Below are 56,582 nucleotides of genomic sequence, written 5' to 3' on the forward strand. Positions count from 1 at the left end.
TGGGGCTTTTTTATTTGTGGTTTCACCTCTGAGGGAGGCGCCACTTCTCCGGCATCTATCGTTGCCTCACCAGGCCAACCCCGCAAATCCCGCCACTACGCCAACACCCGCCTGACCACCGCAGCAATGCCGTCCTCCAGCCAGTAATGCCCGTCAATCCGTGTCTCGTCGCCGGGGCGATATTTGCCGGTTTTCACCAGGGCGCCCTGCAAGCCGGCGTTCAGAGCGCCCTGGACGTCACTGGCGGCGTCGTCGCCCACCATCAGCACTTCGCCGGCGTCACACTCAAGGCTGGTGATGACTTGCTGGAAAAAGGTGGCGGAGGGCTTGCCGGTGATGATGGCCTGGCAGTCGGCGGCATATTCCAGTGCGCGAACAAAAGGGCCGGCATCCAGGTGCAGGCCGTCGTCCAGCTGGTAATAGCGGTTGTCGCCCATGGCGACCAATGGCGCGCCGTCATGCAGCAGTCGGAAGGCCTGATCCAGGTGAGCATAGGTAAACCCCTTGCCGGCGTCGCCCATCAATACGGCATTCGGTGCTTGCTGGGGCAGGCCGCTGAATTCCTTTTTCAGGTTGGGGTGAATCAGGCACAGCGGTCGATAACCATGCTGCTTGAGCCACTGATGGGCGGCCTGCGGGGCTGTGAACAGTTCCTCTGGCTCCACGGCCAGCCCGAGGGTTTCCAGATCGACCAGGATCTGATGGCGGCTGCGTTGGGAGGTGTTGGTGACAAAGCGCAGGGGCAGGCCGGCGCGGCGCAACTGCGCAATGCTTTCACGGGCATCAGGCAACAGGCGGGGGCCCTGGTAAAGCACGCCGGACAGATCCAGGCACACTGCCTTGAGGTGCATGGCCATTCTCCCTGGCAGCCAGACTGGCTTTCAGCATAGGGGCTTGGTGCCGGGCTGGCTACAGGGTGTGAATGGTCAGTATGTGGGCGATGCGTTCACCGTCCCAGACGTACTCGTAATGACGGGTGGGTAGCACCTGTTCGATCAGGTGCGGGGAGAGCAGGGCATAGCAATGGCCGCTGGGGGCCCGCACCGATTCGTAATGAACGCCGTGTTCGTCATTCTTGAGTAGCTGTTCCCCCAGGGCCCTGGGGGCACTGTAGTCGCTGGTATGGTGCAGGTCCGGAAAGGCGCTGGCCGGGTAGAGGTCACGCAAGGTGGCGCTGAAGCGGGTTTTCAGCCCGCGCATGACGATACGGTCGTATTTCAGGCCTTTTACCTGCTGAAAATAACGTTGCTGGTGATAACGGGTCTCGGCGATGGCGGTGTTCATGCTGTCGGCGCAGTAATAGACACCAAACTGGCCGTCAGAAAAACGCGAACCGGCGGGATTAACGTGCACAAAGGGCCCCAGTGCATAGTTGCAGCCGGCAATACCCCAGGGGCGGCGCGCCTCCGGGACCCGGTTGAGATCCCCCACCAGGGTCTGCAGGCGGGGGTTGGTCAGCGCCTGAACGGCGTAGAGCGCCTCGAAATCGGCCTGGTCGGCCACATCATCGAAAATGTGGATGGGCGGATATTTGCCGTTGACCAGCCGATAGGCCGGTTGTCGATGGCAGTGGCGAGTGGGCAGGGCGGCCGGCGTCAGCCCCATTGTCCGCCTCGCAGACTGTCCAGTTGGCGGTGGACCTCGTAGAGACTGGCCACCCGGCCGTTGCTCATGATGTCCATGGGGCTGGCCCCGTTGAAGAACGGGTTGTGATTGGCCATGCGCACAAAGCCGTAGACGTTGTCCGGGTTGCCGAACAGGGTCCGCAAGGCCTGGTGGATATTGAGCAGGTAGCTCAGACGCTCCAGCAGATCATTACCCACCCGGGCGCTGTCCGGCTGACCCTGGTACTTGTGCAGGGTGGAACGGCTGACACCCAGTAGCGCCATTTTTTCCTTTTCGTTGCACTGCCAGTGCTCCAGCAGACGCAGCACCGCCGTCAGGGCCGCATGGCGGGCGCTGTCGTCCAGGGGGGCGGTTTGTGGAGCGGTTGCCGGTTGCATGTGTGATCCTCCTTTTTGTCCATAATAGGGCATTAATATTGAAAATGTCCATTTGTGGATAAAATTTGTAAGAGATTCCGTTTGCAATGAACCGCTGATGCGCTCACCTGTCAGCCACTATGGCCACTTCCGGCCGGCAGTGACAGGACGCCGCAATGCGATGGTTGGCAATGACGTTGATGATAGTGAGCAGTACCGTCTGGGCCAGGCAGTACATCTGGACCGATGCCCACCTGCATTACGTGGATTTCATGCAGCAAAGCGAGGGTCCGAAAGCGTTGATGCGAGCCCTGGACCGGGCGGATGTGCAGCAGGCCTGGCTGTTCGGACTGCCGGTCATCAAGAAATGGCAGTCCGATGCGCCACGCCGGCCACGCTACTATCTGGGCGATGAGGCACCGCTGTATTACTACAGTGCCACTGATGATGTGGTGGCGCAGGCGGTGCTGAGCCTGCCGGAGAAGCAGCAACAGCGGCTGATCCCCTTCATCAGCGGCATCAACCCGACGGACATGCATGCCGCCGACCAGGTGGAGCGCCTGATTGCCCGGTATCCGGGATTTTGGCGGGGGATTGGTGAGATTCTCACCCGCCATGACCAGCTCACCGGGCTGACCCGCGGGGAAACGCCGCGGGCCAACCACCCGGCCCTGATGAAAGTGTATCGGCTGGCGGCCCGTTACCATCTGCCGGTACTGCTGCACAGCAATCTCACTTCGCTGCGCGAGGAAACTCCGATCTACCTGCCGGAACTGGAAGAGGCGCTGAGTGAAAATCCGGATACCCGCTTTGTGCTGGCCCATGCCGGCACCAGTGGCGGTGTGGAGGACCAGCAACCACCCCTGCCGACGCTGGCACCGATCATTCGGGCGCTGCTGAGCCAGCATGACAACCTGTCCGTGGATCTGTCCTGGAGTGTGCGGGAGCACTATCTACTGGATGACGGCGAACCGGATGCCGAGTGGCTGGCGTTGATAAAGGATTTTCCCGACCGTTTTACCCTGGGCACGGACCTGGTCGGGCACTTCGACCATGAGGGCCGGGTGCTATCGGCCTATGAGCCGCTGCTCGATGCTCTGCCCCAAAAGGTGGCAATCAAGCTGGCCCGGGACAATGCCCGGGCGCTGGTGCCCGAAAAGGGGGCAAGGCCGGACGCTACTTGAGCAGCCGTCGTAACAGGCTGGAGGTATCCCAGCGCCCGCCGCCCATGGCCTGGATTTCGCGGTAGAAGTCGTTCACCTGGCGGGTCACCGGCAGGGGAGTGCCGTTACGCACGGCTTCCGCCAGACAGATATCCAGGTCCTTGCGCATCCAGTCCACCGCGAAACCGTGGTCATAATGATCATCCAGCATGCTCTGGTGGCGGTTGACCATCTGCCAGGAGCCGGCGGCTCCCTGGCTGATAACGGCAAACACTTTCTGCGCATCCAGGCCGGCGTTTTCGGCAAAGGCCACCCCTTCAGCCAGCGCTTCCACCAGCCCGGCCACGCAGATCTGATTGACCATCTTGGCGAGCTGCCCGCTGCCGGCTGGTCCCATCAGGCTGATGGCCTTGCCGTAGTGGGCAAGCACCGGGTTGATGCGCTCGAATACCGCCTCTTCACCGCCACACATGATCGATAGCTGGCCGTTCTCCGCGCCTTGCTGACCGCCGGAAACCGGAGCATCGATGAAGTGACTGCCGCGGTCTTTGCATGCCTGGGCCAGCTCCCGGGCCATGGCGGCACTGGCGGTGGTGTGGTCAACCAGCACGGCGCCGGGTTTCAGGCTTTGCAGGGCGCCGCGATCGCCGAGGGTAACCTGGCGAAGGTCGTCATCGTTGCCCACACACAGGCACACCAGATCCGCGTCGTGTGCGGCCTCTTGCGGGGTGGCGGCCTGCTGGCCCGGGAAGTCCGCCAGCCACTGCTGCGCCCGGTTTGTGGTGCGGTTGTAGACGGTGACGGTCAGGCCAGCGCGGGCCAGGTGCCCGGCCATGGGGTAGCCCATAGTGCCTAGTCCGATAAAGGCCACCCGGGTACTCATGGTGTGCTCTCTGTCAGTGGGTAGGCGGCCAGCCGGTCTTCGGTGAGGCTGCCCAGGTAGAGAATGCCGTCTTTCTGCTCGGCGCTGGTGATCGGCGAGAAGGCGCCCTTGCTGTCATCCTGCAGGTTGGCGATGACCTGGCCTTGCTCGTCCAGGCCAAGCACGAAACCGTGGTGCACGGGCTGGGGCTGCAGGAATTCCGGCAGGCGATAGGCCACCTTGCGCAACAGGGGTTTGTCGGCCATGGCATCCAGGGCGGCATTGCGCGGGCTGAACAGGGCCAGCCAGAAGGTGCCCTGACCATTGGCGGAGACGCCGTCGGGAATGCCGGGCAGATTGTCGATGAAGATATCGTGGCTGCCGGCCTTGTCGCCCTTGAGCCAGTAGCGGCTGATACGGTAGCTGCCGGTTTCGTTGACCAGCACAAAATCCTCGTTCTCTGACAGGGCAATACCGTTGGCAAACTGCAGGCCATCGAGCAGGACCTCGGTGGTGCCGGTGGCCGGATCGAAGCGCAGCAGGCGGCCGTGGCCGGCATGCTCGATGATGTCATCGCGGCCTTTCATGGCCGGGCCGAACTTGCTGGAGGCATCGGAGAAATAGATGCGCCCGTCACTGGCCACATCCACATCATCGGTGAAACCGAAGGGGGTGTTGTCGGCGCTGTTGGTGAGCACTTGGCTGGCGCCGGACTGCACATTGACGCGCAGCAGCCCCTTGTAGCCATCGGCCACCACCAGGGTGCCATCGGGCGCAAAGTCCAGCCCCAGCGGGCGCCCGTGGGTATTGGTGATCAGGTCCGGATGGGTGCCGTCGGCATCCAGGCGCACCAGGCGACCATCCTCATAGCCCACATAGAGATTGCCGTTGTCATCGATGGCCACATCTTCCGGCCCGGTGCCGGAGCCCTGGGCGAGAATGCGGGCCTTGGCCAGCTTCTGGTTGACGGCGTAGTCGCCTTCCAGTGCCGGCGCCTTGGGGGCCTGCCAGGCTACCGGCTCAATGGGGACCGGCCAGAACAGCAGATAGGCCACAAGGGCGACGAGAATCGATAGCGCGATGATTTTTTTCATTGTGCGTGTCGGTGTCGGCTAATGGAGTGCTGATGCTTGCATGGCCAATGCGTGTTGCGCAAATGCAGCGGGCCGATAGAGCATCATGCACGGTATTTGGGGGTCCGGGGCATAAAAAAAGCCGCCCGGAGGCGGCTTTTCTTTCGACGCAACGGGCGCTTATTTGCGCTCGTTGACCGGCACGAATTCGCGCTCGGCTTCGCCGGTGTACAGCTGGCGCGGACGACCAATCTTGTACGGGTTGGAGATCATCTCGTTCCAGTGCGCGATCCAGCCCACGGTACGGGACAGGGCAAAGATCACGGTAAACATGGAGGTCGGGATACCGATCGCCTTGAGGATGATGCCGGAGTAGAAGTCCACGTTCGGGAACAGCTTCTTGTCCTTGAAGTAGGGGTCGTTCAGGGCGATTTCTTCCAGTTTCATGGCCAGTTCCAGCTTGGGGTCGTTGACGCCCAGCTCGGCCAGTACTTCGTGGCAGGATTCGCGCATCACGGTGGCACGCGGGTCGTAGTTCTTGTAGACGCGGTGACCGAAGCCCATCAGCTTGAACGGATCGTTCTTGTCCTTGGCCTTGGCAATGTAGGTGTCGATGTTATCGATGGAACCGATTTCATCGAGCATGTTCAGCACGGCCTCGTTGGCACCGCCATGGGCCGGGCCCCACAGGGCGGAGATGCCGGCGGCGATACAGGCGAACGGGTTGGCACCGGAGGAGCCGGCCAGACGCACGGTGGAAGTGGACGCATTCTGCTCGTGGTCGGCGTGCAGGATGAAGATGCGGTCCATGGCCTTGGCCAGGGTCGGGCTGATGTTGGACTCTTCACAGGGGTTGCCGAACATCATGTGCAGGAAGTTTTCTGCATAGCCCAGGTCGTTACGCGGGTACATGAAGGGCTGGCCCAGCGCGTACTTGTAGCACATGGCCGCGATGGTGGGCATCTTGGCGATCAGGCGATACGCGGTGATTTCCCGGTGCTGCGGGTTATTGATGTCCAGGGAGTCGTGGTAGAAGGCGGACAGGGCGCCAACCACGCCACACATGATGGCCATGGGGTGGGCATCACGGCGGAAACCGTTGAAGAAGTTGCGGATCTGCTCGTGCACCATGGTGTGGTTCTTGATGGTGCTGACGAACTGTTCCTTCTGTTCGCTGGTGGGCAGCTCACCGTAGAGCAGGGTGTAGCACACTTCCAGGTAGTCGGACTTGGCGGCCAGCTCCTCGATGGAGTAGCCACGGTGCAGCAGCTTGCCTACTTCGCCGTCGATAAAGGTGATCTTGGATTCACAGGAGGCGGTGGAGGTGAAGCCCGGGTCAAAAGTGAAGACACCGTTTGCTACCAGTTTGGACACGTCGATAACGTCGCGGCCCAGGGTCGGGGTGTAGATCGGCAGATCAAGTTCCTTGCCATCTACCTTGAGAGTGGCTTTCTTCTCGGTCATGGGAGTTTCTCCATTGGCGGACGAGGGAACGTTCCTCAAGGTAAGGAAGGTCCTCCAAAGCGCGGGGGACGTTAAAGTTTTGACACACCTTTGTCAACGCGCAAGGCTGATATGACTGATCATACTTTTGTAGGGTAAACAGCCTGTTACAGTCCGGTTAGGCTTTTGCCTCACTGTGGTGCAGGACATTTTCACAGCGTTCACATTGAGTGCGTCATTGTAAATCAACGCGTTAGACCCGGGATGCACAACAATTGTCACCCGGAGCGTTTGTTTTGAATAAGTCGCGGCGATATACTGCCGCCCGGTAAATGGGCCCACCCCGGCCCAGGCTGACCGATGAGTCCCGAGCTGCCTGACGGTTGTATGGCAGTTGGAACCCGCCGGCCCGGCCAAGTTCCCGACAACCGCCCTGATACCTGGGGCCCGGCAATAAGTAGGCTACCGTGAACGATAAGCGACCCGTTAACCTCGATCTGTCAACGATCAAGTTCCCGGTCACTGCCATTGCGTCCATTACCCACCGTGTAACCGGTGTGGCCATTTTTCTGGCCCTGCCGATTCTGCTGTGGATGCTGGATCGCTCCCTGGCGTCTCCCGAGAGCTTTGCGGACCTGAAAGACCTGATGACCTCCCCGCTGGCGAAACTGGTGGTATGGGCCATTTTGGCCGTTCTGCTTTACCACCTGGTGGCGGGCATCCGTCACCTGATCATGGATACCGGCACCGGTGAAACCCTGGAAGGCGGCCGTCGCGGCGCCAAGCTGGTCTTCATTATCTCTGCTGTACTGATTCTGCTGGTAGGAGGCTGGATATGGTAACCAGTGTAACGAGCCTGGGCCGTAACGGCCTGTATGACTGGCTCATTCAACGTGTGTCTGCCGTCATTATCGGTGTTTACCTGATTGGTATGCTCGGCTACCTGATCACCGCCGGTGATCTGGATTACGGCACCTGGAAAGCCCTGATGAGCTGTGTGGCCATGCAGATTGCCAACACCCTGCTGGTGTTGTCGGTTGCGGCTCACACCTGGATTGGCCTGTGGGGCGTGACCACCGACTACCTGACCGGCCTGACATTCGGCAAGGCCGCCACCGGCGTGCGCCTGGTGGCACAGATGGTAATTGCCCTGCTGCTGGTGATTTATGTGCTGTGGGGTCTGGTAATGATCTGGGGAGGGGCGTAATCCATGTCCATTCGTACTATTACTTTTGATGCCATCGTTGTTGGTGGCGGCGGCGCGGGTATGCGCGCCTCCCTGCAGATGGCCCAGTCCGGTTTCAAGACCGCGCTGATTTCCAAGGTATTCCCGACCCGCTCGCACACGGTATCCGCCCAGGGCGGTATCACCTGTGCGATCGCCTCCGCCGATCCCAATGATGACTGGCGCTGGCACATGTACGACACCGTCAAGGGGTCCGATTACATTGGTGACCAGGACGCCATCGAATACATGTGTAATGTGGGTCCGGAAGCGGTGTTCGAGCTGGACCACATGGGGCTGCCGTTTTCCCGTACCGAGGAAGGCCGCATCTACCAGCGTCCGTTCGGTGGTCAGTCCAAGAACTTCGGTGAAGGTGGCCAGGCGGCCCGTACCTGTGCGGCCGCTGACCGTACCGGCCATGCCCTGCTGCACACTCTTTACCAGCAGAACCTGAAAAACGGCACCCAGTTCTACAACGAATGGTATGCCGCGGATCTGGTGAAAGACGACGACGGCAATGTCTGTGGTGTGATCGCCATCGACATCGAGTCCGGTGAAACCGTGTTCTTCAAGGCCAAGGCAACCGTATTTGCCACCGGTGGTTCTGGCCGTATCTACGCCTCCACCACCAATGCCCTGATCAACACCGGTGACGGCGTGGGCATGGCCCTGCGTGCCGGCCTGCCGGTGCAGGACATCGAGATGTGGCAGTTCCACCCCACCGGCATCGCCGGCGCCGGTGTACTGGTAACCGAAGGGTGCCGGGGTGAGGGTGGCTACCTGATCAACAAGGACGGCGAGCGCTTCATGGAGCGTTACGCGCCGAACGCCAAAGATCTGGCCTCCCGTGACGTTGTTGCCCGTTCCATGATGATGGAAATCCTGGACGGCCGTGGTGCCGGCCCGGATGGCGACCACGTATTCCTGAAACTGGACCACCTGGGTGAAGAAGTACTGCACAGCCGCCTGCCGGGCATCTGTGAACTGGCGATTACCTTCGCGCAGACCGATCCGGTGAAAGAGCCGATCCCGGTTGTACCCACCTGTCACTACATGATGGGCGGTATTCCCACCAACGTTCACGGCCAGGCCATCAAGCTGTCCGGCGGCCATGAAGGCGAAGACCAGTTCGTTAACGGCCTCTTCGCGGTGGGTGAAGTAGCCTGTGTATCCGTACACGGTGCCAACCGTCTGGGTGGTAACTCGCTGCTGGATCTGGTGGTATTCGGTCGTGCCGCGGGTCTGTTCATTGAAGACCAGCTGCGCCAGGGTATGACTCAGTACGAGCCCACCGATGCCAACATCGACCAGGCTCTGGCCCGCGTACGTCGCTGGGATGAGTCCACCGGTGGTGAGTCCGTTCCTGCGCTTCGCAAGGAGCTGCAGAGCGTGATGCAGAACCACTTTGGCGTATTCCGCAAGGGCGACCTGATGGCGGAAGGTGTGGCCAAGCTGGCTGATCTGCGTGAGCGTATCGCCAAGGCCCACCTGGAAGACAAGAGCAAGCCGTTCAACACCGCGCGCATCGAGGCGCTGGAGCTGGACAACCTGCTGGAAGTGGCGGAAGCGACTGCCATTGCTGCCGAAGGTCGTACCGAGAGCCGTGGCGCCCACTCCCGTTACGACTACCCGGATCGTGACGATGAGAACTGGCTGTGCCACTCCATCTTCGACCCGAAAGCCAAGAAGCTGGGCAAGCGTGACGTGAACTTCAAGCCGAAGACTGTCGACACCTTCCAGCCCAAGGCTCGGACCTACTAACGGAGAGTAATACGATGAAAGTTAGTATCTATCGCTACAATCCGGAAACGGACCGCGAGCCGAGCATGAAGGAGTATGAGGTCGATACCCAGGGTAAAGACCTCATGGTTCTGGACATCCTGGCTCTGGTAAAAGAGCAGGATCAGTCCCTGGCCTACCGTCGCTCCTGCCGTGAGGGTGTGTGTGGCTCTGATGGCATGAACATGAACGGTAAGAATGGTCTGGCCTGTATCACTCCGCTGTCCCAGGTGGCACCGGGTGTGCTGGAAGGCAAGAAGCCGCTGATCCTGCGCCCGCTGCCGGGCCTGCCGGTGATTCGCGACCTGGTGGTGGACATGGGCATGTTCTACAACCAGTACGAGAAAGTGCAGCCGTACCTGCAGAACAACACGCCGGCGCCGGCCATCGAGCGTCTGCAGACGCCGGAAGATCGTGCCAAGCTGGACGGTCTGTACGAATGCATTCTGTGTGCCTGCTGCTCCACCAGCTGCCCGAGCTTCTGGTGGAACCCGGACAAGTTCCTGGGTCCGGCGGCGCTGTTGCAGAGCTACCGCTTCCTGGCGGACAGCCGTGACGAGGCCACCGAAGAGCGTCTGTCCCGTCTGGATGACCCCTTCAGTCTGTTCCGCTGCCACGGCATCATGAACTGTGTCAGCGTGTGTCCGAAAGGGCTCAACCCAACCCGGGCCATTGGCCATATCCGTTCCATGTTGCTGGAACGGGGCATCTGACCCGAATGAAAAAGGCGGCCGTATGGCCGCCTTTTTTGTTTCTGGATGCAACGGAATGTCGTTTTTTACTGTCCATACGACGTTTTGCCAATTGCCGGGTAATTAGTAAGTTAGTTTATGATTGTTGCGTCTAACAAATGTCGGATAAAAGGACTACACTAGACGCGAGCAGCGGGGTAATCCCCCACTGCCAAGCAGGGTGGAGTCACGCTTAAAAGGCGTGGCTTCGGAAAATTCGAGCGTACGGGAACAGAGTCATCCTTGTGGTTGGCTGATGGCCACAAGCATGCGGATTTCCCCGTCCAAGGAACGAGCGAAATGCAAGACAGTTCCATGCAGCGCCAATGGCAGTCCTCCCACATAGGGGGTGCCAACGCCGCCTATGTCGATGAACTGTATGAATCCTACCTGACCGATCCCAATTCCGTGCCGGAAGACTGGCGCGCCTATTTTGAAAAGCTTCCCAGCGTTGACAGCGCCGTCGAATCCGATGTGCCCCATGCGGCCGTGCGCGAGTATTTTCTGCTGCAGGCCAAGAACCGCTCCCGGGTGCAGAAGTTCGGCGCCGGTGCCGTCAGCACCGAACACGAACGCCGCCAGGTCCGTGTTCTGCACCTGATTGCCGCCTACCGTAACCGGGGCCACCAGGTGGCCCGGCTGGACCCCCTGGGGTTGATGGAGCGTGAGGATGTGCCGGATCTGGAGCTGGCGCACCATGGCCTCAGCCCGGCGGATCTGGATACCGTATTCCAGACCGGCAACCTCTTTATCGGCAAGCCGGAAACCACGCTGCGCGATATCGTTGACTGTCTGCAGGCGACCTATTGTTCCAGTGTCGGCGCCGAGTACATGCACATCGTCAACACCGCCGAAAAGCGCTGGCTGCAACAACGCATGGAAAGTGTGCGTTGCCACCCCCAGTACGGCAACGATATCAAGAAGCATATTCACGAACGGTTGTCCGCCGCCGAGGGCCTGGAAAAGTACCTGGGCAGCAAGTATCCCGGCACCAAACGTTTCGGCCTGGAAGGGGGCGAATCGCTGATCCCCCTGATGGACGAAATGATCCAGCGGGTGGGCAGCTACGGCAGCAAGGAGCTGGTGATCGGCATGGCCCACCGTGGCCGACTGAATGTGCTGGTCAATACCCTGGGCAAGAGCCCACGGGACCTGTTCGAGGAATTCGACGGCAAGAGTTTCAACGAGAGCGGCTCCGGGGATGTGAAGTATCACCAGGGCTTCTCGTCCAACGTGCAGACCTCCGGCGGTGAAGTGCACCTGGCCATGGCCTTCAACCCGTCGCACCTGGAGATTGTCTCGCCAGTGGTGGAAGGCTCCGTACGGGCCCGGCAGGATCGCCGTGATGATTTTGGCGGTGACCAGGTGGTGCCGATCCTGATCCACGGTGATGCCGCCTTTGCTGGCCAGGGCGTGGTCATGGAAACCTTCCAGATGTCGCAGACCCGCGGTTTCAAGACCGGCGGTACCCTGCACATCATCATCAACAACCAGGTGGGTTTCACCACCAGTCGCCGTGATGATGCGCGTTCCACGGAATACTGCACCGACGTGGCCAAGATGGTACAGGCGCCGATTTTCCACGTTAACGCGGACGATCCGGAAGCGGTCTACTTCGTCACCCAGCTGGCGGTGGATTACCGCATGCAGTTCAAGAAGGACGTGGTCATCGACCTGATCTGCTACCGGCGCCTGGGTCATAACGAGGCGGATGAACCGTCTTCCACCCAGCCGTTGATGTACAAGAAGATCAAGAGCCACCCCACCACTCGCACCATCTATGCCGAGCGGTTGATTAACGAGGGGGTGTTGAGCGAGCAGGAAGCCCAGAAAACGGTGGATAGTTACCGTGACATGCTGGACGCCGGCAACCATGTGGTGAAATCCCTGGTGCGCGAGCCCAACAAGGCCCTGTTCGTGGACTGGTCACCCTACATCGGTCACCAGGTGGAGGATGATTGGGATACCGGCTACCCGCTGAAGAAACTGCAGGACCTGGCCACCCGTCTGGAGACACCGCCTGAAGGAGTGGTGTTGCAGCGGCAGGTGAAAAAGATCGTCGAGGACCGCCGCAAGATGACCGCCGGTGCGCTGCCGATTAACTGGGGCTATGGCGAAACCATGGCCTATGCCAGCCTGATTGATCAGGGTTTCCCGGTGCGCCTGACCGGCCAGGATTGTGGCCGAGGCACCTTCTCCCACCGTCATGCGGTGCTGCACAATCAGAAGGATGGCAGCCAGTATGTGCCGTTGCAGCATCTCTATGAGGAGCAGCCGCGTTTCGATATTTACGACTCGCTGCTCTCCGAGGAAGCGGTGGTCGGTTTCGAATACGGCTACGCCACCACCTCGCCGAAAACCCTGATCATCTGGGAAGCCCAGTTCGGCGATTTTGCCAATGGCGCCCAGGTGGTGATCGACCAGTTCATTTCCTCCGGGGAAGCCAAGTGGGGGCGCCTGTGCGGGCTCACCATGTTGTTGCCCCACGGCTATGAAGGGCAGGGGCCGGAACACTCCTCCGCACGGCTGGAGCGCTTCCTGCAATTGTGCGCCGAGCACAACATGCAGGTGTGCGTGCCCAGCACCCCGGCACAGATTTTTCACCTGCTGCGCCGTCAGGCGGTGCGCCCGCTGCGCAAGCCGCTGGTGGTAATGAGTCCCAAGAGTCTGCTGCGTCACAAGAAGGCGGTATCGTCGCTGGAAGATCTGGCCCATGGCCGCTTCCACACGGTGCTCGACGATCTGGCAGATCTGGACAAGGACAAGGTCAACCGGGTGGTGATGTGTTCCGGCAAGGTCTACTACGACCTGCTGGAGAAGCGCGACAACGATGGCCTGGACAACACCGCCCTGGTCCGTGTGGAGCAGCTTTATCCATTCCCGGAAAACAAGCTGGAAGAGGTCCTCTCCACCTATCCGAACCTGAAGCATCTGGTGTGGTGTCAGGAAGAGCCCATGAACCAGGGGGCCTGGTACTGCTCACTGCACCACATGTACCGCGTGGCCTACAAGGTGGGGGTCGCCCAGGTGCACTACGCCGGGCGGGATATGGCAGCGGCGCCGGCCGCCGGCTCCATGTCCCTGCATGTGGAACAGCAGCAGCGTCTGGTACAGGACGCCTTCGAGATCAAGTAATTAAGGATAAGGCATGGCGACTGATATTAAAGCACCGCAGTTTCCCGAATCCGTAGCTGATGGCACCGTGGCCACCTGGCACAAACAGGAAGGCGAAGCGGTTAAACGTGATGAACTGCTGGTAGACATCGAAACCGACAAGGTGGTGCTGGAAGTGGTAGCTCCCGCCGATGGCGTGGTGAGCAAGATCATTGCCGCTGAAGGTGACACCGTGGAAAGCCAGCAGGTGCTGGGCCAGTTCGAGGAGGGCGCCTCCGGTTCGGCGCCGTCGTCTTCCGGCAAAGAGGACGCGGACAACGAAGAAAAGCCGGCGGCGGACAGTCACAAGAGCGACGCGTCGGCCGAGACCGAGCAAGGCAGTGACCAGAGCGCCGGTGACCAGGCCGGCCCTGCCGCGCGCAAGTTGATGAGCGAGCATGGCATTGCCGCCGACCAGGTCACCGGTACCGGCAAGGGCGGACGCATCACCAAAGGGGATGTGGAGAAGACCATCGGTGACAAGGCCGAGCAGCGCGCCAGCCAGCCGGCCCCCCAGCAGCCGGCTACTGCTGCTGTTCCGGCGGCCCCGGGCGAGCGTGAAGAGCGCCGTGTGCCGATGACCCGCCTGCGCAAGCGCATTGCCGAGCGGTTGGTTTCTGCCCAGCAGAACGCGGCCATGTTGACCACCTTCAACGAGGTCAACATGAAACCGATCATGGATATGCGCAAGAACTACAAGGATGCTTTCGAGAAAGCCCATGGCGTGCGTCTGGGCTTCATGGGCTTCTTTACCCGCGCCTGCGTGGAAGCACTCAAGCGTCACCCGGAAGTCAATGCTTCCATCGATGGTGACGACGTGGTTTACCACGGTTATTACGACATCGGCGTGGCCGTTTCCACTGACCGCGGTCTGGTGGTGCCGGTGATCCGTGATTCCGACCAGAAAGGTCTGGCGGAAGTGGAATCGCAGATCATCGAGTACGGCCAGAAGGCCCAGAAGGGCAAGCTGTCCATCGAGGAAATGACCGGTGGCACCTTCACCATTTCCAATGGCGGGGTATTCGGTTCCCTGATGTCGATGCCGATCCTCAACCCGCCACAGACGGCTATCCTGGGCATGCACAAGATTCAGGAGCGGCCCATGGCAGTGGATGGCAAGGTGGAAATCCTGCCCATGATGTATCTGGCACTGTCCTACGACCACCGCCTGATTGATGGCAAACAGGCGGTGCAGTTCCTGGTGACAGTGAAGAACTTTATCGAAGATCCGGCGCGACTGCTGCTGGATATCTGAATGAACGCCTGCACGCGACACGCTCGCACGCACCACGCCCAAGCGCGTGCCCGCGTGTTGCGTGCAGCGTGCCAGCCGACTTAAGGAACAGATCATGGCTGACAACTACGACGTGATTGTCATTGGCGGTGGCCCCGGCGGTTATGTGGCGGCCATCCGTTGCGCCCAGCTGGGGCTCAACACTGCCTGTATCGAAAAACGTATCAACAAGCAGGACCAGCCGGCTCTGGGCGGTACCTGTCTGAATGTGGGTTGCATCCCGTCCAAGGCGCTGCTGGATTCCTCCTGGAAATACCATGAGACACAGGGCGCGCTGGCGGAGCATGGCGTCAAGGTCGGCGATGTCAGCCTGGACCTGGACACCATGCACAAGCGCAAGGACACCATCGTCAAGAATCTCACCGGCGGCATTGCCCAGCTGTTCAAGGCCAACAAGGTCACCTGGCTGCAGGGTACTGGCCAACTGAAGGCCAACAAGCAGGTGGAATTCACACCGCTGGACGGAGACGCCCAGGTGCTGCAGGCCGAGCATGTGATCCTGGCCGCCGGCTCCGTGCCGGTGGATATTCCGGTGGCGCCGGTGGACCAGAAAGTGATTGTCGATTCCACCGGTGCGCTGGATCTGCCCAAGGTGCCCAAGCGTCTGGGTGTGATTGGTGCCGGCGTCATCGGTCTGGAACTGGGCAGCGTCTGGGCCCGTCTCGGTAGTGAAGTGGTGGTGCTGGAAGCGGTGGATACCTTCCTGCCGGCGGTGGACCAGCAGATCGCCAAGGACACCCAGAAGCAGCTGACCAAACAGGGTCTGGATATCCGGCTCGGTGCCCGGGTGACCGGCTCCGAGGTGAAGAAGGACAAGGTGGAGGTGAGCTACGCCGATGGCGACGGCGACCACCAGGAAACCTTTGACCGCCTGATCGTGGCGGTGGGGCGCCGTCCCTACACCGAGGGCCTGCTCAGCCAGGACGCCGGTGTGACCCTGGACGAGCGCCACTATATCTATGTGGACAGTCAGTGCCGTACCGACGTGCCCGGTGTTTACGCCATCGGCGATCTGGTACGTGGCCCGGCGCTGGCTCACAAGGCCATCGAGGAAGGGGTCATGGTTGCGGAAGTGATCATGGGTGAAAGCACCCAGGTGAACTACGACACCGTGCCCAGCGTGATCTACACGCACCCCGAGGTGGCCTGGGTAGGCAAGACCGAGGAAGAGGCAAAAGCCTCCGGTGAAGCCTACAAGACCGGCGTGGTGCCGTTTGCCGCCAATGGCCGTGCAATGGCAGCCGGGGAAACCGGCGGCATGGTGAAATTTGTCGCCGACGAGAAGACCGACCGGGTGCTGGGTATGCACGTGGTAGGTCCGCAGGCGTCCGAGCTGATTCAGCAGGGCGTGGTGGCAATGGAATTCGGCGCCACCATCGAAGATTTGCAGCTGATGGTGTTTGGTCACCCGAGCCTGTCAGAAACCGTCCATGAAGCTGCCCTGGCAGCGGATTTCAAGGCCATTCACGTGGCCCAACGGCGGCGCAAGAAGTAACGGAGCGACCTCGGGTGGCCGGTCCGGCCACCCGGCCGGCCGCACACTCTATTCATTGAAGACGGAAGTGTTGGCATGAATCTCCACGAGTATCAGTCAAAACAGCTTTTTGCTGATTATGGCCTGCCAGTCTCCCAAGGGTTTGCCTGTGACACCCCGGAAGAGGTGGCAGCCAAAGCCAAGGAGATTGGCGGTGACAAATGGGTGGTCAAGGCCCAGGTTCACGCTGGTGGCCGCGGCAAGGCCGGCGGTGTGAAGCTGGTGGATAGCCCGGAACAGGCTGCAGAATTTGCCAAGCAGTGGCTCGGCAAGCGCCTGGTGACCTTTCAGACCGACGAACATGGTCAGCCGGTATCCAAGATTCTGGTGGAAACCTGTACCGATATCGCCCAGGAGCTGTACCTGAGCGCGGTGCTGGATCGCACCACCCGGCGTGTGGTTTTCATGGCGTCCACCGAGGGCGGTGTGGAAATCGAGAAAGTGGCCGAGGAAACGCCGGAAAAAATCCTCAAGGCTCTGGTTGATCCGCTGGTCGGCGCACAACCCTATCAGGCCCGTGAAATTGCCTTCCAGCTGGGTCTGGAAGGCAAGCAGGTCAACCAGTTCGCCAAGATCTTCGTGGGGCTGGCGAAACTGTTCGAGGACAAGGACCTGTCCCTGATCGAGGTGAACCCGCTGGTGATCACCGAACAGGGCGATCTGCATTGTCTGGATGCCAAGATCAATGTGGACGGTTCCGCCCTGTACCGCCATGCGGATATCAAGGCGCTGGAAGATCCTTCCCAGGAAGACGAGCGTGAGCGTCGCGCGGCGGAGTGGGATCTGAACTATGTGGCGCTGGACGGCAACATCGGTTGCATGGTCAACGGTGCCGGCCTGGCCATGGGTACCATGGATCTGGTGAAGCTGAAGGGCGGGGCACCGGCCAACTTCCTGGATGTGGGCGGTGGCGCCACCAAAGAGCGCGTCACCGAGGCCTTCAAGATCATTCTTTCCGATGATCAGGTAAAAGCCGTTCTGGTGAACATCTTCGGTGGTATCGTGCGCTGTGACCTGATCGCTGACGGCATTATCGGTGCGGTCGAGGAAGTCGGTGTCACCGTGCCGGTGGTGGTGCGTCTGGAAGGCAACAACGCCGAACTGGGTGCCCAGAAGCTGGCCGAAAGCGGCATGAACATCATTGCTGCGGAAAGTTTTGAAGATGCGGCCGAGCAGGTCGTGAAGGCGGCGGGAGGTGCTGCATGAGCGTTTTGATCGACAAGAACACCAAGGTTATCTGCCAGGGTTTTACCGGCAGCCAGGGCACCTTCCACTCCGAGCAGGCCATTGAGTACGGTACCCAGATGGTCGGTGGCGTGACCCCGGGCAAGGGCGGGCAGACCCATCTTGGCCTGCCGGTGTTCAACACCGTGGCCGAGGCCGTCAAGCAAACCGGTGCCACCGCCAGCGTGATCTATGTGCCGGCGGCCTTCTGCAAGGATTCCATCATCGAAGCGGCGGATGCCGGCATCGAACTGATTGTCTGCATCACCGAGGGGATCCCGGCGCTGGATATGCTCTATGTGAAGGAATACATCACCCAGAAGGGCGGCGTACGCCTGATCGGCCCCAACTGTCCGGGCGTGATCACACCGGGTGAGTGCAAGATCGGCATCATGCCGGGGCATATTCACAAGCCGGGCAAGGTGGGTATCGTTTCCCGCTCCGGGACGCTGACCTACGAAGCGGTCAATCAGACCACCAAGCTGGGTTTTGGCCAGTCCACCTGTATCGGTATTGGCGGTGATCCGATCCCGGGCACCACCTTCATTGATGCACTGGCGTTGTTCCAGAATGATCCGCAGACCGAGGCCATCGTCATGGTCGGCGAGATCGGCGGTACCGCGGAAGACGAAGCGGCGGCCTATATCAAGGAGCACGTCACCAAACCGGTGGTTAGCTACATCGCCGGTGTGACCGCGCCTCCGGGCAAGCGTATGGGCCATGCCGGCGCCATCATTGCCGGCGGCAAGGGCACGGCGGATGAAAAATTTGCGGCCCTGGAAGCCGCAGGTGTGAAAACCGTTCGTAACCCGGCGGGCATTGGCCAGGCAGTGAAGGAAATCACTGGCTGGTAATGGCCATCGCCATCACGAAAAAGGCCGGCATTGCCGGCCTTTTTCGTCAGTGGAGGATTTCATCGTCATCCAGATCGAAGAACTCGTACTCATTGAGTTCCTTTTTCAGGCGACGTTCCTCCAGTCTGTCTTCAATGCGGTGACGCATGTCCATGTTGAAGGCGCGGGCACGCACGCTGCGTTCTTCCTGCTCTTCATCTTCCACGGCATCATCCAGATCATCGAACTCTTCATTCATCAGCAGATCATCCGACTCAAAGTCATGGTCAGTCCTACGGTTACTCATGGTGGTCTCCTCCAGATTGACCGCCTTAAACAACCCATATCAAGGACAGGCCGGTAGCTCGGATCGGTTTACCGAATGTCCTCAGCGCCTATATAGCGTCAGTGTTTCGGCCAGACAAGTTTTTTTTGTCACGCGAAGATAAATGGTGTTTTGGCGGGTGACGGGAGGTATGCACGTCAGCGCTGCCTGGCCGTTACTGTGAACGGTTTCACCCCTGGATGCCTGATAGGAAAATCAGTAAGTTAAGTGCTGGAATGCCTGCCATGGGCTTTGTAAAGTGGAGGCCTGTTCGCCGGACTTGCAAACCGCCAGTGCCGGCCCACGGGGAGAGAACAACAAATGGCTGAATGGCTGATTATTATCGGGGTGACGGCGTTGATCGTCACTACCCTTGGGTTGATGCATGCGGCTGGCAGTCGTGGGCACAGTGCGCTTTTTTTCCTGATTCCGCTGGCCAGCCTCGGTCAGGTGCAGCGCAACTGGGAGGATTACCGCTGGTGGGCGCTGGCGCGGGTTGCTGCGCTATTGACCACGGCGGTGGGTATTGGCTTGCTGCTTCTCAGTGGTCAGGCCTTTCTGGGCTCGGCGGCTGCCCCAATGGCGAGCCAGAGTGGCCAGGTCATGCGCGGTGAGCAGCGCGCCCAGAGCACGGCCTTCGTATCCTCCGAGGAGGCTGCCATGCTGGCCATCAAGGGCGAGGGAAAACCCCTGGCCGGCCGCCTGCACGGCAAGGCTTTCCACTATGACCGGGTGGCGTTGATCAACGGCGTGCTCACACTCAGCCAGGGGCGAGGCTTCCTCTCCGACCTGGAGGTGCGCATCGTGCTTGACTGGGACCCGGATGACATCACGGAAAGGCGCACACTGCTGATCAATCCCTCGGATCAGGATGCCCCCGTGGTACATCTGTCCTGGAAGCCGGAGGGCAAGGATTTCCCGGAAACGCGCATCTTCAAGGAAGGCTACAAGATGGAGCTGGCGCTGGCGCCGCTGGACAAGGAACAGCTCACCGGCAGCCTGGAACTGATTATGCCGGATAGCTACAAGAGCTACCTGGTAGGCGATTTCACCGCCTATACCAATAACCTGCGTTATCGCAACGGCCAGGTGGACCTGCATTATGATCACCCGGATACGCTGGCCCATGTGAGTCGGGAGTACCTGAACACGCAATTCCCGGAAGGGGCGCTGGATTCGATACAGATCGACAACGTGCAGATGCACCGCAGCGAAGGCACTGGCGAGGTGGTGGCGAAGGTGATGCTTACCAACGGAGCGGTGCAGGAGCGCTCGTTGCAACTGGAAAAGAGCTCGGTGGGCTGGTCCGTGACGCCGGGCTCCATGGAAAGCCGGGAAATCAGCCCGGCCCGGGAAGGCGAATCGCAGCTGGTGGACCCGGCCACATTGCCCGAGCAGGAACAGACGCCCAGGGTGCCGGCGCCGGTGACCCGGACGTTCCCCGAGCTGGTCGCCTACAACGGCCAGCAGGTGACCATTGAAACCCGTGATGGCGACAGCTTGCCGGGTATTATCCGTGGCGTCGGTGCCGACAGCCTGAAACTGGAAATGGCGGTGGGCAGTGGTAGCGTGGAGCGCAATGTGGATGCTGGCCAGGTGGTGTCCGTGCTGCTGGCCAATGGCCAGCAGGTCAACGTCAAGGGGGATGATGACAGCGCTGGCACGGCTCTGGAGACAGAGGATGACGGTAGCGTGGATAGCCCTCCAGCGACCCAGAGCAAGCCCGCCGAGCCTCCAGTGGCGCCATCAGTGACCAACAGTAAATTGCCGGCGTTGGGTCAACTGCAGGGCAAGGAAGTCACGGTCACTGCTGGCGATGGCAGCCAGCGCCGGGGCATTCTCACCGGGGTGGAAAGTGACCATGTGACCTTGAGCGTGCCCATGGGCGCGGGCAGTATGGAATACTTCTACGATCTGGACAGTATCAGCAATATCGAGGCGGTAAAGCATTGAAGGTTCTGGTAACAGGTGGCAGCGGTTTCATTGGTCAGCATCTGTGTCGGCGTCTGGCGGCCCACGGGCATGACTTGATCGTGCTTAGCCGGCGCCCGGGCAAGGCGGCCAAGGTGTTGCCGGAGGACACCCGGCTGATCCGCCGGCTGGACGAGATAGCCGATGATGAAATCGTCGATGGCATCATCAATCTGGCCGGGGAAAGCCTGTTTGCCGGCCGTTGGAGCGGCCGTCGCAAGGCGATTCTGATGGAGTCCCGGGTGGGGGTTACCAAGGACGTGGTGGCGCTGGTCGCCCGTCTGCAACGCAAGCCGGCGGTACTGGTCAGCGGCTCCGCCGTGGGCTTTTACGGCGATGCCGGCAATGCGGAGCTCACGGAAGACAGCGCCGCACGCAAGAAGGACTTCGGCTATCGCCTGTGTGATGCCTGGGAGCAGGCCGCCAGGCCAGTGTCCCGGCAGGGCGTGCGGCTGAGCCTGATTCGTACCGGTATTGTGCTGGGCCGTGATGGCGGCATGCTGGGGCGACTGTTACCGCTCTACAAGGCCGGCCTGGGCGCCATGATCGGTGACGGCTCCCAGTGGCTCAGCTGGATCCATATCGACGACATGGTGGCCATTCTGGTGCGGGCACTGGAAACCCCGGGGGTGGAGGGCGTGTTCAACGCCTGTGCGCCGGCGCCGGTTACCCAGCGCGAGTTCCATCGCCAGCTGGCCCGCGAGGTCCATCGGCCCGGCGTGCTGCGCATTCCTGCCCGGCTGTTGCAGCTGGGGCTGGGGGAGCAATCCACCATGCTGCTGGGCGGCCAGTGTGTCTTTCCGCGTCGCCTTGAGCAGCAGGGCTTCGTATTTCGCTTCCCGGATCTCTCGTCGGCACTGAGTCATCTTAGGAAACTCTGAAAAACTCCTTACATGCTCAGCGTGGCCTGAAGCGTGCAGCTGTTGTGTCTTGTCACGACGGACAGGGGGGCTCCCTTTGCTAGGGGCAAGGCGCAGCAGATGTGCGCTTCAGGCCACGCCCTCCGGGGCTTACAGGCTGGCCCACACTCGTTGTTGCCCTTTTTCGATGGATCGACATACACCTTCAAAAGGCCGCCTAGATTGTGAACCAGCCTGTAAGCCTGAGCGTGCAAGGAGTTTTTCAGAGGTTCCTTAACAAACGTTGACCCTTGAAATTGCCCGCCGGGCCCCTATCTGTTTGTGATCAAGAACAAACTGCATTCAGGAGCCCCGTGTGAGTGCCACCAAACAGACCCATGGTTTCCAGGCAGAGGTATCGCGTCTTCTGCATCTGATGATTCATTCCCTGTACAGCAACCGGGAAATTTTCCTGCGCGAGCTGATTTCCAACGCCTCCGACGCCTGCGACAAGCTGCGCTTCGAGGCGCTGGACACCCCGGCATTGATGGAAGAAGACCCGGAGCCGGCCATTCGGCTGACCCTGGACAAATCCGCCGGGACCCTGACGCTCGCCGATAACGGCATCGGCATGAGCGAGGCGGAGATTATCGATCACCTGGGCACCATCGCCCGTTCCGGCACGGAAAAATTTCTCGCCAGTCTGAGTGGCGACCAGAAAAAGGATGCCCAGCTGATCGGCCAGTTCGGGGTCGGTTTCTATTCCGCCTTTATTGTTGCCGACAAGGTCACCGTGGAAAGTCGCCGGGCGGGCCTGGCGGCCAGCGAGGGTGTGCGCTGGGAAAGCGATGGCCAGGGCGAATTCAGTGTGGAGAGCATTGAACGTGCCGAACGGGGCACGGCGGTGATTCTGCATTTGCGCAAGGATGCAAAGGAATTTCTCGACGATGGCAAGATTCGACAGGTGGTGGGCCAGTATTCCGACCACGTGGCGTTCCCCATCAGTCTGGCGGTGGCCGGTGATGACAAGGCACCGGAAACCATCAACTCTGCCACGGCCCTGTGGCAGCGTGCCCGTCAGGAGATTTCAGACGAGGAGTACGAGAATTTCTACAAGCACATCAGCCATGATTTCGAAGCGCCACTGAACTGGAGCCACAACAAGGTGGAAGGCAAGCTGGAGTACACCAGCCTGCTTTTCACACCGCCACGGGCGCCGTTTGATCTCTACCACCGTGAGGCCAGTCGCGGCCTGAAACTGTATGTGCAACGTGTCTTCATCATGGACGATGCCGAACAGTTTCTGCCGCAGTATCTGCGCTTCATCAAGGGGGTGATCGACGCGCCCAATCTGCCGTTGAATGTCAGTCGTGAGCTGCTGCAGGACTACGGCCCGGTGAAAAAAATTCGCACCGCGCTTACCAAACGCGTGCTGCAGATGCTGAAAAAACTCAGCAAGGATGAGGAAAAATATTCACGCTTCTGGGCCCAGTTTGGTCAGGTGCTCAAGGAAGGCATTGGCGAAGACCCGGATAACCGTGACGCCGTGGCGGCGCTGCTGCGTTTTGCCAGCAGCGAACAGGGCGACAGCCTGACCTCCCTGGATGATTATCTGGCACGCCGCAAGGACGGGCAGGGCAAGATTTACTATCTGCTTGGTGACAATGCTGCGGCGGCGCGCCAGAGCCCACACCTGGAGGTGTTTCGCAAGAAGGGCATCGAGGTACTGCTTCTCAGTGACCCGGTGGATGAATGGATGATCAGTTATCTGGACCGTTACCAGGAGGTGCCGCTGGTCAATGCCGCTCGCGGTGAGCTGGATCTGGACGGCGAAGACAAGCCTGACGACGCCGAGCAGGATAACGCGCTGATCAAGCGTCTGCAGGAAAGTCTCACCGGCCAGGTGGAGGCGGTGCGGGCCACGCGCCGGCTGGTGGATTCGCCGGTCTGCCTGGTGCTGGCTGAAGACCAGCTCGGCCCGCAGATGCGTCGCATGCTGGAAGCGGCTGGCCAGCCGGTGCCGGAGATGTTGCCGGTGCTGGAAGTGAATCTGGATCACCCGCTGCTGAAGGCACTGGACAGTCAGGAACCGGGGGCCGACTTCAGCGAGCTGGCCGGCTTATTGCTGGATCAGGCGATGCTGGCCGAAGGGCAGCTGCCACGGGACCCGGCCGCCGCCGCCCGTCGCATGCATCATCTGCTTAGTCGCGCGGTAACGCCAAACGCCTGATTGTTTCCATCACGGGGGGCGCTTATGATGCCAAAAACGCAGTACAAGGCGCCCCGCTTTATGGAGCAGACACAGCATACCGCCGCCATTCTCGGCGGTGGCAGTTTTGGCACTGCCATGGCCAGTATCCTGGCTGCCAATGGTCATCAGGCGCGGCTCTGGGTTCGTGACCCGGAGACCGCCGCCGCCATCAATCTGGACCGGGAAAATCCCCGTTACCTGCCCGGTGCCGAACTGCCTGAGGGGGTAACCGCCACCGACAGTCTGGAAGAGGCGCTCAATCAGGCCTCCCTGGTGTTTGTGGCGATTCCCAGCAAGGCCTTCATCGATGTGCTTCGCCAGGCTCGCCAGTGGGTGCCCGACGGCACCATTGTGGTTAGCTGTACCAAAGGCATCTATGCCGACGGCTTTTTGCTGATGAGCGAGCTGCTCATGCGTGAATGGCCCCACGCCCGGGTAGGCGTGCTCAGTGGCCCCAACCTGGCTAAGGAAATCGTCGAGAAGAAATTCACCGGCACGGTGATTGCCAGCCCGGATGAAGCCCTGTGCAGTACCATTCAGACCGCACTGGGCTGTGAGTACTTCCGGGTCTACGACAACGCCGATATCTATGGCGTGGAGCTGGGCGGCGCCCTGAAGAACATCTATGCGGTGGCCTCCGGCATGGCGGCCGCCATCGGTGTGGGGGAGAACAGCCGCAGCTTCATGATCACTCGGGCACTGGCGGAAATGAGCCGTTTTGCCGTGGAGCTGGGGGCCAACCCCATGACCTTCCTGGGGCTCTCCGGGGTTGGCGATCTGATCGCTACCTGCTCGTCGTCCCTGTCGCGCAATTACCAGGTCGGTTTTCAGCTGGGGCAGGGCAAGAGCGTGGAACAGGCGGTGGCCGAATTGGGCCAGACCGCCGAGGGCATCAATACCATCAAGCTGGTGGCCGACAAGGCCGCCGAGCTGCAGGTCTACATGCCGCTGGCCACCGCGCTGTACCGGGTGATCTATCATGGTGAGCCGCTGGAAACGGTGATTTACCAGCTGATGAGCGGTGAATACCAGCATGACGTGGAATTCAGTGTCTCCGGAGTGACGCCGTGAAGCTGTACCTGTGTCGCCACGGGCAGGCGGTCTCCCAGGCCGCTACGGATGCACTCCGGCCGCTGACCGAAACCGGCGAAGCGGCCGTACTGGCCCACTGGCAGGCCCTGCAGGCGGCCGGTATTCCGGTCAACCGGATTATCGCCAGCCCCTATCTGCGAGCCCAGCAAACGGCCAGCTGCATCCAGCGCGTCTACCGTTCACTGGACATCATCACCTGTGAGGCCCTGGTGCCGGAATCCGCACCCCCCGCCGTTTTCGACTGGTTGCAGGGTGAGAGCCTGCCCAATGGCACGGTGCTGGTCAGTCATATGCCGCTGGTGGCGCTGTTGACCGCACAATGGACCGGGAGTGGCCAGCGCTGCGGCTTCAACGTGGGCACGGTGGCCTGTCTGGATGTGGAAGTGTGTGTGGCTGATGGCGCCCGTTTGCTGTGGATGAGCAGCCCGGGCGAGAGTCTGCCTTTCCGCTGATCGCGCTGGTACGCCCGTTCAGATGCTATTCTCTGCCGTCCGGCGCCAGGCGCTGGGCAGAGGCTGGGTGGCTGACTAATCTGAAATTGACAGCGGGCAACAGGCAATCAAACAGGCAGAACTCCTTCCGCTCGCTGTCATCGCGCAGTGGGGGGATACCACGCATGTGTGCTTGAAGGCGCCGGTTTACCGGCGCTTTTTTTATGTCCGTTTTTATGTCCGCGTTGCAGGTCTCAGCCCGGTTGTTCGTTATTGTCTGTCTCGGCGGGCCACTCCAGCCGTTCGATGGGCTGGCCATCGGCGGCCACCAGATTAATGCGCATGGGCAGGCCCGCCAGCCATTCCAGCCCGTCCGAGTGTCGCATCTTGCGTAGATAATCCTTTACCCGGCCGCTGATCCAGGGGTGCAGGGTGGCCTTGATGGCGACCTCCTGGCAGCGGCGCCCCCGCTGTGCCTGCCACTCCTGAAGGCCCGAGCGCATCACCGCATAGTGGCTTTGAAACTGCTCGAAGTCGTCGGCCACCAGATAAATGTCATAGCGATATAGGCTGCCACGCCAGCTTCGGCCGGTTTTTTCTTCCCGCAGGCGCAACCGCGGGGCCAGGGCCACTGCCGGTGGCTCATGGACGGGCTTGAACGCCGCCGGGGTGGACGCCTGCGGCAGGCTGTCGAGCAACTCGATAACTGCGGTACCGTCAGCCGGGCGCTGTTCCCGGTCCTTGGCCATCAGGCGGCGTAGCAGGGGCTGGTAGCGGCGCACAGCACGGGGCAGCAAGGGCACCGGATCCTGCAGGTGTCGTTCTGCCATCCGCGCCGGGCTGTCGGCCTGGAAGGGCGGCTCGCCGGTGAGCATTTCATGCAACACGCAGCCCAGTGCATAGAGATCGGCGCGGGGGTCGAGCTCGTCGGCGCGATGCTGTTCCGGGCTCATGTATTTGGGCGTGCCGAGACGGGCGTGACTGTCGAGCACATTGCGATGATTGACGGTACTGGCGGCAATGCCGAAATCCATCAGCAGCGCCGAACCATCAGCGCGGAACATGATGTTGTCCGGCTTCACGTCCCGGTGGATGAATCCATGCTCACCGGCGTAGTGCAGTGCCATGGCCATCTGCCGCAGCACCTGTTCGACCTGGGCGGGCTCCATGCCTTCGCGAATACGCTGTTTGAGACTGCCACCGGTGACATATTCCATGCTCAGGTAGTAATAGCCCTGATGTTCACCCACATCATAGACCGGCACGATGTGCGGATGGTTGAGCCGGGCAATGGTTCTGGCCTCGTGCATGAAACGCTCGGCAAAACTGGGCTCCAGAGCCAGCGAGGGTGTCAGTACCTTGATGGCGACCTGTCGTTCGAAGGAGTGCTGGGTGGCAAGAAAGACATGGGACATGCCGCCTTTGCCAAGGCGGCCGGTAATGCGGTAACCGGGGAGTGTAATAGCCATTGCCTGTCTGGGTTCCGGGTCGTCCTGACCGTGCCGGTATCAATAATCAGTTCTGGTCGCCGTAGATCGCCTTCATCTCCGCCTCGGAACGGCGGGCAGCGGCCAGCTTGGCTTCCAGGCGCTTCTTCTGCTGATCCAGGCCGACAAAGAAGTTCACCTTGCTTTGCAGTAGTTGTGGTGCAATCGGCTTGAACAGGTAATCCACCGCGCCACAACGATAGCCCTGCTGGACAAAACGCTCTTCCTTGGACAGGGCCGTGACGAAAATAATCGGTACGTGGCGGGTACGTTGATTGGAGCGCATCAGCGTGGCCACTTCAAAGCCGTCCATCTCCGGCATCTGTACATCCAGCAGAACCAGGGCGTAATCATTCTTGAGCAGCTTGGCCAGCGCTTCATTGCCACTGGTGGCGCTTTCCAACTCGCAGTCCATGTCTTCCAGCACCACTTCCATGGCCACCAGGTTCTGTGGGGTGTCGTCGACCATCAGCACCCGGGAGGGCGCCAGGTCCAGATTGTCGTCATTGTTGTTCGCGGTAATGGCGGTCATGGTCGCAGCAGGCCTGAAACGCTAATCGGTACATGTTCGTATGATAATCTGAGACTCACGTCTCAGTCACGTGATGGCGGGGGATTTTCTTCCAGCTTCCATTGCTGTACCGCCACCTGCACTTTGATCTGTTCCAGGATGTCCAGCAAGGTATCGCGCAACATGCTGTCCAGCGCCTGGCGGTCATCGCCGATGGCGGCACTGAGCATGTCCTGGAACAGTTGTTCCAGCTGCGGGCGACTGGCCGGGGAGGCCAGGTCATCGACCAACTGATCGACAAAGGCGGTGCCGGTCTCACGCACTGCCTCGCCGAGCAGGGCGATGGCCCGCGGGCCCGCCACCGGAACGGCCGCCAGCCGCCGTCCCGCCTGGGTACGCACCAGGGCCTCGTCGGTGAGGTGGCTGAAATACTCCGCCAGCTGTTCACGGTACTGGGCATGGCTCTTCTGGGTGGCCTGGGCGACCCGGCTGGCCGCAAAGCTGACCAGCTGGTCCCGGCGCGGCATCAGCACTTCCTTTTCGATGCGATGCAGCAGCGGGCTGCCGCCGCCCACTTCGCGCTGGGCACCATTAAGCACATTGATGACTACCCGATCGGAAATTTCTTCCACCACGATGCCGTAGTATTTGATCAGTGTCTGACCCAGCCAGGTTTGCGACAGGTCGACGATGCCCATGCGCTGTAGTCGAAACAGCAGGCTGACCACCCGCAATACCCGCAGCCAGCGGAAGCTGCCCACCGGGATGCAGCCGAGCAGGTCATACCAGTGGGCGAACGGGTAGAAGAACCAGCGGTGGTAGGTGCCACGGGCGATAGCGGCAATCCAGCGAAGCGTGAACTCGGTCAGGTAAACCGCCACGAAGCACAGGTCGTAGAACAGAAAATCGGCGTGAATGCTGTCGCGATAAAAATCGTGAAAAGCGGGTGTGTAAGTGGCCAGCAGCGACTGCACCGGCGGCACCTGGAACAGCCAGTCAAACAGGATCAGTCCCAGGTTGAGAACCACCAGGGCAATCATGCCCAGGTCGATGGCAAAGCCGACCGTGTCCAGGTTCGGTTTGAGCTTTTCCGGGTGCAGCCTGATTTTCATGAACAGCCCTGAAACCGTGCCCATACCGGGCAATGGTCAGAGGGTTTCTCCATGGCGCGGATATCGTAATCCACCCCGGTAGTGTCCAGTTTTTCCATCAAGGGCGACGTGGCCAGTACCGTATCGATGCGCAGCCCCCGTCGCGGGTCTCGCTCAAAGCCACGGGAGCGGTAATCGAACCAGGAAAAGACATCGTCGGTTTGTGGGTTTTGGTGACGGAAGGTGTCGGTAAGGCCCCAGTCAATCAGCCGTTGCCACCATTCGCGCTCTTCCGGCAGGAAGCTGGTCTTGCCTTCACGCAGCCAGCGCTTGCGGTTGGCTTCGCCAATGCCGATATCCCGGTCCGTGGAGGAGATGTTGAAGTCGCCCATGATGGCCAGTTGTTCGCCACTGTCATGGTGGTGTTGCAGGTAGTTCTGCAGATCCTGGTAAAACTTTTCCTTGGCGGGGAATTTTACCGGGTGCTCGCGATTTTCCCCCTGGGGAAAGTAACCGTTGAGGACGGTGATCAGTGAACCGTCACCATGGCGCAGTTTGCCGATGATCATGCGCCGCTGGGCGTCCTCGCCGTCGCTGGGGAAGCCGTATTGCACCTCTTCCAGTGGCTCGCGGGTGATCAGGGCAACGCCGTAATGGCCTTTCTGGCCGTGATAATAGGGGTGGTAGCCCATGTCACGTACGGCCTGTTCCGGAAATTCCGGATCGTGAACCTTGGTTTCCTGCAGACCGATCAGGGCCGGCTGATATTTGTCGATTACCGCCTGCAACTGGTGCAAACGCGCACGAATACCATTGATGTTGAATGAAATCAGGGTCATGGCGCCTCCTTGGTGGCCGCATTGTACACTACCCGGGCAGGGCGTAGGCAGGCGGATATGTGGCGCTATTGGACATGGCCGCCGGCTCCTTGATGCCGGTATCATGAATGTTTTTTCCGGGAGCGGTCATGTCTGCAGTTTCTACCGGGCGCCAGGTGCTGGCCTTTGCCCATGCCAACGGGATTCCCGGCCACAGCTACGATACCTTTCTGGCGCCGCTGGCCGACGATTTTGATCTGCACATCGTTGACCGGCTTGGTCATGATCCCGCCTATCCGGTGGATGCCGGTTGGCACAGTCTCAGCCTGGAGCTGGAGGCGCAGTTGGCCCCGTTGCGCAAACCCCTGGTGGGCGCCGGACACTCGCTGGGATCGGTGTTGATGTATCTGGTTGCCCAGCGTCACCCGGACTGGTTCTCTGCGCTTATCATGCTCGACCCGCCGATGATGAATGGCTGGCACGGCGTCATGATTCATCTTGCCAAGCTTGCCGGGCAGGTGGACAGGGTGACCCCGGCAGGCAAAAGCCGGGGGCGGCTGGATTTCTGGCCGGACTGGGCGTCCGTGGAAAGTTACTTTCATTCCCGCGGGCTGTTCCGGGCCTTTGATCCACGCTGTCTCAAGGATTACCTGAACGCGGGCCTGGAGCCGTGCAAAGGCGGCTGGCGGCTGCGCTTTCGACCGGAAGTGGAAGTGGCGATTTTCCGCGAAACCCCCACTGCGGCGACCCGCATGCCCCGGCTCAAGGTGCCCGGTGCGATCATTACCGGCAAGGACTCACCGTCGCCATTCCTGCACAGTGCTCGCCGCCACGTCCGTCGTCACGGCATGTTGCACCGCCTGGCGGAGGGCTCACATATGTACCCGCTGGAAAAACCGGAACAGACGCTGGCGTTGATGCGCGACACCCTGGCGGCATTGCTGGAGCGATCATGATGATGGGGGCCCGGGAAAGACAGTTTCAGGTTTATGGACAAACCCTGGCCGCACTGCAATGGCCCGGGGAGGGCGAGCCGATTCTGGCATTGCACGGCTGGCTGGATAACGCCGCCTCTTTTGTGCCCCTGGCTCGAGTCCTGGGGCGTCCGCTGCTGGCACTGGATTTTTCCGGGCATGGCCATTCGGACCACCGCCCGGACGGTGTGGTCACGCATCTGGTGGATCATGTCCGTGATGTGCTGGCGGTGGTGGATCAGTTGGGCTGGCAACGGTTTACCCTGATCGGCCATTCCATGGGCGCGGGCATCGCCTGTCTGTTTTCCGCTGCCTGCCCGGAACGGGTGTCTCGGCTGGTGCTGATCGAGGGGCTCGGGCCGCCCAGTACGGCACCGTCGGAGGTGGCCAGTACCCTGCGCAAGGCACTGGATGATATGGGCGCGCTGGCCAGCAAGAGCAAACCGGTTTACCCGCACATCAGTGAGGCAGTGGATGCGCGTACCAAAGGGTTTGGCGGGCTCAGCCGTGAGGCCTCGTCGCTGCTCACCGAGCGGGGGCTGATGCCGGTGGCCGGTGGCTGGACCTGGCGCGCCGACAGCCGTTTGCGGTTGACCTCGTCGCTCCGGCTCACCGAGGAGCAGGTGGAGGGGTTTATCCGGGCCATTGGGGCCCCGGTTTGCCTGATTCTGGGCGAGCAGGGCATGGGTGGTAACGGCATGTTCGATCATCGTCTGGCCTGGTTGCAGGACGCAGAGGTGGTCAGATTGCCAGGCCGTCATCATTTGCATATGGAAAGCCCCGAGCCGGTGGCCGCGGCCATCAACGACTTTCTGGCGCGTCACCCCACGGCGCCACAAAACTGACCAAAACCACCAGCGTCGGTGATGGCCCTGCCTGAAAGGGTCATGGTGTGTCGACGGCCGCTGTCGCTAAGCTGCCTGAAAAGTCGCATGCAGGAGAATTGCCGATGAAAGTGGTTGAGGCCGCAACGCTGACAGAGTTTGTCGGTCAGCAGCTGGGAGCGTCCGAGTGGTTCGAGATTGATCAGGGCAGAATCAACGCCTTTGCCGATGCCACTCTGGATCACCAGTTTATTCATGTGGACCCGGAGCGGGCGAAAAGCACGCCCTTTGGGGGCACCATCGCCCATGGTTATCTGACGCTGTCGCTGTTGCCTTACCTGCAAGCCTCCATCGAGAATTTTCTCATGCCCAAGGGCATGAAAATGGCCATGAACTACGGGTTCGACAAATTGCGTTTCATGGCACCGGTGAAGGTCAACAAGCGGGTGCGTGCGGTGGCGTCACTGATGGAGGCCACCGAGAAAAAGCCGGGCCAGTGGCTGCTCAAGTTCAACTTTACCGTGGAAATCGAAGGCGAAGACAAGCCGGCCCTGGTGGCAGAGTGGCTGTTGATGTATTTCGTTTGATCCCACCCGCCTCGTTTACGTAAATACCCTCATCCAGGGCTGGCAGGTTTGCCGGCCCTGTCGGTATCATGATTAATCATGAGTTTGCTAGCCCGTGGTGGCCTTTGTGGCCTGTGGCAGGCAAACGGCCGTTATTGAAAACGCTGCCGTTTGCCGGGCATGGCCCGGCAAGACAGTAAGGACAACAATAAATGAGGCATCGTACGCGCCAGTGGTTGCGACAGCTGGTTGATAACCGCTCGTCCATTCGCCGGGATCTGTTGCTGGGACTGAGCCATGCCCGGGATATTCCGCGCCTGATCATGCCGGTGCGCAGCGAAGCCGGTTGTCGTTCGGAATTGCAGTGGCGCTCCTATCCCAGTTTCAGTGATGCCGCCTTGTCCCTGTTTCAGTTGCTGGTCCCCGGTGACCGGGAATCGATCAGCCAGGGCACGCTGGTCTGCCAACCGGAGCGTGCTCCCCGGCAGGATGACGCCACACGCTGGTTTTTCATTAATGGCCTGGGCTCCGCCGGCCCGGTGGCGATACTCAACGCCAGTGAAATTGCGCGGATTTTCCGGCGTCCGGTGCATCTGATTCATACCCCCACCTGGGGCCTGGTGGGCGACCTGATGGCCTCCATTACTGCCCGCACCCTGCGCAAGGATGGCAAGCTCTCGCGCCCGGCTCTGCATGTTCTGGTGGAAGCACTGGAGCGCCATGAGCGAGTGATTCTGATCAGCCACTCTCAGGGCACCATCGTGGCCAGCTACATCGTGCGCAAGTTGCTGCGCCACGAAAGCACCCGCCCGCTGGTGAAGAAACTGGAGCTTTACTGTATTGGCGGAGTGGCCGACAGCCTGGATGTGGACCCGGCCCTGTCACTGGCAGCGGGCCATCCGGTGCCCTATGTAGAGCATTTCGCCAATGGCCGTGATTACCTGGCGCAGGTGGGCATTCTCTCTCACCTGGACAGTACTGCCGGTACCCTCTATTGCCTGGCCAATCGCTCCGGTCATTTGCTCAACCGTCATTATCTTGCCGGTATTGCTCGGGGGGACTACTGCCAGGGTCGCTCGCGGCTCTATCAATATGTTCGCGGGCGGCAACCGGCGTTACGGCGCACCGAGTCAGCGCTGCCGGGCCGGGCAGGGTGAGCGCCATGGAACGGGATCAACGCCCTTTGCTGTTGTTCGTCGATGATTCGCGCGTCATGCGTCTGGCGGCGGAAAAAATGCTCGGTAACGAGTTCCGTGTGGATGTGGCGGAAGACGGGCTTCGCGCCTGGCAGATGATTCGCAACAATCCCTCCATCTCCGTGGTCTTCACCGACCTGGCCATGCCGGAAATGGATGGTTTTACGCTACTCAAGACCATTCGCACCAGTGATGACGACGGTGTCGCCGGCCTGCCGGTGATCATAGTCACCGGCGCGGAAAACGATGAGCAGGCGCGCAGTGAAGCGCTGCGCCTGGGGGCCACGGACTTTATCAGCAAGCCGTTCAACTCCACTGACCTGCTGGCCCGGGCCCGGGCCCACGCCAATTACCAGCGTGAGCGCAAGTTGCTGGTGCGCCAGGCCATGATTGATCCGCTCACGCGTCTGGGCAATCGGCGCTACCTGCAACACCGTCTGCGCCAGGAATTGTCGCTGGCGGCTCGCCAGCATTATGCCCTGTCCGTGGCGCAGCTGGAGGTGCATCAGTTCAATCAGTTATTCATGCGCCTGGGCAAGGAGCGGGCGGATCGGGTGCTGCTGCGACTGGCCCGCACGCTAAGGGGGCTGATTCGCAAGGAAGATTCCATTGCCCGGACCAGCGTGGCGCAATTTACCGTGCTGTTGCCCAGCGCCGGATCGCAGGGCGCCCAGCGCTTTGTGGAGCGGGCCATGAAGGCGGCGGCGGAGCTGGCCTTCCAGTACCAGGGGCAGGTGATCCGTTTGCCGCTGACGGCGGCCATTCACACCCCCACCGCCCATACCGGTCTGACCGTACGGCCGGTACTGGAGACACTGGCGAACCAGGCCTCACAGGCCCGTGAAGCGGGCGCCGGTATGGTGGTCAGTGACAAGAGCCTGGCCCAGGCCGGTGAGGCCCGGCCCGAGCCCATGAACGTAGAACAGGCCCTGGGATTGCTGGCGGCGGGCAAGACCCGGCTGGTGATCGGGGCATTACCGGATTTGAAGCGCCAGCTGACGCCGTTGTTACGATTGATGCGCAGCGTGGCGCAGGAGCAGGAGAGACCATGAAAGTGACGGTGGATCGTCAGTTCGACATCGGCGTGGACCGCATGTACGAGATTTTCACCAGCAAGGACTTTTTCGAGCAGCGCTTTGCCTGGGGCAAGGTGCATGATTACCGTTTCGATGCTTTCGAGCGCACCGCCGGTGGCTTCCTGGTGCGCATTATTCAGCCGGTCAGTATCCGCACCGACAAGGTGCCGGGCTTCGCACGCAAATTGCTGCCGTCCCGGGCCGACCTGCTTACCGAATTTCTCTGGCACAGCCAGGATGATGCCGGTCCGCATCAGGCCGACTACCGTTTTCAGCTCGGCAATGTGCCGGTCAAGGTCAGTGGCATCATGCGTCTGGCCGGTGATGGTCAGCAATGCCGCCAGCATACCCAGGTGGAGGTCAGTTCCAGCGTGCCGCTGGTAGGGCGCAAACTGGTGGAACTGATTGCGCCCAAGGTGGATGACGCCCTGGAAGGGGACTACCGGCAGACGCGGCGTTATCTGGAGCAGTGTCTATAGTGACCCGCCGGGTTTTCCGGCTTCCCTAACGCCGATACTTTTCGCCCAGCCGGCGCATTCGCTGGCGCCAGCGGCCACGGAACCAGCGTCGCTGAAACCAGTGATGGCCGGCGGTATCGGGCAGATGATGCAGAGGCTTGCGACCGATGGTAGCGAGAATCTGCTGGGCCAGCTGACGGGTTTCCAGGCGGGCATTATCGATCTCCCGCTCCAGCCGAATCCGCGATAGCGGATCCGTCGCCAGGGGCGGCAGACTCCCGCGGGTCAGTGGTATTGAAATCAGGCTGACCTGAATCCCGAGGCCGGCGAGTTCCGCATCCAGACTTTCGCTGAGCGCGGCAATGGCACCGCCGGTGACGGCATTGGCGCTGCGCAGCGGCTCGGGGATCACCCCCTGTTGACTGATGACATTGAGCAGGCAGCCGCTGCGCTGGCGCTTCATGGTGGCAACCGCCGACTGGCAACTGTACACCGTGGCCATCAGCTGTTCATTGAGCAGGGTCTGCCACAGGCCCGGGTCGATGGCCTCGAAGGGGCCGCTGACCGGCGTGTGGGCCAGGTTAATGACCACATCCAGGCGCTGCCAGCGGCGCAGAATCCGTTCCATGGCCTGCTGGATTTCACCGCGTCGGCCCTGGCTGACTGGCATGAACAGGGCTTCGTGCCCCTCGGAATGCAATTGCTGGCATATCTGATTGCCCAGATGCGCATCGGCATCGGCAATCGCCGTGCGAAAGCGGCCACCGGCCTGTTGCGCCAGTGCCTGGCCCAGCGGCGTTGTGCCCCCCAGAATCAGCAAGGTCGGCAATTGCTTCAAAGGTGCGTCTCCCGTTTCGCAAAAGATGTGAACAAGTGTTGACTTTCGGAATTTGTAAAAGCTAACATGTGTTCACTGATTAGGGAACGAGGAGGGATTTAATCATGTTTGTACGCCACGTTATCAAGGATGTCCTGTTTTTGCTGGTTGCTCTGGCAGCCATGATTGCCCTGGTCCACGCCATTGCCGCTGACGGTCAAAACCTGTTCGCCGCCATGGTGGTTTTCGCCGCGATGGTGCCGGTTGTCGGCAGTGCCGCGGTGGCGCTCAAGCGCGACTGGGACAGCCGTGACAGCCTGATGCACTAACCCCTGTTAGCGGGCGCTCTGCGCCCGCTGCTCCATTTGTGACACTGGCAGGCTCAGTACCTGCTCTTCCCCTTCGCTGCGAGCGAGCAGCACCGATACCACACTGTCCCCCCAGATATTGACCGCAGTGCGGCACATATCCAATACCCGGTCTGTTACCAGTATCAGGCCAATGGCTTCCAGCGGCAGTCCAATGGCACCCAGAATCACGGTAATTGCCACCAGTGAGGCGGCCGGGATGCTGGCCACACCGATGGAGGTCAGGACCGCGGTGAGCACAATCATGAACTGGGTTGTCAGTGACAGGTCCATGCCGTAGGCCTGGGCGATGAACATGGCGGCCACACATTCATACAGTGCGGTGCCGTCCATATTGACGGTGGCCCCCAGGGGCAACACAAAGCTGCTGGTGCGCGGCGACACCCCGGCCCGTTTCTGGACACATTCCATGGTCAGGGGCAGGGTAGCGGCGCTGCTGGCCGAAGAGAAGGCGGTGAGCAGCGCCGGTGTCATCGCCTGAACATGACGCAGCGGACTGCGGCGGGCCACCAGGCGGATCATCAGTGGCATGAAAACGAAAGCATGGGTAAACAACGCCACCAGCACGGTGGCAAAGAACCAGGCCAGCGGAATGATGGCGTCCAGTCCGGTGCGTGTCACGGTGGCGGCGATCAGTGCGAAGACGCCCACCGGCGTGAAGCGGATGATCAGCATGGTAATGCGCATGACCACCAGATAGATGCCTTCAATCAATTCACGCAGGGTTTGCGGCGCCTGGCCTTTTTCCACCCGCAGAAAGTAGCCGAACAGTAGTGAAAAGACGATCAGGCCCAGCATCTGACCATTGGCGGCCGCGGCGATAAGGTTGGGCGGCAGCATCTGGCGCAGGATGTCGGTGAAATCCCCGGCGCCACGGTCCTTGACGCTGGCCAGCGCTTCATGGGTATTGGCCGACAGGCCCAGCAGGTCCCTGGCGGGCGTGCCGTCAATGATGCCGGGGGCGAACAGGTTGACCATCAACAAGCCGATCAGTACTGCCACCAGGGTGGTGGTCATGTACAACGCCAGGGTCTTGATCCCCATACGACCGACACTTTTTCCCTGGCCGACACCGACCATGCCGGAAATGATGGCGGTGACAATCAGCGGTACCACCACCATCTTCAGGGCGTTAATGAAGAGACTGCCAATCAGGTCGTAGCCGGCCAGTAGTGGTATGCCCAGCAGGGTGCTCTGTTCCTGGGTCAGGGCGCCGGCGATCCCCCCGGCCAGCATGGCCAGAAAAATGGCGTGGTGTAATTTCATGGTGTTCCCTGTTGCCTGCCTGCGTTTTGGGCCAAGGTTACCTGATATCGCGCACGGACACAGGCGTCTCGCGCTCAGAGCAGCTCGCGCAGGGCGCTCTGCAGGCCGGGGTTGTGTTGAGCGGTACTGTCGTAGGCCTGCTTGAGCAGACGGTCGGCCTCCACCGGGCCGATGCGTTCGCAAAGCAGCACATAGGCCCGGTTGAGCTGGGTGCGCAGGGGACCAATGTCCAGCGGTGACAGGGCTTGCTGGGGATGTTGCAGCCAGCTTTCCATCACCAGACGGATCTGGGCGGGGGTATTTTTCTGGCGTAACTGGGCAAGCATGTCCAGGCGTAGCTGGCTGGCCTGCTGCTCACCCAGGCGCTGCCAGATGGCATGTTGCAGCAGCTGGAAAGCCTGGGTGCAGGGGTGGCGTTCCGGGCTGTCCGGCTGGCTCTGCGACCAGGGGTCTGCCTGGAGTTCGCTGACTGGCAGGCTCATGGCCTGCACCAGGCTCATATGGATGTGATGACGCCGGTCGGCCAGATCGAACAGGCGGCACAGCTCACTGACAAACCCTTGCAGGGAAAAGCGTGGTCGGTCCGCATAGGAGTCCTGCCACAGGCTGATGGCTTCCAGCAGCAGACGCTCCTCCATGAAGGGCGACAGGCCGGTGATGATGGCACGGCGGCGACGGCTCAGTTCCTGGCTCATCAGCGACGCTCCATGTCGGTGGCCAGGTCGGCATCGTAGAGGTTGCCGCTGGCAAACTCCGGATAACCGGATTCCGCATGTTCGCTCACATCCAGGCCGCGCTGCTCATGGATGGCCGGGGCACGTAGCCCTGCCAGGATGGCCACCAGCATGTACATGATCAGGGCGGTGAAGAAGGCCCAGCCAAAGGCCACCACGATGCCCAGTAGCTGCACCAGGATCCGCTGACTGTCGAACAGGTCGCCATCGTAGAACAGACCGGCGGCCAGTGTTCCCCAGGCACCGGCAAAGGCGTGTACTGGCACCGCGCCGACCACATCGTCCAGTCGCATGGCCAGCATCAGACGCCCACCCAGGGCCGCCAGCAGGCCGGCCAGGAAACCGGTAATAATGGCATAGCCCGGTACCATGGTGGCGCAGCCGGCGGTAATGGCCACCAAACCGGCGATGCTGCCGTTGACGGTTTCGGTGAGCAGCACCGGGCGGCGGCTTAATACCCGGTAAAGCACACTGCCCACGGCGCCGGCGGCGGCTGCCAGCTGGGTGTTGAGATTGACGCGGGCAATATCCACGGAGGCGGCCAGGGTGGAGCCACCATTGAAACCGAACCAGCCGAACCAGAGGATAAAGCCGCCCAGCGCCACATAGGACAGGTTGTGGCCGGGGATGGTGCGCGGTTTGCCTTTCTGGTCAAACCGGCCAAGCCGGGGACCCACTACCATGATGCCGGCCAGGGCGCACCAGCCACCAATGCTGTGGACCACGGTGGAGCCGGCGAAGTCGATGAAGCCCAGCTGGTTGAGCCAGCCATTGCTGTTCCAGGCCCAGCTGCCGTAAAGCGGATAAATCAGCCCGGTGATCAACATGGCACCGCACAGGTAGCCCACATAGCGCGTGCGTTCGGCCATGGCCCCGGAGGCGATGGTGGCGGCGGTGGCGGCAAACATGATCTGGAACAGCAGCATGGCCCAGGTGCTGCTGGAGCCATGGCTGAGCATGAAGCCATCTTCACCAAACCAGCCACTGGGGTTGCTGCCAAACATGATGCCGTAGCCCACGGCCCAGAACACCAGGGTGCCGACGCACAGGTCCATGTAGTTTTTCATGACCACGTTCAAGGCGTTCTTGGCCCGGCTCAGGCCACTTTCCAGCAGAGCGAAGCCGGCCTGCATGATAAAGACCAGCGCGGCAGCGGTGGTGACCCAGACGATGTCGGTGGCGCTCATGTCACTGGCGTGGCTGACGGTGGGTAGAAGAAGCAGGGACGCAAAAAGGGGCGGCAGTTTCATGGTCTGTTCCCGATCAGAGAGAGGAGTCTGCTCTCTAGATAGCAACGGCTGTGCCAGACTTGAAAAAGGCGTTAATACGTTTGGATTAAGGAAAACGGCTTATTTATATGCGCAAATTTGGGGCGCTGCGCCATGCGGGTGCGGCGCCTGCGTCAGGCTGGTGCGGGCTGAGGCGTGCAAAGCTGCAGAATCTGCTGGTATTGACGGTCGGATATCTTCTGGATGGAGAGCCGTGGGCGAATGACCAGCTCCATATCCGCGAATTCCGGGTGTTGCTTGATAGCGCTGAGGGTCAGCGGATTGGCAAACGCGTTGAGAAAGCGCACATCCACCTGGTACCAGCGCGGCTCATCCGGCTGGCTGCGCGGGTCATGGCCGGCGTGCTGGTGGTCAAACTGGCTGGGGTCCGGGTAGGGGGCACTGACCACTTCCGCCTCGCCGACAATGGCTGGCTGCGCGCAGCTGGAGTGATAAATCAACACCCGGTCGCCTTGCTGGATTTCATCGCGCAGGCGATTGCGTGCCTGGAAGTTGCGAACCCCGTCCCAGCCGGTGGTTTGCCCGGAGGCCCGCTGCAGGTCCTGCAGACTGAAGCTGTCAGGCTCGGTCTTGAATAACCAGATCTGGTTCACCGTGAAAAGCTCTCCGTCAGCAATCGCTTGGCCTGCTCCACGGAGGCGGTGGCCATCACGGGAAAGGCGGGCTTGTTCAGCCGTAGCATCATATTCATAAAGGTGCGGTTAAGCACGTTTTCAATGACCAGCACCTTGGCCTGGGTAATGCTGGCGAATTCCTCGCTGCAGGCGAAACGGGCGGCCAGCATGTTGAGACTGGCGATCCTGCCGGTATAGATAACGTGCTGCTTGCGCTGCTTGTGTTTGAGGAAAAGCGCCATGCGCTGGCGCAGGATGTTCTGCTCCACAGGAATATCGATCGCGGTGCCGTGGCGGATGCTGACGATGGTAAAAGCACCGTCCTGCCAAACGTTAACCGGGCCCATACTGGTCTCGCTGTATTGTCATGTAGCAGTCCTTATACCTGATTTTGTGCTAACCTTCAGCGCCCCATGACCGGCGGAGGACCCCTGGTGATCAGTGAGCAACACCTGCAAGAGGCCGCAGCGAGCCTGCACACCCTGCGTGATTGTCTGCGCTACGGGGAAACCTGCCTGCGCGCCGGTCAGGTCTTCTATGGCCATGGCAACGACGACCCCTGGGATGAAGCCCTGGCCCTGTTGCTTCACACCTTGTCGCTGCCGCTGGACAGTGACCCGCGCATTCTGGATGCCCGCCTGCTGCCCAGCGAGGTGGCCGCTTACCTGGCGCTGCTGGTCCGGCGGGTCAACGAGCGGGTGCCGGTGCCTTACCTGACCCGGCAAGCCTGGTTCTGCGGCCTGCCTTTTTATGTGGATGAGCGCGTGTTGATTCCGCGCTCGCCGCTGGCGGAATTGATTGAGCAACAGTTTGCACCCTGGTTGGTGCCGGAGCAGGTGCATCGTGTACTGGACCTGTGTACCGGCAGTGGTTGTATCGCCATTGCCTGCGCCTATGCCTTCGAACAGGCGCAGGTGGATGGCAGTGATATCAGTGAGGATGCCCTGGCGGTATGCCGCGAGAACATTGCCCGGCATGGCCTGGAAGGGCAGGTGAGTGCCGTGCTGTCCGATGGCCTGGCCCAGGTGGCTGGCCCCTATGATCTGATTGTTTCCAATCCGCCCTATGTGGATGCCCGGGATATGGCTGCGCTGCCGGATGAATACCGCCACGAGCCGGAACTGGCACTGGCCTCCGGCGACGACGGGCTGGACTTCACCCGTCGTCTGTTACGTGAGGCGCCGGACCAGCTCAGCGAGCAGGGCGTATTGATCGTGGAGGTGGGCAACAGCTGGGAGGCCATGCTGGCCGAGTGGCCGGAAGTGCCCTTTTTCTGGTTTGAATTCGAGCGGGGCGGGCACGGGGTATTCATGCTGACTCGCCAACAGCTGCTAGAATATCGCCACGTTTTTTCTGATTGATCTGGTGACAACAGGGCCCCGAGTGCCCGTAGAGGAATCGCATGTCCGGTAACAGTTTTGGTGAACGTTTTCGCATAACCACCTTTGGTGAGAGTCATGGCCTGGCGCTGGGAGCCATTGTCGATGGCTGCCCGCCGGGGCTGGCGATCAGCGAGGCGGACCTGCAGGTGGAGCTGGACCGGCGCAAGCCTGGCACCAGCCGCTACACCACCCAGCGGCGCGAACCGGACCAGGTGAAGATTCTGTCCGGTGTCTTTGAGGGCAAGACCACCGGCACCTCCATCGGTCTGCTGATCGAGAACACCGACCAGAAATCCAAGGATTATTCCAATATCGCCGGTACCTTCCGCCCCGGCCATGCGGATTACACCTACACCCAGAAATACGGCTTCCGGGATTACCGTGGCGGGGGGCGCTCGTCCGCCCGGGAAACCGCCATGCGGGTGGCCGCCGGCGCTATCGCCCGCAAGTTTCTGCATGAGCGCCTGGGGATCCGTATTTATGGCGGCTGTACCCAGATTGGCCCGATTCACGCCGAGCAGTTCGACTGGCAGGCGGTCAACGACAACCCTTTCTTCTTCCCTGACGCGGCCAAGGTGCCGGCCCTGGAGGACCTGATCAATGGCCTGCGCAAGGATGGCTCATCGATTGGCGCCCGGGTGGAAGTGTTTGCCGACGGCGTGCCGCCGGGCTGGGGGGAACCGGTATTTGATCGCATCGATGCCGATCTGGCCAAGGCCATGATGTCCATCAACGCGGTCAAGGGCGTGGAAATCGGTGACGGTTTTGCGGTGGTCAACCAGCGCGGTGAACAGCACCGTGATGAAATGACCCCGGAGGGTTTTCTCAGCAACCATGCCGGCGGGGTTCTGGGGGGCATCAGCTCCGGGCAAACCCTGCGGGTGGCCATGGCGCTCAAGCCCACCTCCAGTATTCTGATTCCCGGCCAGAGCATCAATCTGGACGGTGAGGCCGCCGAGGTAGTCACCAAGGGGCGTCACGACCCCTGTGTGGGTGTGCGAGCTACCCCCATCGCCGAGGCCATGCTGGCTCTGGTGTTGATGGATCATTACCTGCGCCATCGTGCCCAGAACGCGGATGTGGTGCCGCCTTTCGCGCCGATTCCCGGCCAGGCCTGATCAGGGCCTGGCAGCCTGTTGAGCAACAGCCTGCCAGCGACAGGGGTCACCATGCCGTATTACTGGCGCCTTTCCGGCTTTTACTTCTTCTATTTCGGATTGCTTGGCACCCTGGTGCCTTACTGGTCCCTGTACCTGCGTGATCTGGGATTCAACCCGGCGGCTATCGGGACTCTGATGGCCATCCCCCAGCTGACCAAGATTGGCGCCCCCAATCTGTGGGGCTGGTTGGCGGACCGCAGCGGTCAGCGGCTGCGTATCATCCGGCTGGGCAACTTTACCGCGGCACTGGTGTTTCTGCCGGTGTTCTGGATTGATGCCTTCTGGAGCATGGCGGCCCTGTTGGTGGCCTTCAGCTTCTTCTGGAACGCGGTACTGGCCCAGTTCGAGGTGCTCACCCTGCAGACGCTGGGGCGCCATGCGCACCGATACAGTCATGTGCGCCTGTGGGGCTCGGTGGGCTTTATCGCTGCGGTGCTGGTGCTGGGCGAGCTGCTGGATCGCATGAGTACCTCCCTGCTGCCCTGGGTGCTCAGCGCCATCCTCTGGTTGCTGTGGCTGGGAACGTTGACGTTGCCGGCTGGTCAGGCGACGGGCCACGGCACGCAAAAGTCAGCCGCAAGCCCGCTGTGGCCGCTGCTGAAGCGCCCGCAGGTGGCGCTGTTTCTGCTGGCGGCTTTTCTCATGCAGCTGTCCCATGGCCCGTACTACACCTTTTACAGCATCTACCTGCAGGATCTTGGCTTCAGCAAATTTACCGTCGGTTGCCTGTGGGCGTTGGGCGTGCTGGCGGAGGTGGGCCTGTTCGTGGTCATGCATCGTTTGCTGCAACGCTATTCCATGCCCGCCATCCTGATTGCCAGCCTGTTGCTGGCGGCCCTGCGCTGGGCTGTGATCGGCATGGTGGGTGATTCGCTATGGTGGCTGGCTGCGGCGCAACTACTGCATGCCGCCACCTTCGGCAGCTTCCATGCGGCCAGCATTGCCTGGGTACAAAGACAGTTTGGAAGTGCCCTGGCGGGGCAGGGACAGGCGCTCTATTCCAGTCTGGGTTATGGTGCGGGCTGGGCGGCCGGCGCCTGGCTGTCCGGCAAATACTGGCATATATTCGGGGCGCAACTGTTTTACGCGGCGGCGCTGGCAGCCTTGCTGGCGGCCCTGATCATGATCGCCGGGAGGCTGAACCATGCATCCTGACCACGACCCCTATGCTCCCTCATCGGCGGCGGCTACCCCCGTTTACAGGCGGCCGGTACCCGACCGTCCCTGGATGGGCGCCATTGTCGGCGTGATCGTCGACATGGGCAGCACCATCGTGTTCAGCATTGCCATGTTTTTTGTGCTGGGCATGGCGGTTGCCCTGTCCGGGCGTGCCGATGTTTCCGAGCAGATGCTTGTTGCCATGAGTCAGTCGTCCCCCTGGCGGGAAATCGGCCTGATGGTGGGTGGCTTGGGTTCCCTGATCGGTGGTTATGTCTGCTTGCGGCTGGCAGGGCGATCCCTGGCTGGCGCAGCCTGGCGCATGGTGCTGGTGACATTGATGACCGCAGTGCCGATGTATTTTATCAGCACTGCCCAGATCGACTGGCAGCAACGGCTGCTTAACTGGGGCATATCCTTCGGTGCCATGGCGCTGGGCTGGGTCCTGGGGCACTGGCGCAACCGCCAGCTTTACCATTACGACTGAATCAGACTGTCCCGGCGCAGGGCTTCCAGGAAGGCTTTGGCCGCGTTGGACTGGCTGCGGCCGGGGTGGATGACCACGCCCAGCTGTCGGCACGGCAGCGGCACATCCACATCCAGTTGCACCACGGACGAGTCCACCATGGTGGCCGGCAGTACGCTCCAGCCCAGACCGATGGATACCATCATGTGGATGGTTTCCAGATAGTTGGTGGACATGGCAATGTCCAGCTTCAGGTTGTGCTCGTCGAACAGCTTCTCCACGATACCGCGGGTGAAGGTGATCGGTGATGGCAGGATGGCGCTGTGTCGGGGCAGGGTTTCCAGTGTGATGTCTTTGGCCCTGGCCAGCGGGTGCTCCGGGGCGCACATGAACACCAGCGGATCTTCCCAGATCTTTTCACTGTAGAGGCGCTCATCCGGCTGCGGTGGCAGGGTCACCACGCCCATCTCCAGCTCGCCGTGCAGTACATCTTCCCAGGCTTCTTCCGAATCGATGAAGTGAATATCCAGCTTCACCTGGGGGTAGTCCCGGGAAAACTGTCGCAATACCGGTGGCAGGCGATGCAGGCCGATATGGTGACTGGTGCCGATGCGCAGCTTGCCGGCCACCTCGCCGGACAGGTCATGGATGGCTCTCGCCATGTCCTCCACGTCCATCAGCACCTGGCGGGCCCGGGGCAACAGGGCGCGGCCGGCTTCGGTAAGCTGTATCTGGCGACCGACGCGGTCAAACAGGCGGGCTTCCAGCTGCTGTTCGAGCAGGGCGATGCGCTTGCTGATGGCCGGCTGGGTGATGTAAAGGCGCTCGGCGGCGGCGGAGAAAGAACCGGTTTCCGCCACGGCCATAAAGGCGTGCAGGGTGGGCGTATCAATCATGCATCAGGTCCGGAATGGGCGATGACGGCATAATAATTCGTTATCTCAAAAATGAAAAATATGAATTGGATTTATTGATGGGGGCACCCTACATTAATAGTCAGTGATAAACCAGCGGCTGAGGCCGCCAAGGGAGACAGGCATGGCAGGCAAGACCCTCTATGACAAATTGTGGGACGCCCACCTCGTAACCGAGCGGGAAGATGGTTCGGCGCTGATCTATATCGACCGGCAGATCATTCATGAAGTGACTTCTCCCCAGGCCTTTGAAGGCCTGCGTCTGGCCGGTCGCCAGCCGTGGCGCACCAGCGCCAGTGTCGCCACCATTGATCACAATGTGCCGACCACGCCGTTCAAGAGCGCCGCGGACATTACCGACGAGACCTCCCGCATCCAGGTGCAGACGCTGGAGTCCAATACCAAGGAGTTCGGCATTACCGAATTCGGTATCGGCGATGTACGCCAGGGCATTGTGCACGTCATGGCGCCGGAGCAGGGCGTGGTGGTGCCGGGCATGACCGTGGTGTGCGGGGATTCCCATACTTCCACCAACGGGGCGCTGGCCTGTCTGGCGCACGGTATTGGTACCAGTGAGGTGGAGCATGTGCTTGCCACCCAGACCCTGGTAGCCAAGAAAATGAAGAACATGCGGGTGCAGGTCAATGGCGATCTGGGTCCCGGCGTTACCGCCAAGGATGTGGTGCTGCACATCATCGGTATCATCGGCACCGCCGGTGGCACCGGTTATGCACTGGAATTTGCCGGTAGTGCCATTCAGTCCCTGAGCATGGAAGGGCGCATGACCATCTGCAACATGGCCATTGAAGCCGGCGCCCGTGCCGGCATGGTGGCCGTGGACCAGACCACCATCGACTATGTGGAAGGGCGTCCGTTTGCGCCCAAGGGCGCAGACTGGGACAAGGCGGTGGCCTACTGGCGCACCCTGGTATCCGATGCGGATGCGGTCTTCGATCAGGATATCCAGATCGACGCGGCCGACATCAAACCGCAGGTATCCTGGGGCACCAGCCCGGAAATGGTGGTGCCGGTGGATGCCATGCTGCCGGACCCGCAAGCAGAAAATGATGAAGTGAAGCGCTCCGGCATGCAGCGCGCCTATGAATACATGGGCCTCAAGCCGGGTATGCCGGTCAGTGACATCAAGGTGGATCGCGTCTTTATCGGTTCCTGCACCAACTCCCGCATTGAAGACCTGCGCGCCGCCGCCCAGGTAGCCAAGGGCCGCAGGAAGGCGGATTCGGTCAAGCAGGTGCTGGTGGTGCCGGGCTCCGGGCTGGTCAAGAAGCAGGCCGAGGCCGAGGGCCTGGACAAGGTGTTTGTGGACGCCGGCTTTGAATGGCGCGAGCCGGGCTGTTCCATGTGCCTGGCCATGAACCCGGATCGTCTGGAGGCGGGCGAGCACTGTGCCTCCACCTCCAACCGCAACTTCGAAGGCCGTCAGGGCAATGGTGGTCGTACCCACCTGGTCAGCCCTGCCATGGCAGCGGCGGCGGCAGTGGCCGGTCATTTTGTCGACGTGCGTGACCTTTAACGGCCGCTAAGGAGCTCAATCATGGAAAAGTTTGTTCGTCATGAAGGCCTGGTTGCGCCGTTGGATCGTGCCAACGTGGATACCGACCAGATCATTCCCAAGCAGTTTCTCAAGTCCATCAAGCGCACCGGCTTTGGCCCCAACCTGTTTGATGAGTGGCGCTATATGGATGTGGGGCAGCCGGGCCAGGATAACGAGGTGCGGCCGAAAAACCCGGACTTCGTGCTCAACCAGCCCCGCTATCAGGGCGCCAGTGTGCTGCTGACTCGCCGTAACTTTGGTTGCGGCTCCAGCCGAGAGCATGCGCCCTGGGCGCTGATGGATTTCGGCTTTCGGGCCATCATTGCGCCCAGCTATGCGGACATCTTCTACAACAACTGCTTCAAGAACGGCCTGTTGCCGATTGTGTTGTCTGAGGATAACGTGGAAGCCCTGTTCCAGGCGGCCAGTGAGGAAGGCTTTCGGCTGACCATTGATCTTGACGCCCAGCAGGTCATCACTGCCGATGGCCTGGCGCTGGATTTCGAGATTGATGAATTTCGCAAGCACTGCCTGCTCAACGGGCTGGACGAGATCGGTCTGACACTGAATGCGGCCGACGAAATTCGCGCCTATGAGCAACGTCGCCAGGAGCGGGAACCCTGGGTATTCCAGGATCATTAAAACAACAAGCTAGGAGGCACCATGCTACGGGTACTGACGATTTTCTTGGCAATGGCACTGAGCGCCTGTGCCACCACGGGTATGTACGATGCGCCCAAGGGCGAACAGACCGTAAAACTGACCGTGGACAATCAACTGTCTGCGGCCAGTGACAGTGCGGATCAGGGCGGCTGGCAGATGCCGGGCCAGTCGTCGCCGGTGCGCGCTGCCATTTTTACCGTGGATGAAGACCGGGTGGCGGAGCAGGCCGGCCTGCAATCCATCACTCTGGAGCCGGGCAAGCACAAGATCCAGGTGTTCGCCGATCGTAGTGGCATCCTGCGTTTTGGCACTTTCCGCTACAAGTTCAAGGAAGCGGGTGACTACACCGTCAGCATCGGTGCTGGCGATGGTACCGACAAGTATGAACTGAAGCTGATCAACCAGGCGGCACCGGACAAGGTGCTGGTGAAGAAAGACTTCTAATCGGCCTGCGGGCCAGTAGTAACAGGAACAGGCATGAGCAAGATTTTGGTATTACCGGGCGATGGTATCGGCCCGGAGATTGTTGCCGAAGCGGTAAAGGTCCTTGAGGCGGCCCAGCAAAAATTTGGTCTGGAGATCGAGCTGGACCAGGCGCTGGTGGGTGGTGCGGCGGTGGATGCGGAAAACGACCCGCTGCCGGAAAGCACCCTGACCAAGGCCCGCGCCGCGGATGCCATCCTGTTCGGTTCCATCGGTGGCCCCAAGTGGGACGCCATCGAGCGTGACAAGCGTCCTGAGCGGGGCCTGCTGCGGCTGCGCTCCGCTCTGGGCCTGTTCGCCAACCTGCGCCCGGCCATCCTGTTTCCGCAGCTGGCCGACGCCTCCAGTCTCAAGCCGGAAGTGGTTTCCGGCCTGGACATCCTGATTGTCCGCGAGCTGACCGGCGGTATCTATTTCGGCCAGCCCCGCGGCATCAAGGAAGAAAACGGCGAGCGCGTCGGCTTCAACACCTATGTGTATACCGAGTCGGAAATGCGCCGCATCGCCAGAGTGGCATTCGAACTGGCCATGCAGCGCGACAAGCGCGTGCTGTCGGTGGACAAGGCCAATGTGCTGGAAGTCACCGAACTCTGGAAGGAAGTGGTCACCGAGGAGGCCAAGGCCTACCCGGAGATCGAGTTGAGCCACATGTATGTGGACAACGCGGCCATGCAACTGGTGCGTGCGCCCAAACAGTTTGACGTGATTGTCACCGGCAACCTGTTCGGTGACATTCTCTCCGATGAAGCCGCCATGCTCACCGGCTCCATCGGAATGCTGCCCTCTGCGTCCCTGGATGAAAACCGCAAGGGCCTGTACGAACCCTGTCATGGCTCGGCACCGGATATTGCCGGCCAGGGCATCGCCAACCCGCTGGCCACCATCATGTCGCTGGCCATGCTGATGCGTTACAGCCTGCAGCGCGGGGATGTGGCCGATGCCATCGAGAAAGCGGTGGAAGCCGTGCTTGATCAGGGGTTACGTACCGCGGACATCTACACCGAGGGCACTCGCAAAGTGGGCACTGAAGAGATGGGTTCTGCCGTGGCCAGGGCTCTGGCCGGCGCGTAACGGATCCTCGATTCAACAGTAAAGAAAGGGCAATCCTTTCGGGAGACAGGTTTTAATGAAGAAAGTCGGTTTTGTCGGCTGGCGTGGCATGGTGGGTTCCGTCCTGATGGAGCGCATGCGTGCGGAAAATGATTTTGCGGATATCGAACCGGTCTTTTTCTCCACCTCCCAGGTGGGGCAGGCTGGCCCGGACGTTGGCAAGGACATTCCTGCCCTGGGCGACGCCAAGAACATTGATGAACTGAAAGCGCTGGATGTGATCGTCACCTGCCAGGGTGGCGACTACACCAACGAGGTCTACCCCAAGCTGCGCGAATCCGGCTGGGACGGCTACTGGATTGATGCGGCCTCGGCGCTACGCATGGCCGATAACAGCGTGATCGTGCTGGACCCGGTGAATCGGGCGGTGATCGACAGCGCGCTGGATAACGGCACCAAGGATTTTATCGGCGGCAACTGTACCGTGAGCCTGATGCTGATGGCCCTGGGCGGCCTGTTCAATGCCGGTCTGGTGGAATGGGCCAGCGCCCAGACCTATCAGGCGGCGTCCGGCGCCGGCGCCCAGAACATGCGCGAGCTGATCGCCCAGATGGGCAAGATCCATGGCGACGTGGCCGAAAAACTGGCTGACCCGGCCAGCGCCATCCTGGATATCGACAGCCAGGTGGCCGCCACCATGCGCAGTAGCGACCTGCCCACCGAGCATTTCGGTCACTCCCTGGCCGGCTCCCTGCTGCCCTGGATCGACAAGGAAATGGAAAACGGCCAGAGCAAGGAAGAGTGGAAGGCCCAGGCGGAGACCAACAAGATCCTCGGTCGCGGTGACAACCCGATCGCCCTGGATGGCACTTGCGTGCGTATCGGTGCCATGCGCTGCCACGCCCAGGCGCTGACCGTGAAACTGACCCGGGACGTGCCGCTGGACGAGATCTATACGCTGATCGGCCAGTCCAACGATTGGGTCAAGGTGGTGCCGAACGAGAAAGAAGCCACCCTGCGTGACCTGACCCCCACGGCGGTGACCGGCACCCTGACGGTCCCGGTGGGCCGCCTGCGCAAGCTCAACATGGGCGGCGAGTACCTTAATGCCTTCACCGTGGGTGACCAGCTGCTGTGGGGCGCCGCCGAGCCCCTGCGTCGCATGCTGCGCATCCTCATGGAGCGCTAGGAGCAAGAATGAGCCGAGCTATCAATATGGCGGTGGTGGGAGCCACCGGCCTGGTAGGTGAGGCCATCATCAAATTGCTCGCCGATCGGGATGTCCCGGTCGGCGAGCTTTTTGTTTTGGCCTCGGAAAGCAGTGCGGGCAAGTCTGTGCATTTTGGCAGTCGACGGTTGACCGTCGGCAAGCTGGAGGATTTTGACTTCTCCCGGGTAGAGCTGGCGTTCTTTGCCGCCGGGGCCCAGGTGACCCAGGATTATGCTCCCCGTGCCAGCGATGCCGGCACCCTGGTGGTGGATCTGTCGCCGGCCTACCGCTATGAGCAGGATGTGCCTTTGGTGGTGGCTGGCGTCAATGATGACATGCTGGCCCAGGCCCGTGAGCGCAACCTGGTAGCCTGCGCGGATGCGGCCACCGTGCAGCTGTTGCAGGCTCTCAAGCCGCTGGCGGACATGGGGCCCTTGCAGGACGTGGTGGTAACCCAGTTGCAGGCCGCGTCGGCCACCGGGCGACGGGGCGTTGATCAACTGGCCCAGCAGAGTGTGCGTCTGCTCAATGGCCTGGCGCCCAGTGAGGCGGCCCAGGCCCAGGCGGCGTTCAATGTCCTGCCGGTCAGTGGCCAGCCCCAGGAAAACGGCTACACCAGCGAAGAGCTGAAAGTCGTACTGGAAGCCCGTCGTATCCTGGCAGATCAGTCATTTTCCCTACAGGTCACCTGTGTTCGTGTGCCGGTTTTCTATGGCCATGGCCAAAGTGTCACCGTGCAGGGCATGCAGCCACTGAGCGCAGCGCAAGCCATTGATTTGTGGCAGGCTGCCGGGCTTGACGTGGTGCCTGCAGATGACCCGCAGCAGTTGTCGCCAGTGGCCCTGGCGGATCAGGCTCCGCAACTGGTGTTGTCGCGGGTGCGCGATGATCTGGATGCGCGGGGGGTAATCAGCTACTTTAGCGTGGCGGATAATGTTCGTATGGGGGCGGCACTGAACGCTGTACGAATTGCCGAATTGTTGCTAAAAGACTATCTGTAATGGATACTTACTGACATTATGTGACGCAGTTTCTAGGTTTTGTTCCGAGCCTGGGGCAAAATTCTTAGTTATCGTTACTGGCATTCGTCTGCCGCTTCGGGATAATTCCGTGCGCCCGCTGGGGCGGGCAAAGCGCGGGAAACATAATAAATAAAGGGTTCGACCATGCTTCGAAAACTTGGGATTGGATTGACCGCTCTGGCAATGATGGTGCCAGGGGTTGCAGCGGCGCTGGGGGTAGGCGAGTACAGCTTGCATTCCTATCTCAACCAGCCCCTGGATATGGATGTAGAGCTGCATGAAGTTGGCGATCTGAGTCCCGGTGAGATTCTGGTCAATCTGGCTTCGCAGGACGAATTCGACGCCGCCGGCGTTGATCGCACCTATTTCCTCAACAAACTCAAGTTCCAGGTGGAGCGAACCGGCAAGGATAATGCGGTCCTGCATATTTCCTCCAGCGAGCCGGTGCGTGAACCCTATCTGAATTTTCTGGTGGAATTTCTCTGGCCCACCGGCCGCCTGATGCGTGAATACACTGTGCTGCTGGATCCGCCCAGCTATGCGGATGCGGCCCAGACCGCCGCTCCCAGCGTCAGCCGGGCTCCCAAACCGGTGAGCAGTGCGCCGGCTCCGGCCCCCCAGGCGCCGGCCAGTCAGCCGGCACAGGCCGCTGCCCCGGCGCCCAGCAGCACCCCGGCCAGCACCGACGCCGCCAAGCCGGCCTATGCCTCTGATACGTCAGGTCCGCACGAGACCTACACGGTTCGCAATTCCGACACCATGTGGCGCATTGCCCTGAATACCCGCCCGGCGAACAGTGTTTCCGTGCAGCAAATGCTGGTGGCGATTCAGGAAATGAATCCTGATGCCTTCATCAACGATAACGTCAATCTGGTGCGTGAAGGCACCGTGCTGCGTATTCCCAATGAAAGGGAAGTGCGCAATATTTCCACCCGCAATGCCATCAGCCAGGTGGCTGAACAAAATCGCAAATGGCGTGACATGCTGGATGCCCGTGGTATTCAGGCACCGGGAAAGGCCCAGGTGGATGGTAGCCGCCAGGTTGCCGATGCGGATGCTGCGAATGGCGGGCCCAAGAGCGGCGAGGTCAAGCTGGTAACGCCGGATTCCTCCGACAGTGTCAAGGATGGTGATGCCACCGGCTCTTCCCGGCAGGGCAGTGGTAGCAGTGCAGTGCTGGAAAACGAGCTGGCCATCCGTGATGAAAACATTGACCGGCTGGACCGCGAGAACGGCGAGCTGAAATCCCGTCTCGACGACCTGCAAGACCAGGTAGCGACCAGCGAAAAACTGCTCAAGCTGCGTAATGACCAGATATCCCAGTTGCAGGAACAGCTGCGTCAGATCCGCGAGAAGCAGGGTATTGAAACCGGGGATAACGACCCGTTGATGCAGGCGCCGGCGCCGGTGGAAGACACCGCTGACAGCGCTGCCGCCAACGATGACAATGCGCAAGACCAGGCAAAGGCCGATGAGGCGAGTCAGGGCGATGCCGCCGCCACTGCGAACAATGGCGACGCCACCGCGCAACAAGACATGAAGGCTGCCGGTGAAGAGGATGATCAGGCCGCAGAGCCGGCCGCCAGTCCGGCCAAGAGCGAAGACAAGCAAGCCGTGAAACCGGTGGCCCCGCCGGCCAAACCCAAGCCAGCCGCACCGGCCAAACCGGTTGAGCAGAAAAGCGCCGGTATCGTCGACCTGATCATGGCCAACCTGCTTTACATCGGTGCGGCCCTGATCGTGATTCTGTTGTTGGTGGTGCTGTTGCTGCGCCGTAAACAGCAGGATGGTGATGAGGCTGACGAGGTGGTGCTGCCGCCGGAAGAGTCCGAGGGTTTCGGTGACGATTATCCTTCCGATGATGCCTTTGGTGCCAACCTGACCGGCGAGATTCCGCCGTCCGGTGCCGCCGAGGATGACCAGGAGGATGTGGCACCGGAAGGCGCTACCCAGGATCCGCTGGAAAATGTGGAAGTGTATGTGGCCTATGGTCGCTACCCGCAGGCGGTGGATTTCCTGCGTAACGAAATCAACAAGACGCCGCAGCGCACGGATCTGAAAGTGCGCTTGCTGGAATTGCTCCGTGAAATGGGTGACGAGGACGGCTTCCAGCAGCAGGCGGCGATCTATGCCGGCACTGATAGCGAGATTGATGCGGCCATCAGCCGCCTTGGTGGGGCTCCGGCCAGTGCCGCACCGGCTCAGGATGATGATCTGTCGCTGGATGATCTGGAAATGGATCTGTCCTCCGGTCTGGACGGTGAGGCCCCCACGGTACAAGCCGAACCGGCGGCGGATGCGCCGCAGCTTGAACCGGAAAAGGACGATGACGATCTGGCGGATTTCGATTTCGAGCTGGACGACGATACCGCCGGCACCGGTGAAGATGACACCCTGTTGCTGGAGCCGGAAAGCGAGAGTGAGTCCGCCGATGATTTCGCTGATTTCTCCGCGGAACTGGACAGTGCCGACAATACTGAAGCTCCGGCCAGTCAGCCGCTTTCCGAGGAAGACAGCAAGTCCCTGTCTGCCGATTCCCTGCTGGATCTGGATGACGTGGGCAGTGCAACCCTGGGTGAAGGCGACACCGAGTTCGGTGAGCTGAACCTGGACGATATGAGCGATGAGTTCGACTCCGCCGGCAGTGAAACCGAGGAAAACACGGACTTTGACCTGTCCCTGGATGATCTGGATCTGGACGACGACAAACCCGAGCCTGCGGCGCAAACGCCCACGGCGGCCGAGTCCGAGCTGGGGGATCTGGACGATCTGGACCTGGAACTGGATGAAGCGCCCCAGGCGGGCCAGCAGGATGACCTGGCTGACCTGGATCTGGAGCTGGACATGGACGAGCCGTCCGCTGACCTGAGTCTTGAGGATGACGAGGCGCCGGCTGCTGACGTCAGCGAGCCCGAACAGGCGCCGCTGGCCGAGCCGTCCCCGGCTGAGGATGAGGTAACGGCTGAAAGCCCCGCCGATGATCTGTCTCTGGATGATCTGGATGTGGAGCTGGATGTGCCGGTAGTGGATAGCAGCGAGGCCGCGCCGGCCCCGGCCGAGACACCGGTCGTCGATGAGGAGCCGGTGGAAGAGGCCATGAAAGAAAGCGATGTTCTGGGCGACGAGGATGACTTCGATTTCCTCGGCGAAACCGACGAGAACGCCACCAAGCTCGATCTGGCCCGTGCCTACATCGATATGGGGGATTCCGAAGGCGCCAAGGATATCCTCAATGAAGTGATGGCCGAGGGTAACGACCAGCAGCAGAACGAAGCCCGTGAGTTGCTGGCCCAGGTAGACTGATTCGTCTACCGGCCCAAGGCTGGGAAAACGGGGGGCGATGCCTTATGGTATCGCCCCCTTTTTTGTGGTGTTGACGATGGCACGAATTGCACTGGGTATTGAGTATGATGGCAGCGCCTTCCGTGGCTGGCAGACCCAGCAGCCGGGCGTGAGAACGGTGCAGGAAACCCTGGAAGCCGCGCTCTCCAGGGTGGCCAATCACCCGGTCAATGTGGTGTGCGCCGGTCGCACCGATGCCGGCGTTCATGGCACCGGCCAGGTGGTGCATTTCGATTCCCCGGCGCCCCGGGCCATGCGTAGCTGGATCATGGGGGCCAACACCAACCTGCCCGGTGATGTGTCGGTGCGCTGGGCTACGCCGGTGCCGGAGGACTTCCATGCCCGTTTCAGCGCGGTCAGCCGGCGTTACCGCTACGTGATCTACAATCACCCACGCCCACCGGCGTTGTTTCGGGATCAGGTCACCTGGAACTACCGGCCACTGGATGTGGATGCCATGCGTGAGGCGGCCTTCATGCTGGAGGGGGAGCATGACTTTACCTCCTATCGCAGCGTGCATTGTCAGGCCAAGTCGCCGATCAAGACGCTGCACAGCCTGCGCCTGTATCAGCATGGACAGATCCTGGTGCTGGAAGCCCATGCCAATGCCTTTCTGATGCACATGGTGCGCAACATTGCCGGCGTCCTGATGGCCATCGGTGCCGGCAAGAAGCCGCCGCAATGGGCCGGCCAGGTGCTGGACGCCAGGGACCGCAGGCAGGGCGGGGTCACCGCGCCGCCCTTTGGTCTTTACCTGGTGAATATTGAGTACCCGCCGCAGTTTGAATTGCCCGATGAACCGCTGGGGCCCCTGTGGCTACCGCACCGCCTTGAGGCATAATTTGACGCATAATCGACGTCGCTTTGCTACACTGGAGACTCAATGACCACTCCCCGGGTCAAGATTTGCGGGATCACCCGTATCGACGATGCCCTGGCGGCAGCCCAGGCCGGTGCCGACGCCATTGGATTGGTGTTTTATGCACCCAGCCCCCGTGCGATTTCCGTACGCCAGGCAGCGCGTATCGTGGCGGCCTTGCCGCCTTTCGTGACCACTGTTGGCCTCTTTGTGGATGCCAGTGCCGAGCAGGTGCGGGAGACCCTCGCAGCGGTACCGCTGGATCTGCTGCAATTTCATGGCAACGAGGCCCCGGCATACTGCGAACAATTCCAGCGCCGCTGGATCAAGGCGGTTCGCATGCGCGATGACGTGGATCTTTATGCCATCGCGGATCAGTACCGCCATGCCGATGGTCTGCTGGTCGATAGTTACAAACCGGGCGTGCCCGGTGGCACCGGGGAAACCTTCAATTGGGAGCGGGTCCCGCAGGATCTGCCCCTGCCTGTGGTGCTGGCCGGCGGGCTGGAACCGGGCAATGTGGCCGAAGCGGTGACACAGGTTCGGCCCTGGGCGGTGGATGTCAGCGGTGGTGTTGAACGCATGTCGGTTCAAGGCCGTCGCCAGGGCGGTATCAAGGATGCCGCTGCCATTCGCGCCTTCATCAACCGTGTCAAATAACGAGGAGTAGCTGGTGTCTGAACGCCCTGATTTTTCTGCTTTTCCTGATGCCAAGGGACATTTCGGCCAATTCGGAGGCCGCTTTGTCTCTGAAACCCTGATGGCGGCGCTCGATGAACTGAGCGCCATGTATCAGCGTCTCAAGGACGACCCCCAGTTTCGGGCGGATTTCGACTATGACCTGGCGCATTATGTGGGTCGACCGTCTCCGCTCTATCTGGCTGAGCGATGGTCCCGGCAGATAGGTGGCGCGAAGATCTGGCTCAAGCGTGAAGATCTCAACCATACCGGTGCCCACAAGGTGAATAACACCATTGGTCAGGCGTTGCTGGCCAAGCACATGGGCAAACCGCGGGTCATCGCCGAAACCGGAGCCGGCCAGCATGGCGTGGCCTCGGCCACCGTGGCCGCCCGACTGGGCCTCAAATGCCAGGTCTACATGGGCGAAGAGGACGTCAAACGCCAGCGGCTCAATGTCTATCGCATGAAGCTGCTGGGGGCCGAGGTCATCCCGGTGACCTCCGGCTCCAAGACGCTCAAGGATGCCATGAACGAGGCCATGCGCGACTGGGTAACCAATGTGGATGATACCTTCTACATCATTGGTACCGTGGCCGGTCCGCACCCGTATCCGCAGCTTGTGCGTGATTTCCAGTGCATCATCGGCCGTGAAGCCCGCGAACAGAGCCTTAAGCAGGCCGGCCAGTTGCCCGATGCGCTGGTCGCCTGTGTGGGCGGTGGCTCCAATGCCATTGGCCTGTTCCACCCGTTCCTGAATGATGAGTCGGTGGCCATGTATGGCGTGGAAGCCGCCGGTGACGGCCTGGATACCGGGCGCCATGCGGCCCCGCTGAGCGCCGGTCGTCCGGGGGTGCTGCATGGCAACCGCACCTACCTGATGGAAGACGACAACGGTCAGATCATCGAGACCCACTCCGTGTCTGCCGGTCTGGACTATCCGGGGGTCGGCCCGGAGCATTCCTGGCTCAAGGACATCGGGCGGGTCAACTATGTGGCCGCCGACGACCAGGAAGCCCTGGCCGCTTTCCGTGAACTGACCCAGGTGGAAGGCATCATGCCGGCGCTGGAATCCGCCCATGCGCTGGCCTATACCCGCAAGCTGGCGGCGTCCATGCACCCGGACCAGAATATCGTGGTCAACCTGTCCGGCCGTGGTGACAAGGACATCCTGACCGTCGCCGCCATCGATGGCATTGAGTTTTAAGGAGTATTGATGAGTCGCATCAAAGGCTGTTTTGAGCGCCTGGCCGGCCAGCAGCGTAAAGCCCTGATTCCGTTTGTCACCGCCGGTGACCCCCAGAAAAGTGTTACCGTGCCGTTGATGCATGCCATGGTGGAGGCGG

At 61.0% G+C, this 56,582-nt stretch carries 55 protein-coding genes (1 of these 55 running past the window's edge); 37 read left to right on the forward strand and 18 right to left on the reverse strand.

The window, feature by feature from the left end; genetic code table 11:
• Positions 1–95 precede the first annotated feature (95 nt).
• The 3 genes from A11A3_RS06255 to A11A3_RS06265 are packed head-to-tail and all read right to left on the reverse strand — an operon-like array spanning position 96 to position 2,003.
• Entirely contained in the window at positions 96–851 is a 756-nt protein-coding gene (locus A11A3_RS06255) for a TIGR01458 family HAD-type hydrolase (RefSeq protein WP_008928431.1), read from the reverse strand.
• 58 nt (positions 852–909) lie between these two features.
• Positions 910–1,605, reverse strand: coding sequence for an RES family NAD+ phosphorylase (locus tag A11A3_RS06260; protein ID WP_008928432.1), 696 nt, complete (start codon positions 1,603–1,605; stop codon positions 910–912).
• On the reverse strand, positions 1,596–2,003 hold the full coding sequence (locus A11A3_RS06265; RefSeq protein ID WP_008928433.1) for an MbcA/ParS/Xre antitoxin family protein: 408 nt from the start codon (positions 2,001–2,003) through the stop codon (positions 1,596–1,598). Before A11A3_RS06265 ends, A11A3_RS06260 begins: the two co-directional genes overlap by 10 nt.
• Positions 2,004–2,158: 155 nt before the next feature.
• Between A11A3_RS06265 and A11A3_RS06270 the strand changes: the two genes are divergently transcribed.
• The gene (locus tag A11A3_RS06270) at positions 2,159–3,166 is read left to right on the forward strand and encodes an amidohydrolase family protein (protein WP_051011757.1); all 1,008 of its coding nucleotides are present in this window, start codon (positions 2,159–2,161) and stop codon (positions 3,164–3,166) included.
• On the opposite strand, the gene A11A3_RS06275 is transcribed toward A11A3_RS06270, so the two are convergent.
• The 3 genes from A11A3_RS06275 to gltA form a co-directional block, all read right to left on the reverse strand.
• A complete protein-coding gene (locus tag A11A3_RS06275; protein WP_008928435.1) occupies positions 3,159–4,028 on the reverse strand; it encodes an NAD(P)-dependent oxidoreductase in 870 nt (289 codons plus the stop codon). The genes A11A3_RS06270 and A11A3_RS06275 overlap by 8 nt on opposite strands.
• Positions 4,025–5,101: an SMP-30/gluconolactonase/LRE family protein gene (locus A11A3_RS06280; RefSeq protein ID WP_008928436.1), complete on the reverse strand. Its 1,077-nt coding sequence runs from the start codon at positions 5,099–5,101 to the stop codon at positions 4,025–4,027. Before A11A3_RS06280 ends, A11A3_RS06275 begins: the two co-directional genes overlap by 4 nt.
• A 159-nt stretch (positions 5,102–5,260) precedes the next feature.
• Positions 5,261–6,544 carry a citrate synthase gene (gene gltA / locus A11A3_RS06285; RefSeq protein ID WP_008928437.1) on the reverse strand — a complete coding sequence of 428 codons (1,284 nt, stop codon included), beginning with the start codon at positions 6,542–6,544 and terminating at the stop codon, positions 5,261–5,263.
• Between the two features lie 446 nt (positions 6,545–6,990).
• Here gltA and sdhC point away from each other — a divergent pair, with 446 nt between their 5' ends.
• The 9 genes from sdhC to sucD all read left to right on the forward strand — a co-directional run bounded on the left by sdhC (position 6,991) and on the right by sucD (position 18,317).
• On the forward strand, positions 6,991–7,365 hold the full coding sequence (sdhC, locus tag A11A3_RS06290) for a succinate dehydrogenase, cytochrome b556 subunit (RefSeq protein ID WP_008928438.1): 375 nt from the start codon (positions 6,991–6,993) through the stop codon (positions 7,363–7,365).
• Positions 7,359–7,730 (forward strand): succinate dehydrogenase, hydrophobic membrane anchor protein, encoded by a 372-nt coding sequence (gene sdhD / locus A11A3_RS06295; RefSeq protein WP_008928439.1) that lies wholly within the window; start codon positions 7,359–7,361, stop codon positions 7,728–7,730. Before sdhC ends, sdhD begins: the two co-directional genes overlap by 7 nt.
• Positions 7,731–7,733: 3 nt before the next feature.
• Positions 7,734–9,509 (forward strand): succinate dehydrogenase flavoprotein subunit, encoded by a 1,776-nt coding sequence (gene sdhA / locus A11A3_RS06300; protein WP_008928440.1) that lies wholly within the window; start codon positions 7,734–7,736, stop codon positions 9,507–9,509.
• 14 nt (positions 9,510–9,523) lie between these two features.
• Positions 9,524–10,240: a succinate dehydrogenase iron-sulfur subunit gene (locus A11A3_RS06305; protein ID WP_008928441.1), complete on the forward strand. Its 717-nt coding sequence runs from the start codon at positions 9,524–9,526 to the stop codon at positions 10,238–10,240.
• Positions 10,241–10,558: 318 nt separating this feature from the next.
• Positions 10,559–13,393, forward strand: a complete 2,835-nt coding sequence (locus A11A3_RS06310; RefSeq protein WP_008928442.1) for a 2-oxoglutarate dehydrogenase E1 component — start codon at positions 10,559–10,561, stop codon at positions 13,391–13,393.
• A 13-nt stretch (positions 13,394–13,406) separates the two neighbouring features.
• Positions 13,407–14,666, forward strand: coding sequence for a 2-oxoglutarate dehydrogenase complex dihydrolipoyllysine-residue succinyltransferase (gene odhB / locus A11A3_RS06315; RefSeq protein ID WP_008928443.1), 1,260 nt, complete (start codon positions 13,407–13,409; stop codon positions 14,664–14,666).
• Positions 14,667–14,760: 94 nt separating this feature from the next.
• The gene (lpdA, locus tag A11A3_RS06320; protein ID WP_008928444.1) at positions 14,761–16,200 is read left to right on the forward strand and encodes a dihydrolipoyl dehydrogenase; all 1,440 of its coding nucleotides are present in this window, start codon (positions 14,761–14,763) and stop codon (positions 16,198–16,200) included.
• Between the two features lie 75 nt (positions 16,201–16,275).
• Positions 16,276–17,445, forward strand: coding sequence for an ADP-forming succinate--CoA ligase subunit beta (gene sucC / locus A11A3_RS06325; RefSeq protein WP_008928445.1), 1,170 nt, complete (start codon positions 16,276–16,278; stop codon positions 17,443–17,445).
• Entirely contained in the window at positions 17,442–18,317 is an 876-nt protein-coding gene (sucD, locus tag A11A3_RS06330; protein WP_008928446.1) for a succinate--CoA ligase subunit alpha, read from the forward strand. Before sucC ends, sucD begins: the two co-directional genes overlap by 4 nt.
• A gap of 46 nt (positions 18,318–18,363) precedes the next feature.
• Here sucD and A11A3_RS06335 read toward each other — a convergent pair whose 3' ends face one another.
• Positions 18,364–18,603 carry a PA3496 family putative envelope integrity protein gene (locus A11A3_RS06335; RefSeq protein WP_008928447.1) on the reverse strand — a complete coding sequence of 80 codons (240 nt, stop codon included), beginning with the start codon at positions 18,601–18,603 and terminating at the stop codon, positions 18,364–18,366.
• Positions 18,604–18,942: 339 nt separating this feature from the next.
• Between A11A3_RS06335 and A11A3_RS06340 the strand changes: the two genes are divergently transcribed.
• The 5 genes from A11A3_RS06340 (at position 18,943) to sixA (ending at position 25,226) form a co-directional block, all read left to right on the forward strand.
• Positions 18,943–20,574 carry a hypothetical protein gene (locus tag A11A3_RS06340; protein ID WP_008928448.1) on the forward strand — a complete coding sequence of 544 codons (1,632 nt, stop codon included), beginning with the start codon at positions 18,943–18,945 and terminating at the stop codon, positions 20,572–20,574.
• The gene (locus tag A11A3_RS06345; protein WP_008928449.1) at positions 20,571–21,473 is read left to right on the forward strand and encodes a TIGR01777 family oxidoreductase; all 903 of its coding nucleotides are present in this window, start codon (positions 20,571–20,573) and stop codon (positions 21,471–21,473) included. Before A11A3_RS06340 ends, A11A3_RS06345 begins: the two co-directional genes overlap by 4 nt.
• A gap of 334 nt (positions 21,474–21,807) precedes the next feature.
• Complete coding sequence (gene htpG, locus A11A3_RS06350) at positions 21,808–23,661, forward strand: molecular chaperone HtpG (protein WP_008928450.1); 1,854 nt, start codon at positions 21,808–21,810, stop codon at positions 23,659–23,661.
• A 60-nt stretch (positions 23,662–23,721) separates the two neighbouring features.
• The gene (locus A11A3_RS06355) at positions 23,722–24,753 is read left to right on the forward strand and encodes an NAD(P)H-dependent glycerol-3-phosphate dehydrogenase (RefSeq protein WP_040296822.1); all 1,032 of its coding nucleotides are present in this window, start codon (positions 23,722–23,724) and stop codon (positions 24,751–24,753) included.
• Complete coding sequence (gene sixA, locus A11A3_RS06360) at positions 24,750–25,226, forward strand: phosphohistidine phosphatase SixA (RefSeq protein ID WP_008928452.1); 477 nt, start codon at positions 24,750–24,752, stop codon at positions 25,224–25,226. The genes A11A3_RS06355 and sixA overlap by 4 nt, the downstream gene beginning before the upstream one ends.
• A gap of 233 nt (positions 25,227–25,459) precedes the next feature.
• Here sixA and A11A3_RS06365 read toward each other — a convergent pair whose 3' ends face one another.
• The 4 genes from A11A3_RS06365 to xthA form a co-directional block, all read right to left on the reverse strand.
• Positions 25,460–26,674, reverse strand: coding sequence for a serine/threonine-protein kinase (locus A11A3_RS06365; protein WP_008928453.1), 1,215 nt, complete (start codon positions 26,672–26,674; stop codon positions 25,460–25,462).
• A 46-nt stretch (positions 26,675–26,720) separates the two neighbouring features.
• Complete coding sequence (locus A11A3_RS06370) at positions 26,721–27,224, reverse strand: response regulator (RefSeq protein WP_008928454.1); 504 nt, start codon at positions 27,222–27,224, stop codon at positions 26,721–26,723.
• Between the two features lie 62 nt (positions 27,225–27,286).
• A complete protein-coding gene (locus tag A11A3_RS06375) occupies positions 27,287–28,315 on the reverse strand; it encodes an ion transporter (RefSeq protein WP_008928455.1) in 1,029 nt (342 codons plus the stop codon).
• Positions 28,312–29,133, reverse strand: coding sequence for an exodeoxyribonuclease III (gene xthA, locus A11A3_RS06380; protein ID WP_008928456.1), 822 nt, complete (start codon positions 29,131–29,133; stop codon positions 28,312–28,314). Before xthA ends, A11A3_RS06375 begins: the two co-directional genes overlap by 4 nt.
• A 128-nt stretch (positions 29,134–29,261) precedes the next feature.
• On the opposite strand from xthA, the gene A11A3_RS06385 reads away from it, so the two are divergent.
• The 6 genes from A11A3_RS06385 (at position 29,262) to A11A3_RS06410 (ending at position 34,227) form a co-directional block, all read left to right on the forward strand.
• Positions 29,262–30,068 carry an alpha/beta fold hydrolase gene (locus tag A11A3_RS06385; protein ID WP_008928457.1) on the forward strand — a complete coding sequence of 269 codons (807 nt, stop codon included), beginning with the start codon at positions 29,262–29,264 and terminating at the stop codon, positions 30,066–30,068.
• Positions 30,065–30,931 (forward strand): alpha/beta fold hydrolase, encoded by an 867-nt coding sequence (locus A11A3_RS06390; protein WP_040296823.1) that lies wholly within the window; start codon positions 30,065–30,067, stop codon positions 30,929–30,931. Before A11A3_RS06385 ends, A11A3_RS06390 begins: the two co-directional genes overlap by 4 nt.
• Positions 30,932–31,035: 104 nt before the next feature.
• Complete coding sequence (locus A11A3_RS06395; protein ID WP_008928459.1) at positions 31,036–31,497, forward strand: MaoC family dehydratase; 462 nt, start codon at positions 31,036–31,038, stop codon at positions 31,495–31,497.
• A gap of 191 nt (positions 31,498–31,688) precedes the next feature.
• Complete coding sequence (locus tag A11A3_RS06400) at positions 31,689–32,633, forward strand: alpha/beta hydrolase (RefSeq protein WP_008928460.1); 945 nt, start codon at positions 31,689–31,691, stop codon at positions 32,631–32,633.
• A gap of 5 nt (positions 32,634–32,638) precedes the next feature.
• Positions 32,639–33,724 carry a diguanylate cyclase domain-containing protein gene (locus A11A3_RS06405; RefSeq protein ID WP_008928461.1) on the forward strand — a complete coding sequence of 362 codons (1,086 nt, stop codon included), beginning with the start codon at positions 32,639–32,641 and terminating at the stop codon, positions 33,722–33,724.
• Positions 33,721–34,227 (forward strand): DUF2505 domain-containing protein, encoded by a 507-nt coding sequence (locus A11A3_RS06410; protein WP_008928462.1) that lies wholly within the window; start codon positions 33,721–33,723, stop codon positions 34,225–34,227. Before A11A3_RS06405 ends, A11A3_RS06410 begins: the two co-directional genes overlap by 4 nt.
• A gap of 25 nt (positions 34,228–34,252) precedes the next feature.
• Here the strand turns inward: A11A3_RS06410 and A11A3_RS06415 are convergent, their stop codons facing one another.
• Positions 34,253–35,044 carry an SDR family NAD(P)-dependent oxidoreductase gene (locus A11A3_RS06415; protein ID WP_008928463.1) on the reverse strand — a complete coding sequence of 264 codons (792 nt, stop codon included), beginning with the start codon at positions 35,042–35,044 and terminating at the stop codon, positions 34,253–34,255.
• Positions 35,045–35,148: 104 nt separating this feature from the next.
• On the opposite strand from A11A3_RS06415, the gene A11A3_RS06420 reads away from it, so the two are divergent.
• Complete coding sequence (locus tag A11A3_RS06420) at positions 35,149–35,352, forward strand: hypothetical protein (RefSeq protein WP_008928464.1); 204 nt, start codon at positions 35,149–35,151, stop codon at positions 35,350–35,352.
• Positions 35,353–35,358: 6 nt separating this feature from the next.
• On the opposite strand, the gene A11A3_RS06425 is transcribed toward A11A3_RS06420, so the two are convergent.
• The 5 genes from A11A3_RS06425 to A11A3_RS06445 all read right to left on the reverse strand — a co-directional run bounded on the left by A11A3_RS06425 (position 35,359) and on the right by A11A3_RS06445 (position 39,641).
• Positions 35,359–36,657 carry a dicarboxylate/amino acid:cation symporter gene (locus A11A3_RS06425; protein WP_008928465.1) on the reverse strand — a complete coding sequence of 433 codons (1,299 nt, stop codon included), beginning with the start codon at positions 36,655–36,657 and terminating at the stop codon, positions 35,359–35,361.
• A 74-nt stretch (positions 36,658–36,731) separates the two neighbouring features.
• Positions 36,732–37,352 (reverse strand): hypothetical protein, encoded by a 621-nt coding sequence (locus A11A3_RS06430; protein ID WP_008928466.1) that lies wholly within the window; start codon positions 37,350–37,352, stop codon positions 36,732–36,734.
• A complete protein-coding gene (locus tag A11A3_RS06435) occupies positions 37,352–38,641 on the reverse strand; it encodes an ammonium transporter (RefSeq protein ID WP_008928467.1) in 1,290 nt (429 codons plus the stop codon). The genes A11A3_RS06430 and A11A3_RS06435 overlap by 1 nt, the downstream gene beginning before the upstream one ends.
• 152 nt (positions 38,642–38,793) lie before the next feature.
• On the reverse strand, positions 38,794–39,273 hold the full coding sequence (locus A11A3_RS06440; protein ID WP_008928468.1) for an EVE domain-containing protein: 480 nt from the start codon (positions 39,271–39,273) through the stop codon (positions 38,794–38,796).
• Positions 39,270–39,641 (reverse strand): DUF7793 family protein, encoded by a 372-nt coding sequence (locus A11A3_RS06445; protein ID WP_008928469.1) that lies wholly within the window; start codon positions 39,639–39,641, stop codon positions 39,270–39,272. Before A11A3_RS06445 ends, A11A3_RS06440 begins: the two co-directional genes overlap by 4 nt.
• Positions 39,642–39,728: 87 nt before the next feature.
• Here A11A3_RS06445 and prmB point away from each other — a divergent pair, with 87 nt between their 5' ends.
• The 4 genes from prmB to A11A3_RS06465 are packed head-to-tail and all read left to right on the forward strand — an operon-like array spanning position 39,729 to position 43,481.
• Complete coding sequence (gene prmB, locus A11A3_RS06450) at positions 39,729–40,655, forward strand: 50S ribosomal protein L3 N(5)-glutamine methyltransferase (protein WP_008928470.1); 927 nt, start codon at positions 39,729–39,731, stop codon at positions 40,653–40,655.
• A gap of 41 nt (positions 40,656–40,696) precedes the next feature.
• The gene (gene aroC / locus A11A3_RS06455) at positions 40,697–41,794 is read left to right on the forward strand and encodes a chorismate synthase (protein WP_008928471.1); all 1,098 of its coding nucleotides are present in this window, start codon (positions 40,697–40,699) and stop codon (positions 41,792–41,794) included.
• Positions 41,795–41,845: 51 nt separating this feature from the next.
• Complete coding sequence (locus A11A3_RS06460; RefSeq protein ID WP_008928472.1) at positions 41,846–42,991, forward strand: MFS transporter; 1,146 nt, start codon at positions 41,846–41,848, stop codon at positions 42,989–42,991.
• Positions 42,981–43,481, forward strand: a complete 501-nt coding sequence (locus A11A3_RS06465) for a hypothetical protein (RefSeq protein ID WP_157375418.1) — start codon at positions 42,981–42,983, stop codon at positions 43,479–43,481. The genes A11A3_RS06460 and A11A3_RS06465 overlap by 11 nt, the downstream gene beginning before the upstream one ends.
• Here A11A3_RS06465 and A11A3_RS06470 read toward each other — a convergent pair.
• A complete protein-coding gene (locus tag A11A3_RS06470; RefSeq protein WP_008928474.1) occupies positions 43,472–44,356 on the reverse strand; it encodes a LysR family transcriptional regulator in 885 nt (294 codons plus the stop codon). The two genes, A11A3_RS06465 and A11A3_RS06470, sit on opposite strands and share 10 nt — an antisense overlap.
• Before the next feature lie 142 nt (positions 44,357–44,498).
• Between A11A3_RS06470 and leuC the strand changes: the two genes are divergently transcribed.
• From leuC to trpA, 11 genes are all read left to right on the forward strand, one after another.
• A complete protein-coding gene (gene leuC / locus A11A3_RS06475) occupies positions 44,499–45,908 on the forward strand; it encodes a 3-isopropylmalate dehydratase large subunit (RefSeq protein ID WP_008928475.1) in 1,410 nt (469 codons plus the stop codon).
• Positions 45,909–45,929: 21 nt separating this feature from the next.
• The gene (gene leuD / locus A11A3_RS06480; RefSeq protein ID WP_008928476.1) at positions 45,930–46,571 is read left to right on the forward strand and encodes a 3-isopropylmalate dehydratase small subunit; all 642 of its coding nucleotides are present in this window, start codon (positions 45,930–45,932) and stop codon (positions 46,569–46,571) included.
• A 21-nt stretch (positions 46,572–46,592) separates the two neighbouring features.
• Positions 46,593–47,036 carry a hypothetical protein gene (locus tag A11A3_RS06485; protein WP_008928477.1) on the forward strand — a complete coding sequence of 148 codons (444 nt, stop codon included), beginning with the start codon at positions 46,593–46,595 and terminating at the stop codon, positions 47,034–47,036.
• A 33-nt stretch (positions 47,037–47,069) separates the two neighbouring features.
• Complete coding sequence (gene leuB / locus A11A3_RS06490) at positions 47,070–48,146, forward strand: 3-isopropylmalate dehydrogenase (protein WP_008928478.1); 1,077 nt, start codon at positions 47,070–47,072, stop codon at positions 48,144–48,146.
• A gap of 55 nt (positions 48,147–48,201) precedes the next feature.
• Positions 48,202–49,314, forward strand: coding sequence for an aspartate-semialdehyde dehydrogenase (gene asd, locus A11A3_RS06495; RefSeq protein ID WP_008928479.1), 1,113 nt, complete (start codon positions 48,202–48,204; stop codon positions 49,312–49,314).
• Positions 49,315–49,322: 8 nt separating this feature from the next.
• A complete protein-coding gene (locus A11A3_RS06500; RefSeq protein WP_040296825.1) occupies positions 49,323–50,336 on the forward strand; it encodes an aspartate-semialdehyde dehydrogenase in 1,014 nt (337 codons plus the stop codon).
• 165 nt (positions 50,337–50,501) lie between these two features.
• Positions 50,502–53,660, forward strand: coding sequence for a FimV/HubP family polar landmark protein (locus A11A3_RS06505; RefSeq protein WP_193353572.1), 3,159 nt, complete (start codon positions 50,502–50,504; stop codon positions 53,658–53,660).
• Between the two features lie 76 nt (positions 53,661–53,736).
• Complete coding sequence (gene truA / locus A11A3_RS06510; protein ID WP_083851704.1) at positions 53,737–54,540, forward strand: tRNA pseudouridine(38-40) synthase TruA; 804 nt, start codon at positions 53,737–53,739, stop codon at positions 54,538–54,540.
• Between the two features lie 42 nt (positions 54,541–54,582).
• Positions 54,583–55,218 carry a phosphoribosylanthranilate isomerase gene (locus tag A11A3_RS06515; RefSeq protein WP_008928483.1) on the forward strand — a complete coding sequence of 212 codons (636 nt, stop codon included), beginning with the start codon at positions 54,583–54,585 and terminating at the stop codon, positions 55,216–55,218.
• A 13-nt stretch (positions 55,219–55,231) separates the two neighbouring features.
• Entirely contained in the window at positions 55,232–56,443 is a 1,212-nt protein-coding gene (gene trpB / locus A11A3_RS06520) for a tryptophan synthase subunit beta (protein WP_008928484.1), read from the forward strand.
• 9 nt (positions 56,444–56,452) lie between these two features.
• On the forward strand, positions 56,453–56,582 hold the 5' end (the start) of the coding sequence (gene trpA / locus A11A3_RS06525) for a tryptophan synthase subunit alpha (RefSeq protein ID WP_008928485.1). It continues 677 nt past the right edge of the window; only the first 130 of its 807 coding nucleotides appear in the window; the start codon lies at positions 56,453–56,455; the stop codon falls past the right edge of the window.

Origin of the sequence: Alcanivorax hongdengensis A-11-3, from assembly GCF_000300995.1 — a bacterium.
In the GTDB taxonomy this organism is placed as follows: domain Bacteria; phylum Pseudomonadota; class Gammaproteobacteria; order Pseudomonadales; family Alcanivoracaceae; genus Alcanivorax; species Alcanivorax hongdengensis.

Excerpts from the sequence above, each read along its gene's own strand:
- A11A3_RS06255 (WP_008928431.1), bottom strand. The coding sequence starts at position 851 with ATGCACCTCAAGGCAGTGTGCCTGGATCTGTCCGGCGTGCTTTACCAG.
- A11A3_RS06260 (WP_008928432.1), bottom strand. The coding sequence starts at position 1,605 with ATGGGGCTGACGCCGGCCGCCCTGCCCACTCGCCACTGCCATCGACAA.
- A11A3_RS06265 (WP_008928433.1), bottom strand. The coding sequence starts at position 2,003 with ATGCAACCGGCAACCGCTCCACAAACCGCCCCCCTGGACGACAGCGCC.
- A11A3_RS06270 (WP_051011757.1), top strand. The coding sequence starts at position 2,159 with ATGCGATGGTTGGCAATGACGTTGATGATAGTGAGCAGTACCGTCTGG.
- A11A3_RS06275 (WP_008928435.1), bottom strand. The coding sequence starts at position 4,028 with ATGAGTACCCGGGTGGCCTTTATCGGACTAGGCACTATGGGCTACCCC.
- A11A3_RS06280 (WP_008928436.1), bottom strand. The coding sequence starts at position 5,101 with ATGAAAAAAATCATCGCGCTATCGATTCTCGTCGCCCTTGTGGCCTAT.
- gltA (WP_008928437.1), bottom strand. The coding sequence starts at position 6,544 with ATGACCGAGAAGAAAGCCACTCTCAAGGTAGATGGCAAGGAACTTGAT.
- sdhD (WP_008928439.1), top strand. The coding sequence starts at position 7,359 with ATGGTAACCAGTGTAACGAGCCTGGGCCGTAACGGCCTGTATGACTGG.
- sdhA (WP_008928440.1), top strand. The coding sequence starts at position 7,734 with ATGTCCATTCGTACTATTACTTTTGATGCCATCGTTGTTGGTGGCGGC.
- A11A3_RS06305 (WP_008928441.1), top strand. The coding sequence starts at position 9,524 with ATGAAAGTTAGTATCTATCGCTACAATCCGGAAACGGACCGCGAGCCG.
- A11A3_RS06310 (WP_008928442.1), top strand. The coding sequence starts at position 10,559 with ATGCAAGACAGTTCCATGCAGCGCCAATGGCAGTCCTCCCACATAGGG.
- odhB (WP_008928443.1), top strand. The coding sequence starts at position 13,407 with ATGGCGACTGATATTAAAGCACCGCAGTTTCCCGAATCCGTAGCTGAT.
- lpdA (WP_008928444.1), top strand. The coding sequence starts at position 14,761 with ATGGCTGACAACTACGACGTGATTGTCATTGGCGGTGGCCCCGGCGGT.
- sucC (WP_008928445.1), top strand. The coding sequence starts at position 16,276 with ATGAATCTCCACGAGTATCAGTCAAAACAGCTTTTTGCTGATTATGGC.
- sucD (WP_008928446.1), top strand. The coding sequence starts at position 17,442 with ATGAGCGTTTTGATCGACAAGAACACCAAGGTTATCTGCCAGGGTTTT.
- A11A3_RS06335 (WP_008928447.1), bottom strand. The coding sequence starts at position 18,603 with ATGAGTAACCGTAGGACTGACCATGACTTTGAGTCGGATGATCTGCTG.
- A11A3_RS06340 (WP_008928448.1), top strand. The coding sequence starts at position 18,943 with ATGGCTGAATGGCTGATTATTATCGGGGTGACGGCGTTGATCGTCACT.
- A11A3_RS06355 (WP_040296822.1), top strand. The coding sequence starts at position 23,722 with ATGGAGCAGACACAGCATACCGCCGCCATTCTCGGCGGTGGCAGTTTT.
- A11A3_RS06365 (WP_008928453.1), bottom strand. The coding sequence starts at position 26,674 with ATGGCTATTACACTCCCCGGTTACCGCATTACCGGCCGCCTTGGCAAA.
- A11A3_RS06370 (WP_008928454.1), bottom strand. The coding sequence starts at position 27,224 with ATGACCGCCATTACCGCGAACAACAATGACGACAATCTGGACCTGGCG.
- A11A3_RS06375 (WP_008928455.1), bottom strand. The coding sequence starts at position 28,315 with ATGAAAATCAGGCTGCACCCGGAAAAGCTCAAACCGAACCTGGACACG.
- xthA (WP_008928456.1), bottom strand. The coding sequence starts at position 29,133 with ATGACCCTGATTTCATTCAACATCAATGGTATTCGTGCGCGTTTGCAC.
- A11A3_RS06385 (WP_008928457.1), top strand. The coding sequence starts at position 29,262 with ATGTCTGCAGTTTCTACCGGGCGCCAGGTGCTGGCCTTTGCCCATGCC.
- A11A3_RS06390 (WP_040296823.1), top strand. The coding sequence starts at position 30,065 with ATGATGATGGGGGCCCGGGAAAGACAGTTTCAGGTTTATGGACAAACC.
- A11A3_RS06395 (WP_008928459.1), top strand. The coding sequence starts at position 31,036 with ATGAAAGTGGTTGAGGCCGCAACGCTGACAGAGTTTGTCGGTCAGCAG.
- A11A3_RS06400 (WP_008928460.1), top strand. The coding sequence starts at position 31,689 with ATGAGGCATCGTACGCGCCAGTGGTTGCGACAGCTGGTTGATAACCGC.
- A11A3_RS06405 (WP_008928461.1), top strand. The coding sequence starts at position 32,639 with ATGGAACGGGATCAACGCCCTTTGCTGTTGTTCGTCGATGATTCGCGC.
- A11A3_RS06410 (WP_008928462.1), top strand. The coding sequence starts at position 33,721 with ATGAAAGTGACGGTGGATCGTCAGTTCGACATCGGCGTGGACCGCATG.
- A11A3_RS06420 (WP_008928464.1), top strand. The coding sequence starts at position 35,149 with ATGTTTGTACGCCACGTTATCAAGGATGTCCTGTTTTTGCTGGTTGCT.
- A11A3_RS06425 (WP_008928465.1), bottom strand. The coding sequence starts at position 36,657 with ATGAAATTACACCACGCCATTTTTCTGGCCATGCTGGCCGGGGGGATC.
- A11A3_RS06430 (WP_008928466.1), bottom strand. The coding sequence starts at position 37,352 with ATGAGCCAGGAACTGAGCCGTCGCCGCCGTGCCATCATCACCGGCCTG.
- A11A3_RS06435 (WP_008928467.1), bottom strand. The coding sequence starts at position 38,641 with ATGAAACTGCCGCCCCTTTTTGCGTCCCTGCTTCTTCTACCCACCGTC.
- A11A3_RS06445 (WP_008928469.1), bottom strand. The coding sequence starts at position 39,641 with ATGGGCCCGGTTAACGTTTGGCAGGACGGTGCTTTTACCATCGTCAGC.
- aroC (WP_008928471.1), top strand. The coding sequence starts at position 40,697 with ATGTCCGGTAACAGTTTTGGTGAACGTTTTCGCATAACCACCTTTGGT.
- A11A3_RS06460 (WP_008928472.1), top strand. The coding sequence starts at position 41,846 with ATGCCGTATTACTGGCGCCTTTCCGGCTTTTACTTCTTCTATTTCGGA.
- A11A3_RS06465 (WP_157375418.1), top strand. The coding sequence starts at position 42,981 with ATGCATCCTGACCACGACCCCTATGCTCCCTCATCGGCGGCGGCTACC.
- A11A3_RS06470 (WP_008928474.1), bottom strand. The coding sequence starts at position 44,356 with ATGATTGATACGCCCACCCTGCACGCCTTTATGGCCGTGGCGGAAACC.
- leuC (WP_008928475.1), top strand. The coding sequence starts at position 44,499 with ATGGCAGGCAAGACCCTCTATGACAAATTGTGGGACGCCCACCTCGTA.
- leuD (WP_008928476.1), top strand. The coding sequence starts at position 45,930 with ATGGAAAAGTTTGTTCGTCATGAAGGCCTGGTTGCGCCGTTGGATCGT.
- A11A3_RS06485 (WP_008928477.1), top strand. The coding sequence starts at position 46,593 with ATGCTACGGGTACTGACGATTTTCTTGGCAATGGCACTGAGCGCCTGT.
- leuB (WP_008928478.1), top strand. The coding sequence starts at position 47,070 with ATGAGCAAGATTTTGGTATTACCGGGCGATGGTATCGGCCCGGAGATT.
- asd (WP_008928479.1), top strand. The coding sequence starts at position 48,202 with ATGAAGAAAGTCGGTTTTGTCGGCTGGCGTGGCATGGTGGGTTCCGTC.
- A11A3_RS06500 (WP_040296825.1), top strand. The coding sequence starts at position 49,323 with ATGAGCCGAGCTATCAATATGGCGGTGGTGGGAGCCACCGGCCTGGTA.
- A11A3_RS06505 (WP_193353572.1), top strand. The coding sequence starts at position 50,502 with ATGCTTCGAAAACTTGGGATTGGATTGACCGCTCTGGCAATGATGGTG.
- truA (WP_083851704.1), top strand. The coding sequence starts at position 53,737 with ATGGCACGAATTGCACTGGGTATTGAGTATGATGGCAGCGCCTTCCGT.
- A11A3_RS06515 (WP_008928483.1), top strand. The coding sequence starts at position 54,583 with ATGACCACTCCCCGGGTCAAGATTTGCGGGATCACCCGTATCGACGAT.